This window comes from Azotobacter bryophylli (assembly GCF_042643485.1).
Taxonomy (GTDB): domain Bacteria; phylum Pseudomonadota; class Gammaproteobacteria; order Pseudomonadales; family Pseudomonadaceae; genus Azotobacter; species Azotobacter bryophylli.
This window is the reverse complement of sequence record NZ_JBHRSJ010000021.1, coordinates 1-54,822: the sequence shown is the minus strand read 5'-3', so window position 1 is coordinate 54,822 and position 54,822 is coordinate 1. Positions and strand designations below refer to the sequence as shown.

52 protein-coding genes, 2 tRNA genes and 1 riboswitch are annotated in these 54,822 nt (G+C 67.6%); of the genes, 28 read left to right on the top strand and 26 right to left on the bottom strand.

Annotated elements, in window-relative coordinates:
- Nucleotides 1-135: 135 nt before the first annotated feature.
- Entirely contained in the window at nt 136-387 is a 252-nt protein-coding gene (locus ACFOJE_RS11430) for a hypothetical protein (RefSeq protein WP_377814472.1), read from the top strand.
- 326 nt (nt 388-713) lie between these two features.
- Here ACFOJE_RS11430 and ACFOJE_RS11425 read toward each other — a convergent pair whose 3' ends face one another.
- The 4 genes from ACFOJE_RS11425 to ACFOJE_RS11410 form a co-directional block, all read right to left on the bottom strand.
- Nucleotides 714-1,772: a 2,3-butanediol dehydrogenase gene (locus tag ACFOJE_RS11425; protein ID WP_377814481.1), complete on the bottom strand. Its 1,059-nt coding sequence runs from the start codon at nt 1,770-1,772 to the stop codon at nt 714-716.
- Between the two features lie 88 nt (nt 1,773-1,860).
- Nucleotides 1,861-2,973: an acetoin dehydrogenase dihydrolipoyllysine-residue acetyltransferase subunit gene (locus tag ACFOJE_RS11420; RefSeq protein WP_377814471.1), complete on the bottom strand. Its 1,113-nt coding sequence runs from the start codon at nt 2,971-2,973 to the stop codon at nt 1,861-1,863.
- Nucleotides 2,970-3,989 carry an alpha-ketoacid dehydrogenase subunit beta gene (locus tag ACFOJE_RS11415; protein ID WP_377814470.1) on the bottom strand — a complete coding sequence of 340 codons (1,020 nt, stop codon included), beginning with the start codon at nt 3,987-3,989 and terminating at the stop codon, nt 2,970-2,972. The genes ACFOJE_RS11420 and ACFOJE_RS11415 overlap by 4 nt, the downstream gene beginning before the upstream one ends.
- Before the next feature lie 36 nt (nt 3,990-4,025).
- Entirely contained in the window at nt 4,026-5,003 is a 978-nt protein-coding gene (locus ACFOJE_RS11410; protein ID WP_377814469.1) for a thiamine pyrophosphate-dependent dehydrogenase E1 component subunit alpha, read from the bottom strand.
- A gap of 308 nt (nt 5,004-5,311) precedes the next feature.
- Between ACFOJE_RS11410 and ACFOJE_RS11405 the strand changes: the two genes are divergently transcribed.
- Entirely contained in the window at nt 5,312-7,192 is a 1,881-nt protein-coding gene (locus ACFOJE_RS11405; protein WP_377814468.1) for a sigma-54-dependent Fis family transcriptional regulator, read from the top strand.
- Between the two features lie 58 nt (nt 7,193-7,250).
- On the opposite strand, the gene ychF is transcribed toward ACFOJE_RS11405, so the two are convergent.
- The 9 genes from ychF to ACFOJE_RS11360 form a co-directional block, all read right to left on the bottom strand.
- Nucleotides 7,251-8,351, bottom strand: a complete 1,101-nt coding sequence (gene ychF, locus ACFOJE_RS11400; protein WP_377814467.1) for a redox-regulated ATPase YchF — start codon at nt 8,349-8,351, stop codon at nt 7,251-7,253.
- Nucleotides 8,352-8,459: 108 nt separating this feature from the next.
- A complete protein-coding gene (gene pth, locus ACFOJE_RS11395) occupies nt 8,460-9,044 on the bottom strand; it encodes an aminoacyl-tRNA hydrolase (protein WP_377814466.1) in 585 nt (194 codons plus the stop codon).
- Between the two features lie 31 nt (nt 9,045-9,075).
- Nucleotides 9,076-9,672, bottom strand: a complete 597-nt coding sequence (locus ACFOJE_RS11390; protein WP_377814465.1) for a 50S ribosomal protein L25/general stress protein Ctc — start codon at nt 9,670-9,672, stop codon at nt 9,076-9,078.
- Nucleotides 9,673-9,795: 123 nt separating this feature from the next.
- Nucleotides 9,796-10,737 (bottom strand): ribose-phosphate pyrophosphokinase, encoded by a 942-nt coding sequence (locus ACFOJE_RS11385; RefSeq protein WP_377814464.1) that lies wholly within the window; start codon nt 10,735-10,737, stop codon nt 9,796-9,798.
- A 97-nt stretch (nt 10,738-10,834) separates the two neighbouring features.
- A tRNA-Gln gene (locus ACFOJE_RS11380) sits at nt 10,835-10,909 on the bottom strand.
- A 53-nt stretch (nt 10,910-10,962) separates the two neighbouring features.
- A tRNA-Gln gene (locus tag ACFOJE_RS11375) sits at nt 10,963-11,037 on the bottom strand.
- A gap of 20 nt (nt 11,038-11,057) precedes the next feature.
- A complete protein-coding gene (gene ispE / locus ACFOJE_RS11370; protein WP_377814463.1) occupies nt 11,058-11,924 on the bottom strand; it encodes a 4-(cytidine 5'-diphospho)-2-C-methyl-D-erythritol kinase in 867 nt (288 codons plus the stop codon).
- 2 nt (nt 11,925-11,926) lie between these two features.
- Complete coding sequence (gene lolB, locus ACFOJE_RS11365; RefSeq protein ID WP_377814462.1) at nt 11,927-12,547, bottom strand: lipoprotein insertase outer membrane protein LolB; 621 nt, start codon at nt 12,545-12,547, stop codon at nt 11,927-11,929.
- Between the two features lie 9 nt (nt 12,548-12,556).
- Nucleotides 12,557-14,290 (bottom strand): tetratricopeptide repeat protein, encoded by a 1,734-nt coding sequence (locus ACFOJE_RS11360; protein WP_377814461.1) that lies wholly within the window; start codon nt 14,288-14,290, stop codon nt 12,557-12,559.
- 222 nt (nt 14,291-14,512) lie between these two features.
- On the opposite strand from ACFOJE_RS11360, the gene hemA reads away from it, so the two are divergent.
- The 5 genes from hemA to murI all read left to right on the top strand — a co-directional run bounded on the left by hemA (nt 14,513) and on the right by murI (nt 19,379).
- Nucleotides 14,513-15,784, top strand: coding sequence for a glutamyl-tRNA reductase (gene hemA / locus ACFOJE_RS11355; protein ID WP_377814460.1), 1,272 nt, complete (start codon nt 14,513-14,515; stop codon nt 15,782-15,784).
- On the top strand, nt 15,781-16,863 hold the full coding sequence (prfA, locus tag ACFOJE_RS11350; RefSeq protein WP_377814459.1) for a peptide chain release factor 1: 1,083 nt from the start codon (nt 15,781-15,783) through the stop codon (nt 16,861-16,863). The genes hemA and prfA overlap by 4 nt, the downstream gene beginning before the upstream one ends.
- A 108-nt stretch (nt 16,864-16,971) precedes the next feature.
- Nucleotides 16,972-17,850 (top strand): peptide chain release factor N(5)-glutamine methyltransferase, encoded by an 879-nt coding sequence (gene prmC / locus ACFOJE_RS11345; RefSeq protein ID WP_377814458.1) that lies wholly within the window; start codon nt 16,972-16,974, stop codon nt 17,848-17,850.
- Nucleotides 17,840-18,598 (top strand): molybdopterin-synthase adenylyltransferase MoeB, encoded by a 759-nt coding sequence (locus tag ACFOJE_RS11340; protein WP_377814457.1) that lies wholly within the window; start codon nt 17,840-17,842, stop codon nt 18,596-18,598. The genes prmC and ACFOJE_RS11340 overlap by 11 nt, the downstream gene beginning before the upstream one ends.
- The gene (gene murI, locus ACFOJE_RS11335; protein ID WP_377814456.1) at nt 18,588-19,379 is read left to right on the top strand and encodes a glutamate racemase; all 792 of its coding nucleotides are present in this window, start codon (nt 18,588-18,590) and stop codon (nt 19,377-19,379) included. Before ACFOJE_RS11340 ends, murI begins: the two co-directional genes overlap by 11 nt.
- A 160-nt stretch (nt 19,380-19,539) precedes the next feature.
- Here the strand turns inward: murI and ACFOJE_RS11330 are convergent, their stop codons facing one another.
- Nucleotides 19,540-20,523, bottom strand: a complete 984-nt coding sequence (locus ACFOJE_RS11330; RefSeq protein ID WP_377814455.1) for an NAD(P)/FAD-dependent oxidoreductase — start codon at nt 20,521-20,523, stop codon at nt 19,540-19,542.
- 205 nt (nt 20,524-20,728) lie between these two features.
- Here ACFOJE_RS11330 and ACFOJE_RS11325 point away from each other — a divergent pair, with 205 nt between their 5' ends.
- A complete protein-coding gene (locus ACFOJE_RS11325; protein ID WP_377814454.1) occupies nt 20,729-21,634 on the top strand; it encodes a TIGR01777 family oxidoreductase in 906 nt (301 codons plus the stop codon).
- Nucleotides 21,631-22,656 (top strand): ferrochelatase, encoded by a 1,026-nt coding sequence (hemH, locus tag ACFOJE_RS11320; protein ID WP_377814453.1) that lies wholly within the window; start codon nt 21,631-21,633, stop codon nt 22,654-22,656. The genes ACFOJE_RS11325 and hemH overlap by 4 nt, the downstream gene beginning before the upstream one ends.
- Here hemH and upp read toward each other — a convergent pair.
- Complete coding sequence (upp, locus tag ACFOJE_RS11315) at nt 22,653-23,288, bottom strand: uracil phosphoribosyltransferase (protein WP_377814451.1); 636 nt, start codon at nt 23,286-23,288, stop codon at nt 22,653-22,655. The two genes, hemH and upp, sit on opposite strands and share 4 nt — an antisense overlap.
- 165 nt (nt 23,289-23,453) lie before the next feature.
- On the opposite strand from upp, the gene ACFOJE_RS11310 reads away from it, so the two are divergent.
- Nucleotides 23,454-24,011 (top strand): hypoxanthine-guanine phosphoribosyltransferase, encoded by a 558-nt coding sequence (locus tag ACFOJE_RS11310; RefSeq protein ID WP_377814450.1) that lies wholly within the window; start codon nt 23,454-23,456, stop codon nt 24,009-24,011.
- 126 nt (nt 24,012-24,137) lie between these two features.
- Nucleotides 24,138-24,425, top strand: a complete 288-nt coding sequence (locus tag ACFOJE_RS11305) for a PA4642 family protein (protein ID WP_377814449.1) — start codon at nt 24,138-24,140, stop codon at nt 24,423-24,425.
- Nucleotides 24,426-24,483: 58 nt separating this feature from the next.
- On the opposite strand, the gene mqo is transcribed toward ACFOJE_RS11305, so the two are convergent.
- A complete protein-coding gene (gene mqo, locus ACFOJE_RS11300; RefSeq protein ID WP_377814448.1) occupies nt 24,484-26,022 on the bottom strand; it encodes a malate dehydrogenase (quinone) in 1,539 nt (512 codons plus the stop codon).
- On the bottom strand, nt 26,022-26,180 hold the full coding sequence (locus ACFOJE_RS11295) for a hypothetical protein (protein WP_377814447.1): 159 nt from the start codon (nt 26,178-26,180) through the stop codon (nt 26,022-26,024). The genes mqo and ACFOJE_RS11295 overlap by 1 nt, the downstream gene beginning before the upstream one ends.
- A gap of 651 nt (nt 26,181-26,831) precedes the next feature.
- On the opposite strand from ACFOJE_RS11295, the gene ACFOJE_RS11290 reads away from it, so the two are divergent.
- Complete coding sequence (locus tag ACFOJE_RS11290; RefSeq protein WP_377814446.1) at nt 26,832-27,416, top strand: YajG family lipoprotein; 585 nt, start codon at nt 26,832-26,834, stop codon at nt 27,414-27,416.
- A gap of 104 nt (nt 27,417-27,520) precedes the next feature.
- Here the strand turns inward: ACFOJE_RS11290 and ACFOJE_RS11285 are convergent, their stop codons facing one another.
- Nucleotides 27,521-27,703, bottom strand: a complete 183-nt coding sequence (locus ACFOJE_RS11285; RefSeq protein WP_377814445.1) for a hypothetical protein — start codon at nt 27,701-27,703, stop codon at nt 27,521-27,523.
- 389 nt (nt 27,704-28,092) lie between these two features.
- Between ACFOJE_RS11285 and ACFOJE_RS11280 the strand changes: the two genes are divergently transcribed.
- On the top strand, nt 28,093-28,374 hold the full coding sequence (locus ACFOJE_RS11280) for a hypothetical protein (protein ID WP_377814444.1): 282 nt from the start codon (nt 28,093-28,095) through the stop codon (nt 28,372-28,374).
- 14 nt (nt 28,375-28,388) lie between these two features.
- Here the strand turns inward: ACFOJE_RS11280 and ACFOJE_RS11275 are convergent, their stop codons facing one another.
- Nucleotides 28,389-29,552 (bottom strand): 1-acyl-sn-glycerol-3-phosphate acyltransferase, encoded by a 1,164-nt coding sequence (locus ACFOJE_RS11275; RefSeq protein ID WP_377814443.1) that lies wholly within the window; start codon nt 29,550-29,552, stop codon nt 28,389-28,391.
- Nucleotides 29,553-29,863: 311 nt separating this feature from the next.
- On the opposite strand from ACFOJE_RS11275, the gene ACFOJE_RS11270 reads away from it, so the two are divergent.
- Both ACFOJE_RS11270 and ACFOJE_RS11265 read left to right on the top strand, forming a co-directional pair.
- Nucleotides 29,864-30,481: an SOS response-associated peptidase gene (locus ACFOJE_RS11270; protein ID WP_377814442.1), complete on the top strand. Its 618-nt coding sequence runs from the start codon at nt 29,864-29,866 to the stop codon at nt 30,479-30,481.
- 132 nt (nt 30,482-30,613) lie between these two features.
- The gene (locus ACFOJE_RS11265) at nt 30,614-31,432 is read left to right on the top strand and encodes a M48 family metallopeptidase (RefSeq protein ID WP_377814441.1); all 819 of its coding nucleotides are present in this window, start codon (nt 30,614-30,616) and stop codon (nt 31,430-31,432) included.
- 52 nt (nt 31,433-31,484) lie between these two features.
- Here ACFOJE_RS11265 and ACFOJE_RS11260 read toward each other — a convergent pair whose 3' ends face one another.
- The 4 genes from ACFOJE_RS11260 to ACFOJE_RS11245 form a co-directional block, all read right to left on the bottom strand.
- Nucleotides 31,485-32,066: a TMEM165/GDT1 family protein gene (locus tag ACFOJE_RS11260; RefSeq protein WP_377814440.1), complete on the bottom strand. Its 582-nt coding sequence runs from the start codon at nt 32,064-32,066 to the stop codon at nt 31,485-31,487.
- 87 nt (nt 32,067-32,153) lie between these two features.
- Nucleotides 32,154-32,273: riboswitch (yybP-ykoY riboswitch) on the bottom strand.
- Nucleotides 32,274-32,321: 48 nt separating this feature from the next.
- Entirely contained in the window at nt 32,322-33,323 is a 1,002-nt protein-coding gene (locus ACFOJE_RS11255; RefSeq protein WP_377814439.1) for a methyltransferase, read from the bottom strand.
- Nucleotides 33,324-33,369: 46 nt separating this feature from the next.
- Nucleotides 33,370-34,332 carry a 2-hydroxyacid dehydrogenase gene (locus ACFOJE_RS11250; RefSeq protein ID WP_377814438.1) on the bottom strand — a complete coding sequence of 321 codons (963 nt, stop codon included), beginning with the start codon at nt 34,330-34,332 and terminating at the stop codon, nt 33,370-33,372.
- Between the two features lie 79 nt (nt 34,333-34,411).
- On the bottom strand, nt 34,412-35,587 hold the full coding sequence (locus tag ACFOJE_RS11245; RefSeq protein WP_377814437.1) for a thiolase family protein: 1,176 nt from the start codon (nt 35,585-35,587) through the stop codon (nt 34,412-34,414).
- Nucleotides 35,588-35,787: 200 nt separating this feature from the next.
- Here ACFOJE_RS11245 and ACFOJE_RS11240 point away from each other — a divergent pair, with 200 nt between their 5' ends.
- Entirely contained in the window at nt 35,788-37,635 is a 1,848-nt protein-coding gene (locus tag ACFOJE_RS11240; protein WP_377814436.1) for a DUF1302 domain-containing protein, read from the top strand.
- Here the strand turns inward: ACFOJE_RS11240 and ACFOJE_RS11235 are convergent.
- Nucleotides 37,632-39,263, bottom strand: coding sequence for a L,D-transpeptidase family protein (locus ACFOJE_RS11235; protein WP_377814435.1), 1,632 nt, complete (start codon nt 39,261-39,263; stop codon nt 37,632-37,634). The two genes, ACFOJE_RS11240 and ACFOJE_RS11235, sit on opposite strands and share 4 nt — an antisense overlap.
- A 138-nt stretch (nt 39,264-39,401) precedes the next feature.
- Here ACFOJE_RS11235 and ACFOJE_RS11230 point away from each other — a divergent pair, with 138 nt between their 5' ends.
- The 3 genes from ACFOJE_RS11230 to ACFOJE_RS11220 all read left to right on the top strand — a co-directional run bounded on the left by ACFOJE_RS11230 (nt 39,402) and on the right by ACFOJE_RS11220 (nt 42,973).
- Entirely contained in the window at nt 39,402-40,130 is a 729-nt protein-coding gene (locus tag ACFOJE_RS11230) for a murein L,D-transpeptidase catalytic domain family protein (protein ID WP_377814433.1), read from the top strand.
- Between the two features lie 305 nt (nt 40,131-40,435).
- Nucleotides 40,436-41,056, top strand: a complete 621-nt coding sequence (locus ACFOJE_RS11225; RefSeq protein ID WP_377814480.1) for a trimeric intracellular cation channel family protein — start codon at nt 40,436-40,438, stop codon at nt 41,054-41,056.
- Between the two features lie 228 nt (nt 41,057-41,284).
- Nucleotides 41,285-42,973 (top strand): phosphoethanolamine transferase, encoded by a 1,689-nt coding sequence (locus ACFOJE_RS11220; RefSeq protein ID WP_377814432.1) that lies wholly within the window; start codon nt 41,285-41,287, stop codon nt 42,971-42,973.
- A gap of 10 nt (nt 42,974-42,983) precedes the next feature.
- Here ACFOJE_RS11220 and ACFOJE_RS11215 read toward each other — a convergent pair whose 3' ends face one another.
- Both ACFOJE_RS11215 and ACFOJE_RS11210 read right to left on the bottom strand, forming a co-directional pair.
- Nucleotides 42,984-43,742, bottom strand: coding sequence for an SDR family NAD(P)-dependent oxidoreductase (locus ACFOJE_RS11215; protein WP_377814431.1), 759 nt, complete (start codon nt 43,740-43,742; stop codon nt 42,984-42,986).
- Nucleotides 43,743-43,790: 48 nt separating this feature from the next.
- Nucleotides 43,791-44,993, bottom strand: a complete 1,203-nt coding sequence (locus tag ACFOJE_RS11210; RefSeq protein WP_377814430.1) for a benzoate/H(+) symporter BenE family transporter — start codon at nt 44,991-44,993, stop codon at nt 43,791-43,793.
- A 152-nt stretch (nt 44,994-45,145) separates the two neighbouring features.
- Here ACFOJE_RS11210 and ACFOJE_RS11205 point away from each other — a divergent pair, with 152 nt between their 5' ends.
- The 9 genes from ACFOJE_RS11205 to ACFOJE_RS11165 form a co-directional block, all read left to right on the top strand.
- The gene (locus ACFOJE_RS11205; protein ID WP_377814429.1) at nt 45,146-46,057 is read left to right on the top strand and encodes a LysR family transcriptional regulator; all 912 of its coding nucleotides are present in this window, start codon (nt 45,146-45,148) and stop codon (nt 46,055-46,057) included.
- Nucleotides 46,058-46,172: 115 nt separating this feature from the next.
- Nucleotides 46,173-46,787, top strand: coding sequence for a PAQR family membrane homeostasis protein TrhA (gene trhA / locus ACFOJE_RS11200; protein ID WP_377814428.1), 615 nt, complete (start codon nt 46,173-46,175; stop codon nt 46,785-46,787).
- A gap of 126 nt (nt 46,788-46,913) precedes the next feature.
- Nucleotides 46,914-49,379, top strand: a complete 2,466-nt coding sequence (locus ACFOJE_RS11195; RefSeq protein WP_377814479.1) for a PAS domain-containing sensor histidine kinase — start codon at nt 46,914-46,916, stop codon at nt 49,377-49,379.
- Between the two features lie 21 nt (nt 49,380-49,400).
- On the top strand, nt 49,401-50,030 hold the full coding sequence (locus ACFOJE_RS11190) for a response regulator (RefSeq protein ID WP_377814427.1): 630 nt from the start codon (nt 49,401-49,403) through the stop codon (nt 50,028-50,030).
- A gap of 205 nt (nt 50,031-50,235) precedes the next feature.
- Entirely contained in the window at nt 50,236-51,360 is a 1,125-nt protein-coding gene (locus tag ACFOJE_RS11185) for an ABC transporter ATP-binding protein (protein WP_377814426.1), read from the top strand.
- Between the two features lie 28 nt (nt 51,361-51,388).
- The gene (locus tag ACFOJE_RS11180; protein WP_377814425.1) at nt 51,389-52,423 is read left to right on the top strand and encodes an ABC transporter substrate-binding protein; all 1,035 of its coding nucleotides are present in this window, start codon (nt 51,389-51,391) and stop codon (nt 52,421-52,423) included.
- Between the two features lie 67 nt (nt 52,424-52,490).
- Complete coding sequence (locus ACFOJE_RS11175; protein ID WP_377814478.1) at nt 52,491-53,741, top strand: ABC transporter permease; 1,251 nt, start codon at nt 52,491-52,493, stop codon at nt 53,739-53,741.
- Nucleotides 53,742-53,751: 10 nt separating this feature from the next.
- Nucleotides 53,752-54,576 (top strand): ABC transporter permease, encoded by an 825-nt coding sequence (locus ACFOJE_RS11170; RefSeq protein WP_377814424.1) that lies wholly within the window; start codon nt 53,752-53,754, stop codon nt 54,574-54,576.
- A gap of 19 nt (nt 54,577-54,595) precedes the next feature.
- Nucleotides 54,596-54,822, top strand: a 227-nt coding sequence (locus tag ACFOJE_RS11165; protein ID WP_377814476.1) for an aldehyde dehydrogenase family protein, incomplete at its 3' end; no start/stop codon positions are given.

Here is a 54,822-nt window from a genome sequence, read left to right as displayed (position 1 = left end):
TGGTTTGATCTGACGGCGCCCTGAGTCGGCATGTCGTCGAACGGGAGACGTAATGCATTGGCAACCATGCGGCAGGCGACAGGAAAATCAGCTGTACTGAATATTCCCGATACCTAAGCGGCAGGAGGTAACCTCATGGCCCGCGCACTATTTACTGCAATGTTGACGGCGACTCTCCTCGTGGCATCGGTCGGTACGTCCTTGGCTACGGATCAAGCCGATCAACGTCGTGCCGCTCGGGGCCTTCGCCACGAAACGCGTCAGTCTGCCCGCCAGACCAAGCAGGATTGCCGCGCCGCCGACCAGAAAAGCAATGCCCAATGCCGGCAGGATAAGCGGCAGACCAAACAGCAAGGGCGGGAGAAAGCCCGAGACATCAAGTACTGAGCAGTGAGCACGACTTTGACCTCGCCCCCATTGCTGAAGCGCAGGGCTTTCATCGCAATGCACTCGAAGTTGCCACCGTCCCGCGACTCGTGGTGTGCGGCAACAGCGCAAGCGGGCGCTGGACACCACCTGGCGCTCCACCTCTCTGCACGGCAGCTTGCACACCGCCAGGATCCGCTTGGCAGCATTAACCAGGAAACGAAGTCGTAACGTGTCGCCTCGAACGTCTGCTTCGGCCGCTTTCTGCCTATGACGACAGATCGTTTGGGAGGGCGTAACCCCATTAGGGGGCAAGCCTCCCCGACGCCCGCCGCCTCGCGCCCTCTTCAATGCGGCGAAACAATGATCTTGACGTTGTGCTCCTTGTTGTTGACCAGTTCCTCGAAACCGCGGCCGACGATGTCTTCCAGGCCGATGCGGCCGGTGATCAGCGGTTCGACGTCCAGGCGGCCGTCGGCGATGAAGGCGATCACGTCGGCGAATTCGCCGTTGTAGGCCAGGGCGCCGATGACCTGTTTCTCGGTGGAGACCAGTTCGAAGAAGTTGAACGCGCTGGGTTCCTCGAAGATGCCGACCAGCACGCTCTTGCCGGCGTTGCGGATGACGTCGATGGCCAGCTTGGCGGTGTGCTGGTTGCCGATGCACTCGAAACTGACGTCGGCGCCGAGGCCGTGGGTGTGGGCGCGGATTTCCGCCAGCGCGTCGCATTCCTGGGGATCGAGCACCAGGCTCGCGCCCACTTCCAGCGCCTTGGCCTTGCGCGCCGAGGACATTTCCAGGGCGATCACCTGGGCCGCGCCGGCCGCCCTGGCGCACATGATGGTGCACAGGCCGATGGTGCCGGCGCCGACCACCACCACGTTCTGGCCGAGCAGGCTGCCGGCCTTCTTCACCGCGTGCATGCCCACCGCCAGCGGTTCGATCAGCGCGCCGGCCTCGACGGGGAAGCCGGCCGGCAGCTTGTAGAGCAGTTCGGCCGGCACGTTCACCCGTTCGGCGAAGGCGCCGTTGTTCATCAGCCCGGTGAAGGCCAGCTTCTCACAGAGGTTGTACAGGCCGCTGCGGCAGTAGTAGCAGGTGCCGCAGTGCTGGCAGGCGTCGGCGGCGATCCGCTCGCCGGGGGCGAAGCCGCTCACGCCGGCGCCGAGCTTGACGATCTCGCCGCTGAATTCGTGGCCGAGGATGCACTGGCCCTGGATGCCGGTGAGCGGGTGGGGCTTCTCGACCGGGATGAACACCGGGCCGGCGACGTATTCGTGCAGGTCCGAGCCGCAGATGCCGCACCAGTCGACGCGGATCTGCACCCAGCCGGGCGGCGGGTCGGCGGGCAGCGGCACGTCTTCGACGCGGATGTCCTGACGGCCGTGCCAGACGGCGGCGCGCATGGTGGCGCCAAGGGAGGTTGTCATTGTTCTTTTCTCCTTCAGGGCTTGCGATGAGTGGGCGACCGGCGCGGGCCGGCCGCCGCCGGTTTCAGTGTTGGGCGAGGAAGGCCTGGATCAGCCGGTTGACCTCATCGGCCGCTTCCATCTGCACCATGTGCGCCTGGCCCGGGAGGATCTCCACCTGCGCCTGCAGGCCCCGGGCATGGGCGGCGGGGATGATGGCGTCGTCGCTGCCCCAGATCACCAGCGCCGGATGGCGGCCCTGCTCCAGCACGCCGCGCAGGTCGATCCGCTGGCGGCCACCTTCGGACAACCGCTCGACCAACTGGCGCAGCGCCGCGTCGACGCCCTCCAGACGCTTGTACTTGAGCATGTCTTCCAGCATCTGCCGGGTGATCAGCGCCGGGTCGGAGAACAGCTGCACCAGTTGCGGCTTGAGGGCGTTGCGGTTGCTCGCTTCGACGAAGCCGTTGAGGTAGTCGCCGTTGATCTCCGCGCCCAGGCCGGCGCTGCCGATCAGGGTCAGCGAGAGCACCCGCTCGGGCGCCAGGCGCGCCAGGTTCAGCGATACCGCGCCGCCCATGGAGTGGCCGACGAGGTGCGCGCGCGGGATGTCCAGGTGGTCGAGCAGGGCCAGCGCGGCCCGGCTCAGCTCGTCGAGGTCGCCGCTTTTCAGCGTCTTGCCCGACTCGCCGTGGCCCGGCAGGTCGAGGGCGATCACCCGGCGGCCGGCGGCCAGCGCCTCGTGGTTGAACAGCCAGTTGTTCAGGTCGCCGCCGAAGCCATGGACCAGCAGCAGCGGGGCGCCGCCCTCGCCGCGGTCGAGGAAGCGGATGACGCGGCCGTCCAGCGCGACCTTCTGCGGCGCCGGGCCGCTGGCCTGCTCGTCTTCGCCGCCGGGCACGAACTCGGCCTGGAAGCGCTGCACCACGGCGTCGATCTCATCTTCGCTGGCCTCGCCTTCGACCACCACGGCGAGCAGGGCGCCGACCGGCAGGGTCTCGTCCTCCTTGGCGACGATGCGCCGCAGCACGCCGGAGAAGGGCGCCTCGACGCTGCTGGAGATCTTGTCGGTTTCCACGTCGAGCACCTCGTCGCCCTTGGCGATCTCGGCGCCTTCCTCCTTGAGCCAGGCGTTGACCTTGCCCTCGGTCATCGACAGCCCCCACTTCGGCATGGTCAGGGTATGGATCCGGCTCATGCGACCTTCCTCCTGTCGACGATCTTCAGAACGGCGGCTTCGATCTTCGCCGCGTTGGGGATGTACAGGTCTTCCAGGGCGTCGGTGAAGGGCACCGGGGTGTGCGGCGCGGTGACCATCTCGATCGGCGCCTTGAGAGCGGCGAAGGCCTTCTGCGCGACCAGCGCGGCGATGTCGGTGGCCACCGAGCAGCGCGGGTTGGCCTCGTCGATCACCACTAGGCGGCCGGTCTTCTCCACGCTTTCGAGGATGCTGTCCTCGTCCAGCGGGCTGGTGGTGCGCAGGTCGAGCACCTCGCAGCCGATGCCTTGGCGTGCCAGACCGGCGGCGGCCTCCATGGCCAGGTGAACCATGCGGCCGTAGCTGACCAGGGTCACGTCGTCGCCCTCGCGCAGGAAGTTGGCCTCGCCGAAGGGCACGCTGTACAGCTCTTCCGGCACCTCGCCCTGCATGCCGTAGAGCATCTTGTGTTCGAGGAAGATCACCGGGTCGTCGTCGCGGATCGCCTGGATCAGCAGGCCCTTGGCGTCGTAGGGCGAGGAGGGGCAGACCACCTTGAGGCCGGGGATGTGGGTCCAGAACGAGGTGAGCATCTGCGAGTGCTGGGCGGCGGCGCGCAGGCCGGCGCCGTACATTGCGCGCAGCACCAGCGGGGTGACCGTCTTGCCGCCGAACATGTAGCGGAATTTCGCCGCCTGGTTGAGGATCTGGTCCAGGCAGCAGCCGGCGAAGTCGACGAACATCAGTTCGCACACCGGGCGCAGTCCGCGGGTGGCGGCGCCGACCGCCGCGCCGACATAGGCGATCTCCGACAGCGGGGCGTCGAGCACCCGGCCGGGGAAGGGGTGGTAGAGCCCCTTGGTGACGCCGAGCACGCCGCCCCAGGCGTCCTGCTCGCCCGGTGCGCCGGCGCCGCCGGCGATGTCCTGGCCGATCAGGAAGACGGTCTCGTCGCGGTGCATCTCCTGGGCCATGGCTTCGTTGATGGCCTGCTGGTAGCTGATCTTTCTCGCCATGATGGTTTTCCTTCTTCTTGTTCTTGGAATGGGGGCTCAGGGGTAGGAGACGTAGACGTCTGCCAAGAGGTCTGTCGCCGGCGGCTTGGGATCGCTCTTGGCCCTGACCACGCTGTCCTCGATCAGCCGCTCCACCTCGCCGTCGATGTCGTCGAGCTGCGAGGCGTCGAGCAGGCCGACGGCAAGGGTGCGCTCGCGGAACTGCTTGAGGCAGTCGCGCTCCTCGCGGATCTGCCGCAGCTCGTCCAGGTCGCGGTAGGTCTGGGCGTCGCCTTCGAAGTGGCCGTAGTAGCGGGTCAGTTCCACCTCGATCAGCGACGGTCCGAGGCCTGCGCGGGCACGGGCCACGGCCTCGCCAGCGGCCTCGTGGACGGCGAAGAAGTCGAAGCCGTCCACCGTCACGCCGGGCATGCCGAAGGCGGCGGCGCGTTCGGCGATGCGGCCGCAGGCCACCGACCAGCCGGAGGCGGTGGCTTCGGCGTAGCCGTTGTTCTCGGCGACGAAGAGGCACGGCAGCTTCATGATCGAGGCCAGGTTCATCGCCTCGAACACGGCGCCCTCGTTGGAGCCGCCGTCGCCGAAGAAGGCCACGGCCACCGCGTCGCTGCCCTTGATCCTGGCGGCCAGCGCCGCACCGGCCGCCAGCGGCGCGCCGGCGCCGACGATGCCGTTGGCACCGAGCATGCCCTTGGACAGGTCGGCGATGTGCATGGAGCCGCCCTTGCCCTGGCAGACGCCGGTCTTCTTGCCGTAGATCTCGGCCATCATCCCGTGCACGTCCACGCCCTTGGCGATGCAGTGGCCGTGGCCGCGGTGGTTGGAGGCGATGCAGTCGTCGTCGCGCAGGTGGGCCATGACCCCGGCGGCGGAGGCTTCCTCGCCGGCGTAGAGGTGGACGAAGCCGGGAATCTCGCCGGTGGCGAATTCGATGTGCAGGCGTTCTTCGAAGACGCGGATGGTGCGCATCACGCGATAGGCGTGCAGCAGTTGCGCGGCTGGCAAGCGGATGGACATCTTGTTGTTCTCCGGGTGGGTGTCTTGATGTGCCCGGCCGGACATGGCCGTGGCCGGAGGAGCGGAGCAAGGGCGGTGCCAGGGGGCCGGATATCGGCCGAAAGCCCCGTGGCAGAGCGCTTTGGACCGGAGGGGGGAGTTTTGGAGGAGACCCGGACGAGACGCCGAGTATCGGAAAGGCGGCGGGCGGGGCGAGACGCTGAGACGCTCCGTCTCAGTACCGGGCTTCTCCGTCCTGCCGCTTGTCGCGGATCCCGGCAGGGTGCTTAATGGCGGGACAACAACAAGACACGAGAAACGGAGACGCCATGCTTTCCGCACACTCGAAGGACCACGTGGACTGCGTCAGCCGCGTGGTGAAGAACGCCGCGCGTCTGCCGCAGGCGCCGGTTCCCGCCCCCATCCTCGATTCCTGGCGCCGCTCGCTGGAGCAGCACCGACTCGATCCCGGCTCCCTGCAGGGGCCGCGCATCCTCGACCAGACTCAGCTCCGGGAGTGCCGCGAGCGCGCCGAGCCATTCCTGCGCATCGCCAGCGCGGAGGTCGGTCGCCTGCACGGCCAGGTGCGCGACGCCGACTACTGCGTGCTGCTCGCCGACGCCCAGGGGCGGACCCTCGACTACCGGGTCGACCCAGCGATCCGCCGCGACTGCCGCAAGGCCGGCCTCGACCTCGGCACCTGGTGGTCGGAGGGCGAGGAGGGCACCTGCGGCGTGGCCACCGTGCTGGCCAGCCGGATGCCGCTGACGGTGCACAAGCGCGACCACTTCCGCGCCGCCTTCATCGGCCTGACCTGCTCGGCGGCGCCGATCTTCGATCCGCAGGGCGAACTGCTCGGCGTGCTCGACGCCTCGGCGGTGCGCTCGCCGGACGACCGCCGCAGCCAGACCCTGATCCGCCAACTGGTGGCGCAGAGCGCTAGGCAGATCGAGAACGCCTTCTTCATGCACGGCGCCCAGGGCCACTGGATACTGCGTGCCCATGCCGTGCCGGGCTACGTCGACAGCCAGCCCGACTACTTGTTCGCCTGGGGCGCCGACGGCTGCCTGCTGGCGCTCAACCCGGCGGCGCGCCGCTACCTGCGCCAGCGTTTCGGCGAGGTTCCCAACCATATCGACGAGGTGTTCGAGCCGGATGCCCTGCACGCGGCGGCGGACGGCGCCCCCTGCCGGCTGCCCGGGGGCGGCGACGGCGAACTCTTGTACGTGCGCCTGAGCGTGCCGCCGCGCCCACAGCGGGTGCCGCAGGTCGACAAGCTGCGCGATGCCCGGCTCGATCCGCGCATCGCCGAGCACCTGCGCCTGGCTGTGCGGGTCAAGGACCGCAACCTGCCGCTGCTGGTCCAGGGCGAGACCGGCGCCGGCAAGGAGGTCTTCGCCCGCCAGGTGCACGAGGCCAGCGCCCGCCGCGGCAAGCCCTTCGTCACCCTGAACTGCGCGGCGATCCCGGAGAGCCTGATCGAGAGCGAACTGTTCGGCTACGCCGCCGGCGCCTTCACCGGCGCTTCCAGCAAGGGCATGCGCGGCCTGTTGCAGCAGGCCGACGGCGGCACCCTGTTCCTCGACGAGATCGGCGACATGCCGCTGACCTTGCAGACCCGTCTGCTACGGGCGCTCGCCGAGGGCGAGGTGGCGCCGCTGGGCGCCGCGCGGCGGCAGGCGGTGGACATCCAGGTGATCTGCGCCACCCACCGCGACCTGGCGGCGCTGGTGGCCGCCGGGAGCTTCCGCGAGGACCTGTACTTCCGCATCGGCGCCGCGCGCTTCGAGCTGCCGCCGCTGCGCAGCCGCAGCGACCGTCTGGCGCTGATCAACCGCGTGCTGGCGGAGGAGGCGGCGTCCTGCGGCGAGTCCGTCGGCCTGAGCGCAGCGGCGCTGGAGCGGCTGCTCGGCTACCGTTGGCCGGGCAACCTGCGCCAGCTCCGCCATGTCCTGCGCTATGCCTGCGCGGTGTGCACCGGCGGCGTGATCCGCTGCGCCGACCTGCCGGCCGAGTTGCGCGGCGACGCTCCGCCCGAGGCGCAGTCCGCTCCGGCGGCCAATCCCGAACGCCAGGCGCTGCTCGACGCCCTGACCCGGCACCGCTGGAAGCCGGGGCCGGCGGCCGAGTCCCTGGGCATCTCGCGGGCCACCCTGTATCGCCGGGTCCGCCAGCACGGCATCGAGATGCCGGGCAAGCGGCGAAGCTGAGTGGCCCCCTGAAAGCGAAAAGCCCCGGAGGTCCGGGGCTTTTTCGTGAGGAGGGCGATCAGACGTTGAAGCGGAAGTGCATCACGTCGCCGTCCTTGACGATGTAGTCCTTGCCTTCCAGGCGCCACTTGCCGGCTTCCTTGGCGCCGGCTTCGCCCTTGTACTGGATGAAGTCTTCGTAGGCGATGACTTCGGCGCGGATGAAGCCCTTCTCGAAGTCGGTATGGATCACGGCGGCGGCCTGCGGGGCGGTGGCGCCGATCTTGACGGTCCAGGCGCGCACTTCCTTGACCCCGGCGGTGAAGTAGGTCTGCAGGTTGAGCAACTGGTATCCGGCGCGGATCACCCGGTTCAGGCCCGGTTCTTCCATGCCCATGGACTCGAGGAACATCTGCTTTTCCTCGTCGTCGTCCAGCTCGGCGATTTCCGCTTCGATCTTGTTGCACACCGGCACCACGATCGCGCCTTCTTCCTCGGCGATGGCGCGGACCACGTCCAGGTGCGGGTTGTTCTCGAAGCCATCCTCGGCGACGTTGGCGATGTACATCACCGGCTTGCTGGTCAGCAGGTGGAAGCCCCTGATCAGGCGCTTTTCCTCGTCGCCCAGGTTTTTCATCAGCGAGCGGGCCGGCTTGCCGGCGCTGAAGTGCGGGATCAACTGTTCGAGGATGGCCTTCTGCGCCAGGGCTTCCTTGTCGCCGCCCTTGGCGTTGCGGGCGACCTTCTGCAGCTGCTTCTCGCAGCTGTCGAGGTCGGCGAAGATCAGTTCGAGGTCGATGATCTCGATGTCGCGCTTGGGATCGACGCTGTTGGCGACGTGGATGACGTTGTCGTCCTCGAAGCAGCGCACCACGTGGGCGATGGCGTCGGTCTCGCGGATGTTGGCCAGGAACTTGTTGCCCAGGCCCTCGCCCTTGGAGGCGCCGGCGACCAGGCCGGCGATGTCGACGAACTCCATGGTGGTCGGCAGCACGCGCTCGGGCTTGACGATCTCGGCCAGGGCGTCGAGACGCGGGTCGGGCATCGGCACGATACCGCTGTTCGGCTCGATGGTGCAGAAGGGGAAGTTCTCCGCTGCGATGCCGGACTTGGTGAGGGCGTTGAACAGGGTGGATTTGCCGACGTTGGGCAGGCCGACGATGCCGCAGTTGAATCCCATGGTGTTTCCCTCGCGGAAAAGTGGAGTCTAGTGAGAGGTCGTGACGGTGCGAGCGCCGCAGGGGCGGGATAGGTCGTCAGGACGGCGAATCGCGCAGCGCATTGCCGCTCAGGCCTTCTGGCTGTGCAGCCGCTGCATGGCGCGGGTCCAGTCCCCGGCGAGGATATCCGGCAGCACGCCAAGGGCGAAATCGATGCTGGCGTCGAGCTTTTCCCGTTCGGCTTGCGGGGCGCGGCCGAGCACGTAGCCGGACACCTGGCTGCTGTGGCCGGGGTGGCCTATGCCCAGACGCAGGCGGTAGAAGCCGTTCTGGTTGCCCAGCTGGGCGATGATGTCGCGCAGCCCGTTGTGACCGCCGTGGCCGCCGCCTTTCTTGAGCTTGGCGACGCCGGGGGGCATGTCGAGTTCGTCGTGGGCCACCAGGATCGCTTCCGGCTCGATGCGATAGAAGCCCGCGAGGGCTGCCACGGCCTGGCCGCTGCGGTTCATGTAGGTGGTGGGAATCAGCAGACGAACGTCTTGGCCCTGATGGGTGAATTTTCCCGTCAGGCCGAAAAACTTGCGGTCGGAGCTGAGGCTGACGCGCTGTGCGGACGCCACGCGCTCAACGAAAAGGGCCCCTGCATTGTGCCGGGTCTGGTCGTATTCGGGGCCGGGATTACCCAGGCCGACGATCAGTTTCACGGCAGTCATCGCAGGAGCCCTCTTGTAGAAGACGCTGGAATTACTCGGCGCCTTCTTCCTTCACGCGGGAAGCGTGGATGTTGGCGACGGCCAGGTCATTGCCATGGGCCAGGGCCACCAGCTCGACGCCAGCCGGAACAGCCAGGTCAGACAGGTGGACGGTCTGACCGATTTCGACCTTAGCCAGGTCGACTTCGATGAATTCCGGCAGGTCCTTCGGCAGGCAGGACACTTCCACTTCGGAGATGGTGTGGGAGACTTCGCCGCCCTGCTGCTTCACGGCAGGCGCGGTTTCGGCGTTGATGAAGTGCAGCGGAACGTGGGCAGTCAGCTTGTGGTCGGCGACGACGCGCACGAAGTCGGCGTGCAGGACGAAGCTCTTGGCCGGATGGCGCTGCAGGGCTTTGATCAGCACGGTCTCGGTGGCGCCGGCGATGTTCAGGGCGATCACGTGGCTGAAGGCAGCCTCGTTCTCGATCAGCTTGGCCACTTCGTTGGCCTGCAGGCTGATGGACTGGGGAGCCTTGTCGCCACCGTAGATCACGGCGGGAACCAGGTTGGCGTTACGACGCAGGCGGCGGCTCGCACCTTTCCCCAAGTCGGAACGCACTTCGGCATTCAGGGCAAATTCGATCATTGCATCATTCTCCAATATGGCCATTCGGCCCTTCCGCTTGCGACCAGCGTCCGGGCGTTTGGCAAAAAGCCCCGCACGGGGCGGGGCGTATTTCATCAGCGAGTGTTCGCCGGGGCCAGGCCCTCAGCGGAACATCGCGCTGATCGATTCTTCGTTGCTGATGCGGCGGACCGCTTCAGCCACTACCGGTGCGATATCCAGCTGGCGGATGCGCGAGCAGGCCTGCGCAGCGGCGGACAGCGGAATGGTGTTGGTCACGACCAACTCGTCCAGCACCGAGTTCCCGATGTTCTCGATGGCGCGGCCGGACAGCACCGGGTGGGTGCAGTAGGCGTAGACCTTGGCGGCGCCGTGCTCCTTCAGTGCCTTGGCGGCATGGCAGAGGGTGCCGGCGGTATCGACCATGTCGTCGACCACGATGCAGGTGCGGCCTTCCACGTCGCCGATGATGTGCATGACTTCGGAGACGTTGGGTTTCGGCCGGCGCTTGTCGATGATGGCGAGATCAACACCCAGGGATTTGGCCACGGCACGGGCGCGAACCACGCCGCCGATGTCCGGCGAGACGATGATCAGGTTCTCGAAACGCTGGTCTTCGATGTCGTCGACCAGGGTCGGCGAGCCGTAGATGTTGTCCACGGGAACGTCGAAGAAGCCCTGGATCTGGTCGGCGTGCAGGTCGACGGTCAGCACGCGGTTGATGCCAACGCCTGCCAGCATGTCGGCCACCACCTTGGCGCTGATCGCCACGCGGGCGGAGCGCGGGCGGCGGTCCTGGCGGGCATAGCCGAAGTAGGGAACGACCGCGGTGATCCGCGAGGCCGAGGAACGGCGGAAGGCGTCGGCCATCACTACCAGTTCCATGAGGTTATCGTTGGTCGGGGCGCAAGTCGGTTGAATGATGAAGACATCCTTGCCGCGGACGTTCTCATTGATTTCAACACTGATTTCCCCGTCGGAGAACTTGCCTACGGAGGCGTCGCCGAGGGGGATATGCAGTTGACGTACGACGCGACGCGCCAGATCGGGGTTGGCGTTCCCCGTGAAGACCATCATCTTGGACACGCGCAGTACCTGCCGGCTGAGGGTGGACCTGATGAAAATTAAAAAGCTGCTCAAAAAGGCGGCCAGCAGCAGCATTTTTGAACAGCTTCCAGAAATATGGCAGGGGCGGCTGGATTCGAACCAACGCATGGCAGGATCAAAACCTGCTGCCTTACCGCTTGGCGACGCCCCTGTGGGTTTACATTCGCAATGCCGATTCGCCGCGTGTGAAACCTGAGGAGGTTATGGCAGGGGCGGCTGGATTCGAACCAACGCATGGCAGGATCAAAACCTGCTGCCTTACCGCTTGGCGACGCCCCTGTATCACACAACATCGAATGCTAGGCATTCGCTTCCTGCGCCAGTGCCTCGAGCCTGCGGTGCAGCATGGAGATGTTGCGACCTTGAGCGACGAAGCTCGGCAATGTCACTGGAAGTTGGCGGGCGACTTTATCAGCATCGCCTTGATTTGGGAAGCTCCCAAACACACAAGCTCCAGTGCCGGTCATCTTTGCAGGAACAAATTTGTTCAGCAAGTTCAAAGCGTTACGAACTTCTGGGTAACGCTTCTCGACAACCGGTTGGCAGTCGTTGTGACCACCCCCTGCAAGAAGGCTGCGAACTGTAATAGGCGGAGTGCTTCGTGTCAACTCTGGGGCGGAGAAAATTTCTGCTGTGCTGACAAAGACTTGCGGTGCTACGACGAGGAACCAGGGTTCGCTCAGCTCGACCGGCTGGAGGCGTTCGCCGACGCCTTCGGCGAACGCCGCACGGCCGCGTACGAAGACCGGGACATCGGCGCCCAGCGCCAGGCCGAGTTCGGCCAGGCGGTCCTCGTCCCAGCCGAGCCGCCAGAGATGGTTGAGGCCGAGCAGGGTGGTGGCGGCATCCGAGCTGCCGCCGCCGATGCCGCCGCCCATGGGCAGGCGCTTGTCCAGCCAGATATCGGCCCCCAGCGGGCAGCCGCTCTGCTGCTGCAGACTGCGGGCAGCCTTGACGATCAGATTGCTGTCGTGGGGGACGCCGGGAATCTCCGTATGCAGGCGGATCTCGCCGTCCTCGCGCACGGCGAAGCCGAGTTCGTCGCCATAGTCGAGGAACTGGAACAGGGTCTGCAGCTCGTGATAGCCGTCGGCGCGGCGGCCGACGATGTGCAGCATCAGGTTCAGTTTGGCCGGGGCCGGCAGGGTCAGTTGGGCTTGCTTCATGATCAGAATCCTAGTCGGCGCGGCTGCCAGTCCTTGATCACCAGGGTGACGATCAGGTCCTTGCCGTAAATTTTCAGGCGTTCCGGCAACCAGTGGCCGTTATGTTCGGCGTACTGCTGGTATTCGACTCGCCAGCCATCCTGCTGCAGCCGGGCCAGGTGGCTGTCGCCGTCGAGGGTGAGTTGGCTGTGGCTGTCGGGGGCTGGCAGACCGCGCACCCACCAGAGCAAGTGCGACACCGGCAGGCGCCAGCCGAGCTCCCTTTCCAGCAGACTTTCTGGCGAACCGGCCTCGTAGCGGCCCTTTCCGGCGATCTCCAGAACGATCCTGCCGGGGCGGCCGGTCAGGCGGGTGGCTCCCCGGCCGAGCGGACCGGACAGGCGGATGTCGTAGTAGTCCTGGCGCTGCAGCCAGAACAGGGTGCCGCTGCCGGAGTCGCCGGGCGACTGGATGCCGACCTTGCCATTGATCTGCCAGGCGTCGAGGGCGCTGATCTCCTCCTTGTGCGCCCGCCATCGGCTGGGGTCGCCCTGGCCCTCGAGGGCCTCGCGGGACGTGAGGCCGGCGCAGCCGGCCAGCAGGGCGATCAGGCTGAAGGCGAGGAGCTGGCGTAACAGACGCATGGGCATGGCTCAGCGTTTCTCGGATCCGGTCAGGCGCTGCTGGGTGCTGCGCACGGTGGGGCTGTCGGGATTTTCCTTGAGGGCCTTGCTCCAGACCTGGCGGGCTTCCCGTTGCTTGCCCTGGGCCCAGAGCACTTCGCCCAGGTGGGCGGCCACCTCCTGATCGGGCAGGCGCTCGAGGGCCTGGCGCAACAGGCGTTCGGCGTCTCTCAGGTTGCCCTGACGGTAGTTCACCCAGCCGAGGCTGTCGAGGATGGCTGGATCGTTCGGGTTGATCTGGTACGCCTGCTCGATCAGGGTCCTGGCCTCGTCGTAGCGCGTGGTGCGATCGGCCAAGGTATACCCGAGGGCGTTCAGTGCCATGGCGTTGTCCGGCTCGCGCTGGAGGATGAAGCGCAGGTCGCGCTCGAGCTGGGACAGATCGCTGCGCTTCTCCGCCAGCATGGCTCGGGTGTAGAGCAGGTTGAGGTCGTCGGGGAACTGCTGCAGGGCCTGTTCGATGACCTGCCAGGCACGGTCCTGCTGCTGGCGGTTGGACAGGGCTTCGGCCTCGATCAGGTACAGTTGCAGGGCGAAGTCCGGGTGGTTGGCGCGCGCCTTGGCCAGGTTCGCCGAGGCCTCCGCGGAGTGGCCGCTGTCCAGGAGGATCTCGCTCTGGCGCTGCTGCGCCGGGAGGAAGTAGTTGCCGGGCGCGACCAGGAGGTATTCGATCAGGGCGCTCTGCGGGTCCTTGCGCTCTTCGTAGACCCGGCCCAGGTGGAAGTGCGCCGCATCCACATAGCTGCCGCGCTCGATCAGCTCCTGCAGGTAGACCGCCGCCTCGTCCCAGTCCTTGTCCTCCATGCAGACCAGGGCCATGGACAGCCGCAGCTCGTCATCCTCAGGGAACTGCTGGACCAGTCCGGCGAACTCCGACTTGGCGTCGCCGATCTTGCCCTGCTCGACCAGTAGGCGGGCATAGGTCAGGCGCAGGCGCTTGTCGTCGGGGTGCTGGCGTATGCCCTTGCGCAGCAGCGGCAGGGCTTCGTCGGTGCGCGAAAGACTCTGCAGCAGACGCGCGCGCAGCAGCAGCGGGGCGATCTCGCGCTCGCTGGCCGGATGCTTCTCGAGCAGTTGCAGGGCTGCCTGGGGCTGGTTGTCCTGTTGCAGCAGCAGTGCCTTGCCGAACAATAGCTGGCCGTTGTCCGGGGACTTGGCGAGCAGCCGGTCGAAGCTCTGCAGCAGCCCGGCGCGCGTCTCGGGGTCGCTTTCCGCGGCAGCCAGGGCCAGGAAGTCGAAATGGGTGTCGCCCTGGGCCTGCAGAACCCGCTCCATGTAGCGCATGGATTCGTCGTAGCGACCGTTGCGCGCCAGCTGGACCGCAGCCGCGCGCTGGGCGTCGAGATTGCTCGGGGCGCTGTCGGCCCAGATCAGCACGGTCTCCAGGGCAGCCTGATCGGCGCCCAGGTATTCGGCGATGCGGAAGGCGCGTTCGGCCACGCCCGGGTCGTGGGTCTCCCGTGCCTGCTGCACGTAGCCGGCGAGGGAGATGTCGAAACGGTTGCGTTGTCCGGCCAGTTCGGCGACCAGCAGGGTGTACAGGCTCTCTTCGCTGAAGTCGCGCACCTTCGGCGGCGGCGGCGACTCGACCTTGACCGGCGCCGGCATGGCTTCCTGGGTCGGTTGGCTGCCGTCCGGCTGGGAGATGCTTTGGCAGCCGCCGAGAAGTACCAGAGCGGTCAGCGAGGCGAAGAGTCTATTCATAGGGAGAGAGAGCGATGGCTGGACCAAAAGTGGGCGACATCATGACACAAGCCGCCGGTCAAGCCCATGTTTGAAGCGTCCGGACGGGTGGTCCGGGCGGTCGGGCGCAGGCTTTCGGGCTGCCGCCATGCCAAACAATTGGGACAATGGAGGGCGACAGTTGTTCTCGAACAGTCTAAGTAGGACAATTGCCGGCTTCCCTGTTTCGATCAGCGAACCTGAATGGCTTTCCTCGCCCTCGGTATCAATCACAAGACCGCCTCGGTAGATGTCCGCGAACGCGTGGCGTTCACGCCCGTGCAACTGGTCGAGGCGCTGAAGCAGCTCTGCCGGAGCACCGACAGCCGCGAAGCGGCGATCCTCTCCACCTGCAACCGCAGCGAACTCTACCTGGAGCAGGATAGCCCGACGGCGGACAGGGTGCTGCAGTGGCTGGCGGAGTACCACAAGGTGAGCCTGGAAGCGCTGCGTGCCTGCGCCTACATCCATGTCGACGAATCGGCGGTGCGCCACATGATGCGCGTCGCCTCGGGGCTCGATTCCATGGTGCTCGGCGAGCCGCAGATCCTCGGCCAGATGAAGTCCGCCTATGCCGTGGCGCGCGAGGCCGGTACCGTCGGCCCGCTGCTCGGCCGGCTGTTCCAGGCCACCTTCAGCACTGCCAAGACGGTCCGCACCGATACCGCCATCGGCGAAAACCCGGTGTCGGTGGCCTTCGCCGCGGTCAGTCTGGCCAAGCAGATCTTCAGCGACCTCAGCCGCACCCAGGCGCTGCTGATCGGCGCCGGCGAGACCATCACCCTGGTCGCCCGGCACCTGCACGAGCAGGGCGTGCGGCACATCGTGGTCGCCAACCGCACCCTGGAGCGCGCCAGCATGCTCGCCGAGCAGTTCGGCGCTCAGGCGATCCTGCTCGCCGACATCGGTCAGGTGCTGCCCGGCAGCGACATCGTCATCAGTTCCACGGCCAGCCAGCTGCCGATCCTCGGCAAGGGCGCGGTGGAGCGGGCGCTGAAGCAGCGCAAGCACAAGCCGATGTTCATGGTCGACATCGCCGTGCCGCGGGACATCGAGCCGGAAGTGGGCGATCTGGACGACGTCTATCTGTACAGCGTCGACGATCTGCACGAAGTCATCCAGGAAAACCTCAAAAACCGCCAGGGCGCGGCCCAGGCGGCGGAGGAGCTGGTCGCCGCCGGCGCCGACGATTTCATGCTGCGCCTGCGCGAACTGGCCGCGGTGGATGTGCTCAAGGCCTACCGCCAGCAGGCCGCGCGGCTGCGCGACGAGGAGCTGGCCAAGGCGCTGCGCTTGCTGGCCAACGGCGCTGCCGCGGAAGAGGCGCTGGCGCAACTGGCCCGCGGACTGACCAACAAGCTGCTGCACGCGCCCAGCGTGCAGCTGAAGAAATTCTCCGCCGAGGGCCGCTTCGAAGCGCTGGCGATAGCCCAGGAACTCTTCGCCCTCGACGAGACCGAGTCGAAACCACGATGAAAGCGTCCCTGCTGAACAAACTGGATCTGATCCGCGACCGCTACGAGGAACTCACCGCGCTGCTCGGCGACGCCGAGGTGATCAGCGAGCAGAGCCGTTTCCGCGCCTATTCCAAGGAATACGCCGAGGTCGAGCCGGTGGTCGCCGCCTATCGCGAGTTCCGCAAGGTGCAGGACGATCTCGACGGCGCCCAGGCGCTGCTCAAGGATAGCGACCCGGACCTGCGCGAAATGGCCGCCGAGGAGGTGGCCGAGGGCAAGCGGCAGCTCGCCGAGCTGGAAGACCGCCTGCAGCGCATGCTGCTGCCCAAGGACCCCAACGATGACCGCAACGTGTTCCTCGAGATCCGCGCCGGCACCGGCGGCGACGAGGCGGCGATCTTCTCCGGCGATCTGTTCCGCATGTATTCGCGCTATGCGGAGAAGCAGGGCTGGCGCATCGAGATCCTCTCGGAGAACCCCGGCGAGCACGGCGGTTACAAGGAGATCATCACCCGCGTCGAGGGCGACCGCGTCTACGCCAAGCTGAAGTTCGAATCCGGCGCCCATCGCGTGCAGCGCGTACCGGAAACCGAATCCCAAGGCCGCATCCACACCTCGGCCTGCACCGTGGCGGTGCTGCCGGAGCCGGACGAGCAGGCGGCGATCGAGATCAACCCGGCCGACCTGCGCGTCGACACCTACCGCTCCTCGGGCGCCGGCGGCCAGCACGTGAACAAGACCGACTCGGCGATCCGCATCACCCACCTGCCGACCGGAATCGTGGTCGAATGCCAGGAAGAGCGCTCGCAGCACAAGAACCGCGCCAAGGCCATGGCTTGGCTGGCGGCCAAGCTGCAGGACCAGCAGGACGCCGCCGCGCACAAGGAAATCTCCGAGACGCGCAAGCTGCTGGTCGGCTCCGGAGATCGCTCCGAGCGCATCCGCACCTACAACTTCCCGCAGGGCCGGGTCACCGACCACCGCATCAACCTGACCCTCTACGCCCTCGACGAGGTCATGGCCGGCGGCGTAGACGCGGTGATCGAGCCGCTGCTCAGCGAATACCAGGCCGACCAGTTGGCCGCGCTGGGCGATTGATTCTTGTGATGCCGTAGGGTGGAAAACCCGCGCAGCGGTTTTCCTCCTGCGGAGCCGCGCCGGACAGCGCTGCTGTTGTCCGGCGCACGACCGGAGATAGCCGCCGCCATGGCCAGCATCGAAACCCTGCTCAACGCCGCCGTGCTGCCCGACTCGCCCAGCCCGCGGTTGGACGCCGAGTGGCTGCTCGCCGCGGCCCTCGGCAAGCCGGCCAGCTACCTGCGCACCTGGCCGGAGCGCGAGGTGCCCGAGGGTGCCGCCGAGCGCTTCGCCGCCTGGCTGGCTCGCCGCCGCGCCGGCGAGCCGGTGGCCTACATCCTCGGCCGCCAGGGTTTCTGGAGCCTCGATCTGGAGGTGGCGCCGGCGACCCTGATCCCGCGGCCGGACACCGAACTGCTGGTGGAAGCCGCCCTGGCTCTGTTGCCGGCCAGGCCCGCATGTGTGCTCGACCTCGGCACCGGTACGGGCGCCATCGCCTTGGCACTGGCGGCGGAGCGGCCGGCCTGGAGGCTGACCGGCGTCGACCGAATCGACCAGGCGGTCGCCCTGGCCGAGCGCAATCGCGCCCGCCTGGGCCTGGGCAACGTCGACTTCCTCCTGAGCCACTGGTTTTCCGCGTTGGGCGGCCGGCGCTTCGGGATGATCCTCAGCAATCCCCCCTATATCGCCGCCGATGACCCGCACCTGGGGCAGGGCGACGTGCGTTTCGAACCGTCCAGCGCGCTGATCGCCGGCTCCGACGGCCTGGACGATATCCGTCTGATCGTCGCCCAGGCGCCCGAGCATCTCGAACCCGGCGGCTGGCTGCTCCTGGAGCACGGCTTCGAGCAGGCCGCCGCCGTGCGCGAACTGCTGAGTGGGCGCGGCTTCGTCGAGGTGGAGAGCCGCCGCGACCTCGGCGGCCACGAGCGCATCAGCCTCGGCCGCCTGCCGGTCGGCAGCGGACCCAACCCATCACCTTCGCCGGGAGAGCCCCATGCTCAGTGACGAAGAACTGTTGCGCTACAGCCGCCAGATCCTCCTGCCGCAGATCGACGTGGCGGGGCAGCTACGCCTGAAAGGCAGCCGCGTGCTGATCGTCGGCCTCGGTGGACTGGGCTCCCCGGTGGCGCTCTATCTGGCCGCCGCCGGCGTCGGCGAGCTACATCTGGCCGACTTCGACAAGGTCGATCTGACCAACCTGCAGCGACAGGTCCTGCACGACACGCCGAGCGTCGGCATGGGCAAGGTGGACTCGGCGCTGGCCCGGCTGGCGGCGATCAACCCGCAGGCGACGCTGGTGCCGCTGCGCACGGCACTGGACGAGGACTCCCTCGCCGCAGCGGTAGCGGCGGTGGATCTGGTGCTCGACTGCAGCGACAACTTCGCCACCCGCGAAGCGGTGAACGCCGCCTGCGTGGCCGCCGGCAGGCCGCTGGTCAGCGGTGCGGCGATCCGTCTGGAAGGCCAGCTCTCGGTGTTCGATCCCCGGCGCGACGACAGCCCCTGCTACCACTGCCTCTATGGTCATGGCAGCGAGGCCGAGCTGACCTGCAGCGAGGCCGGCGTGGTCGGTCCGCTGGTCGGACTGGTCGGCAGTCTGCAGGCGCTGGAGGCACTCAAGCTGCTGGCCGGCTTCGGCGAGCCGCTGGTCGGCCGCCTGCTGCTGGTGGATGCGCTGACCAGCCGCTTCCGCGAGCTGCGGGTCAGGCGCGATCCCCGGTGCTCCGTCTGCGGGACGCACCATGAGCGGTGACGCCCCCGTCGGCGTCTTCGATTCCGGGGTCGGCGGGCTGTCGGTGCTGCGCGAGATCCGCGCGCGGCTGCCGCGGGAGTCGCTGCTCTACGTCGCCGACAGCGGCCACGTGCCCTACGGCGAGAAGAGTCCCGAATATATCCGCGAGCGCTGCCGGCGGATCGCCGATTTCCTGCTCGGGCAGGGCGCCAAGGCGCTGGTGCTGGCCTGCAACACCGCCACCGCGGCGGCGGTGGCCGAACTGCGCGAATGCCATCCCGGCCTGCCGGTGGTCGGCATGGAGCCGGCGGTGAAGCCGGCCGCGGCGGCCACCCGTACCGGCACGGTCGGCGTGCTGGCGACCACCGGCACCTTGAAGAGTGCCCGGTTCGCTGCCTTGCTCGACCGCTTCGCCGGCGACGTGCGGGTGGTCACCCAGCCCTGTCCCGGTCTGGTCGAGCGGATCGAAGCCGGCGAGCTGGACGGCCCGCAGACCCGCGAGCTGCTCGAAGGCTTCGTCGCGCCGCTGCTGCTCGAAGGCTGCGATACCCTGATTCTGGGCTGCACCCATTACCCCTTCATCAAGCCCCTGCTGCGTCGGCTGGTTCCCGAGTCGATCAGCCTGATCGATACCGGCGCCGCGGTGGCTCGTCAGCTGGAGCGGCTGCTGCAGGCCGGCGGGCTGCTCGCCGGCGGCTCGGTGGGCGCGCGCTTCTGGTCCAGCGGCGAGCCGGCCGAGCTGGAGCGGGTATTGCCGCTGCTGTGGGGGGAGGTCGCAGCGGTCGAGTCGCTACCCGTCTGATTCCTTCGTTGCCCGCGGCTGCTGGTCGTCGTCCTGACGGGGCGGCTCGGGGCAGGATAGCCAGACCCGTTCGCCGGTCCGCCCATGCGGCGGATCGGCTGTCTGGCAAGAAGGGGGCTTGAGCGATTCGGGACGCTTCGGCGAGCCCGGGAGCGGTAGGTCAGCGCGTGTGGTGCTGCAGCAGCTTGCGGGCGGCTTCCTGGCCGCTCAGCCAGGCGCCTTCGACCCGGCCGGACAGGCACCAGTCGCCGCAGACGTAGAGACCCAGATCGGGATCGGCCAGCGCGCCCCATTCGTGGCTGGCGGCCGGGCGGGCATAGAGCCAGCGATGGGCGTGGGCGAAGGTCGGCGGCGGCACGGCGCAGCCGATCTGTTCGGCGAAGAGGCCGTGCAACTGCTCGATCACCGCTTCCTTGTCCAGATCGAGATGCTGCCTGCTCCAGCGGCTGCTGGCATTCAGCGTCCAGATGTCCGGCTTGCCGGCGCGTCCGGGTTTGTCGCGGTTGCGGGCCAGCCAGTCGATGGCGCTGTCGTGGGCGAAGCAGCCCTCGACCGGCGTGTCCAGCGGCTGATCGAAGGCCAGGGCGACGGCCCAGACCGGCTCCATGGTCACGCCGGCCGCGGTACTGGCCAGCTTCGGCGCCGCCGCCAGCAGGGGCGCCGCCTGGTGCGGCGGCGTGGCGACCACCACGTGGCTGAAGGGGCCGAAGCTTTCGCCTTCGGCGCTCTGCAGATGCCAGTTCTCCTTGCCGTGGAAGACTTCGGTGATGCGGCAGGAGAACCTGACCGGCAGGTCGCCGAGCAGGCCGCGGGTGATCGAGCTCATGCGCGGCGTGCCGATCCAGCGTACCTGTTCGTCCTGGGAGGGGCGCAGCTGGCCGTCGGCGAAGTCGTAGAGGCTGGGTTTCCATTCGTCCACCCAACCGAGGCTGCGCCAATGCTGAACCGCGTCGGCGAAGCGCCGGTCGCGGCTGGTGAAATACTGGGCGCCTATGTCGATGGCGCCGAAATCCTTGCGTGTGCAGGCCATCCGACCGCCGCTGCCACGGCTCTTGTCGAACAGTTGAACGTCGAGTCCGGCTGCATGCAAAGCCCCCGCCGCGGAGAGCCCCGCGATGCCTGTGCCAATGATGGCAATCGTCATGGTGAACCTCTTTCCCCTTCAACAGCAGAGTGCGCCCAGAACGAATTCTTCCTGTTCATCCTACTCTGCAAGATGTCGACCCCTGGCGCTGGCTGATTTCCATCTGTACGTCAGTCTCTATTTCTAAATGTAAGACTACCTAAGCGCAAAAGCTTGAGAAATTCACATTCGCTTGGTCTCTTTTCGAGTATGCGAGGAGCCTGCCATGCATATCCTTCTGACCGGTGGTACGGGCCTGATGGGCCGCGGCCTGTGCCGCAAGTGGATTGTCGAGGGGCACCGGCTGAGCGTCTGGAGCCGCTCCCCGGAACGGGTACCGTCGCTCTGCGGGCGTGAGGTCCGCGGCGTCGGACGGCTCGAGGAGCTGGGCGAGGAGCCGCTGGATGCGGTCGTCAACCTGGTCGGCGCGCCCATCGCCGACCGGCCCTGGACGCGCCGGCGCAAGGCCGAGCTGTGGGCCAGCCGCATCACCCTGACCGACCGCTTGTTCGACTGGCTGCAGAGTCGTGGGCAGCGGCCGCGGGTCCTGGTGTCCGGCTCGGCGCTGGGCTGGTACGGCGATGGCGGCGAGCGCGAGCTGCACGAGGACATGGGGCCGGTGACCCAGGACTTCGCCAGCCAGCTCTGCGGCGCTTGGGAAGCCGCGGCCGGGCATGCCGAGGCGCTGGGCGTGCGCGTCGTGCTGCTGCGCAGCGGGCTGGTGCTGGCGCGCGACGGCGGCTTTCTCAAGCGTCTGCTGCCGCTGTTCCGGCTGGGGCTGGGCGGGCCGATCGGCAGCGGCCGGCAATGGATGAGCTGGGTCCATATCGACGATCAGATCGCCCTGATCGACTTTCTCGTGAGGCAGGAAGACGCTCGCGGTCCTTATAATGCCTGTTCGCCACAACCGGTGCGCAACGCCGACTTCGCCCATGCCCTTGGGCGCGTGCTGCACCGGCCGGCGCTGCTGCCGGCGCCGGCCTTCGCCCTGCGCCTGGGGCTCGGCGAGCTGGCCGGGCTGCTGCTGGCCGGCCAGCGCGCCGTGCCGGTCCGCCTGCGCGAAGCCGGCTTCGTCTTCCGCCATCACGATCTCGGCAGTGCCCTCGAGGATCTGCTTAAGGAAAGAACATGACCGAACACGCACTGTTGCTGGTCAACCTGGGCTCCCCCAGTTCCACCGACACAGGCGACGTGCGCCGCTACCTCAACCAGTTCCTCATGGACCCCTACGTGATCGACCTGCCCTGGCCGCTGCGGCGGCTGCTGGTTTCGCTGATCCTGATCCGGCGTCCGGCCCAGTCGGCGCACGCCTATTCCTCCATCTGGTGGTACGAGGGCTCTCCTCTGGTCGTGCTCAGTCGCCGCCTGCAGCAGGTCGTGCAGTCGCACTGGACGAACGGCCCGGTGGAGCTGGCGATGCGCTACGGCGAGCCGTCCATCGAGGGCGCGCTGAAGCGCCTGGCGGCGCAGGGCGCCAAGCGGGTGACCCTGGCGCCGCTGTATCCTCAGTTCGCCGAGAGCACCGTCACCACTGTGGTGGAGGAGGCCCGGCGGGTAGCGGGCAGGCACCGCCTGGGGCTGGAGATGGCGGTCCTGCCGCCGTTCTACGAGCAGCCGGCTTACCTCGACGTGCTGGCGAAGAGTGCGCAGCCCTACCTGCAGCGGGGCTTCGACCATCTGCTGCTGAGCTTCCACGGTCTGCCCGAACGGCATCTGCACAAGGCCGACCCGACCGGTGCGCACTGCCTGCGGGGCCCCGACTGCTGCCGCCAGGCCCAGGCCGATGTGCTGGATCGCTGCTATCGCGCCCAGTGCCTGCGTACCGCCGAGGGCTTCGCTCGGCGGGCCGGTTTGGGTGAGGAGCGGTGGTCGGTGTCCTTCCAGTCGCGTCTGGGGCGGGCCAAGTGGATCGGGCCGTACACCGAGGAGCGCCTCGACGAACTGGCCGCCCAGGGCGTGAAGAAACTGCTGGTGATGTGCCCGGCGTTCGTCACCGACTGCATCGAGACCCTGGAGGAGATCGGCCTGCGCGGTCGCGAGCAGTTCCGGGCGGCGGGTGGCGAGGATCTGGTCCTGGTGCCCTGCCTCAACGACCAACCGGACTGGGCCGCTGCCCTGGCCGGGCTCTGCCGGGGCGTGCCGTTCCCCGCCTAGGCCTTCTGCTGGGTGCCGAACACCTTATCGCCGGCATCGCCGAGGCCGGGGATGATGTAGCCGCTCTCGTTCAGGTGGTCGTCGATGGAGGCGGTGTAGATGGTCACGTCGGGGTGGCGCTCGTTCAGTAGGGCGATGCCCTCGGGCGCGGCCACCAGCACCAGGGCGCGGATTTCCCTGCAGCCGGCCTTCTTCAGCATGTCGATGGTGGCGGCCATGGAGCCGCCGGTGGCGAGCATGGGGTCGATGATCAGCGCCAGGCGCTGGTCGATCTCCGGTACCAGCTTTTCCAGGTAGGTCTGCGCGACCAGGGTTTCCTCGTTGCGCGCCAGGCCGACCACGCTGACCTTGGCGCTGGGGATCAGTTGCAGCACGCCGTCGAGCATGCCGATGCCGGCGCGCAGGATGGGTACCACGGTGATCTTCTTGCCGGCGATCTTCTCCACTTCCACCGGTCCGCACCAGCCCTCGATCCGGTAGCTTTCCAGGGGCAGGTCCTGGGTCGCCTCGTAGGTGAGCAAGGCGCCGACCTCCTGGGCCAATTCGCGGAAGTTCTTCGTGCTGATGTCCGCGCGGCGCATCAGGCCGAGCTTGTGGCGGATCAGGGGGTGGCGGATTTCTCGAATGGGCATGGAGGAGTTCCGTCGCTGTGGCGGTCGATTGCGATAAATTAAAGCACCCGCCGTGCCAGCGACAGGCCTGTTCCGGGAATGTCGCGGCTTGCCGTTCGCAGGGCCGCTGGGTACCTTTGCCGGCCACCGTTTCGCTTTACGAATCCCCAGCCTAGAGGAAATACCATGTCCGTCGATCTCGCCCACATTCGCCAAGTCATGGCGGAGGCCGATTGCCTGTACACCGAAGCCGAAGTCGAGGCGGCGATCGACCGCGTGGCAGTGGCGATCAATGCCGATCTGGCCGAGCGCAATCCGATCGTCTTCTGCGTGATGAACGGCGGCCTGATCTTCGCTGGCAAGCTGGTGACCAAGCTCGGCTTCCCGCTGGAGCTGTCCTACCTTCACGCCACCCGCTACCGCAATGAAACTCAGGGCGGCGATCTGTTCTGGAAGGCCAAGCCGGAGATTTCCCTGATCGACCGCGATGTGCTGATCATCGATGACATCCTCGACGAGGGGCATACCTTGAGCGCCATCGTCGACTTCTGCCATCAGGCCGGAGCCCGTGCGGTGCTCACCGCGGTGCTGATCGACAAGGACCACCAGCGCAAGGCCAGGCCCGACCTGAAGGCCGACTACGTCGGCCTCGGTTGCTCCGACCGCTACATCTTCGGCTACGGCATGGACTACAAGGGCTACTGGCGCAACGCGGCCGGGATCTACGCGGTGAAAGGCCTGTAAGGATGAGGGGCATGCAGGTGCGCTCGGCTATCTGGCGACCGCGCAGGAGCGCTTCCCGCCGCGTTGAGAGGGAAGTGGTCGGACAGTAAACTGCCCGCCTCTCAGAACGATCGATTGGAGCGGACGATGCGTAAAGACAAGCAGAAGGTGATTGGCGAAGAGATCGGCGACGAACAGATCAGGCAATTTCTCGCCCTGGAGCCGGCGGATGCCACCCCGCCGTCGCTGCACAAGCTGATCAAGGCCTATCGGGGGCTGCGGGTGGGGGATTTCGAGCGCTTCATCCGCTTCTTCGTCGAGGCGGGCTACGACCTCGACAGTCGGGACGCCCAGGGTCGGGACTTCCTGGCCCTGATTGGCGATCAGCGCCAGGCCGAGTCCTATATCGAGATCGTCGAGGCCGCTCGTTGCTGACAGGTCGCCCAAACGAAAAAACCGCCTTCCGGCGGTTTTTTCATGGCACGTCTGCTTCTCAGCGGTGGGCCCGGAGCTGGATCAGCTCGGCCGACTGGTTGGCAGTGGTGTCGTCGGTCAGCCCCAGACGCTTGTGCGACGAGGCCTGGATGCTGCGGTACAGCTCCGCATCCTTCTTCAGATCGTCGGCCGAGGCGGGGAAGATATCCTTCAGACGCGACTTCCACTGCTCGGACTGCAGGCGGTCCGGGAAGCAGCGCTTGATCAGGTCGAGCATGGCCGATACGGAAACCGAGGCGCCCGGCGAGGCGCCCAGCAGCGCAGCGATGGTGCCATCCTGTGCGGCGACGATCTCGGTACCGAACTCCAGTTTGCCGCCGCGCTTCGGATCCTTCTTGATGATCTGCACGCGCTGGCCGGCGATCTCCAGGCGCCAGTCCTCGGCCTTGGCCTGAGGGTAGAAGCCGCGCAGGGTTTCCAGGCGCTCATCCATGGACTGCATCACTTCCTTGATCAGGTAGCGGGTCAGGTCCATGTTGTCGCGAGCCACGGCCAGCATCGGGCCGATATTGCTCAGGCGGATCGACTTCGGCAGATCGAGGAAGGAGCCGCGCTTGAGGAACTTGGTAGTGAAGCCGGCATAGGGGCCGAACAGCAGCGACTTCTTGCCGTCCACCACACGGGTGTCCAGGTGCGGTACGGACATCGGCGGAGAGCCCACGGCGGCCAGGCTGTAGACCTTGGCCTGGTGCTGCTTGACCACTTCTGGGTTGTCGCAGCGCAGCCACTGACCGCTGACCGGGAAGCCGCCGTAACCGTGGCCTTCCGGAATGCCGGACATCTGCAGGAGGGGCAGGGCGCCACCGCCGGCGCCGAGGAAGACGAAGCCGGCCTGGGTGACGCTGCTGGCGCCGCTCTTCAGGTCCTTGACGGTGACGCTCCAGCCCTTGCCCGAGCGCTGCAGGCCGGTGACCTTGTGGGCGTAACGAATGCTGATGCCGGGCTTGGTGGACAGGTGCTGCAGGAGCTGGTGGGTCAGGGCGCCGAAGTTGACGTCGGTGCCGCCCAGCGTGCGGGTGGCGGCGAGGCGCTCGCCCGGGGTGCGGCCCGGCATCATCAGTGGCATCCACTGCTCCAGGGTCGCCTTGTCTTCGGAGTATTCCATGTTGGCGAAACAATGGTGCTTGTGCATCGCCTGGAAGCGTTGGCTGAGGAAGCCGATATCCTTCTCGCCGCGTACGAAGCTGAGGTGCGGAACGGGGTTGATGAAGGTTCTCGCCGAGCCGAAGGTGCCCTGCTCGAGCAGGTAGGCCCAGAACTGCTTCGATACTTCGAACTTGGTGTTGATGGCGACCGCTTTGGAGATATCGACCGAGCCGTCGGCTGCCTGCGGGGTGTAGTTTAGCTCGCAGAGACCGGCATGGCCGGTGCCGGCGTTGTTCCAGGGGTTGGAACTCTCCAGGGCATCGGATTCCTGCATTTCGACGATTTCCAGCTTGAGGCTGGGGTCGAGTTCTTTCAGCAGCACGCCCAGAGTCGCGCTCATGATGCCGGCGCCGACCAGCACCATATCTGCTTCGTGGTTATCTTGCGCCATTAACGCCTCCAAATCTGCAGCACCAAATTGGCATTGCGACCATTGCCCGTCATCAGGCGGCCGAGCTGCGACATCTCTTCTGTGATGTGCGGCTCCAGCCAGGTCGTTGTATCCGTATATTCCTTGACAGGCACTGCCGATGGATCGGCGGTGCTCATGGCGGATGCCTGCATGGCTGGTGGCCAGGATATAAGCTTAGTACCTGGCTCTGCAGTCAGTGACTCTCGTCTGGACATCCGCATGGTCCGGCTTCGTGTTCTCGAACGAACCTTCGTTCAGGACACTAGCGGGCGAACCCTGAATTCACGGTGTTTTGACGTCGCGGTGGAGGAGCATCAAAGGCCTGCGCTTCGGATGCATTGTTGTTCATCATTGCTCGCCACACTCTTGTGAAGTAGTGAAAAAACCGTCTTTCCACGCTCTTTTGGAGTCGTGAACCTTGTGTTGTGTCGTCGTCTCGGCGCCGGTACGACGTTCGGGACAGTCTGCTTCCTTGCAAACGAATTCTGCATGAAGGGCGAAAATCGAGCCGGCAAATCTGCTGGCTGGCAGCCCGACTGGGCGACTCTCCGGGGCGGGGCGCGTTGTATGCGCTGCAGTTGAAATGCGTGTTGCTACCCGATCAGGAGGCGACCGTATTAATCGGTTAATCATTATACCGGCAAACTGGCAAAGTTGACCCCTAACTTTAGTTTTATTGCGGGGCCGGGCGGGCGCGGAGCTCGGCACTGCGGGCCTGGGCGCTCTGTCGAAGCGCAGCGGGGCCCGTTATACTGCGGCCCTTCAACCCGATCATGGAGTGCATGAGCATGTTGCAACGTCTGTTGCTCGGTCTGGTCGCGGTCGCTGGCCTGAGTCTGGCCGGCTGTGCCCTCAGCCCGCAACAAATCCAGCCGGATCCGAAAATCAACGCGCCGCTCACGGCGGTCGGCCACGGTCAGCCCGTGGTGGTCCGGGTCGTCGACGGACGATCCTCGCAGAGCCTGGGAACCCGTGGCGGGCTCTACCCGGAGACCAGCTCGGTCAACGTGCGCAAGCAGGACATCCTGCCCAGGCTGCAGACCCAGGCCGAGGCCGCGGTCCGCCTGCTCGGTTTCACCCCGTCACCCAATGCCTACAATGCGCCGCAACTGACCCTCACCCTGGCGGAGCTGAAATACCAGTCGCCGAAGGAGGGCCTGTACGTCACCGAAGCTGACATCAGCGCCACCTTCCGGGTCGACGTGATGAGTGGCGGTCGCAGCTACAACGGCCGCTACGGAGCCACGCTCAATCAGCGCTTCGGCATGGCGCCGAACGAGGAGACCAATACCAAGCTCATCAGCGACGTGTTGAGCGACGCCATGACCCGGGCGTTCAAGGATCCCTCGATCGGTCAGTTGCTGGCCCGCTGAACGTTTTTCCCAGATAAGACAAAGCCCGGCCGAGCGATCGGATCCGGGCTTTTTTGCCTCTGGACAGTCCGGGGAGTCTGGAGTGCCAGACGTCGGTCGATCGCTCAGGCGGCTTTGGCGAGCCGCTGGCCGGGCTGAGCAGGGGAGGCTAGGGCGTAATGCTCGTGGCCGCCCAGGGAGCAGTAATCCAGCCAGGCATCGTCGTGATTGCAGAAGTCCAGTCCGAACATGTCTTCCATGTCGTTCCGGGAGTCGAGCGTTTGCTCAAGGGATTGAGAGTGCTGCATGTCAGATCCTCCGCGGATTGGCGGATGCGTCTGCCCGGGCAAGGTCTCCGGTTCCGAGGCAAGTCGGACGACCGTTTTCCGGACCCAAGCAAGGTGCATCGCGCCGTCTCGCATTTCATCGGAAGCGAGCCCTTCCCTGGCTCAGATCGGGTAAGGTGGTACACGAACCTTTACCACTGCCCGTGCCTACCGGCCCATACAGGCTCATGCAAGCTGTTGGCCAGTTAGCTTCGGAGAGATGGGCATGCGTCCTGCAACCGCTTTCCAGACGGTTCCTTCCTCTCGCCGGAGGAGATAGCGCTGCCTTCGAATCCCCGACACGGGTTTATGTTTATCCCTTTATTGGTGCACGAGGCGTGCCCTTGCACCTGTCCGATGCGGAGGTTGTCATGTTGCTGCAGACCTTATGGTCTCCTTTCGTCCTTTATCCTGCCCAGCTGCTCAATTCGCTGGCGCTGTTCTTCGCCTTCGCCGGCAGCTGGCTGCTGCTCGCCACCCGCATTCGCGAGCAGCGCATGCTCGCCCGGGTGGTGCGCGAGGGACGTATGGAGGCGGGAGAGGAGTGTCTGGCCGACGAGCCGACCCTGAAGATCAACCGGTTCTTCTATTGCTTCGGCGCCGGCAGCCTGTCGCTAGCGCTGCTCCTGTCCTGGAGCAGCACCCAGCTCTGACATCGGGCGTCCGCTCAGAGCGGTAGCCCGGCCTTGACCCGGTACTGGTTGCGTACCGGGTTGGCGTACTGGAGGATCAGGTACGGCTGCTGCTCGACCGGACAGGCGGACAGGCGTTTCTGCCATTCACTCTCGGCACGGGCCACCTCTTCGGCAGGGAACAGTTCCGCCGCCCGCGGCACCCGAACTTCCGGGGCCTGTCCGCTCCACATCTCGTATGCCAGGTAATGCACCGGAAACAGCCGGTAGTTGCCGAGAATCTGACGATCCACCTCGGCGGCGAGCAGCTTGGGGTCTTCCGGCGGATCGCTCAGCGGCGCCCCGAAATGCAGGTGTACGTGTCCCTTGTAGCCGGTGATGCCCTTGGCGATGCTGGCGTCGTCCTCGCCCGGTGCCTTGGTGTAGCTGCCGGTGGTGGCACGGATGTACAGCTCGCGGGCCTTGGCCAGGTCGCAGGGATCGTATTCGTAGCTGATCGATACCGGGGTCAGATGAAGCGATTTCACCACCTCGGCGAAAGGCTCGTCCTTGCGGCTCATGTGGAACATCTTGAGGATCGCCGAGTCGGTGCGATCGTCGCCGTCCTTGGCCCGGCCTTCGGCCTGGGCGATCCAGATCGATTCGCCCTCCGCGCGGATCGAGTGGCTGATGTAGGAGGACAGCAGCTGGTAGGCGGCCAGCTTCTCGCGCCGGCCGGTCAGCGAGCGATGCACGATGAAGCTCTTGTTCAGGCGCATCAGGTCGCTGACGAAGGGCCGTTGCAGCAGGTTGTCGCCGATGGCGATGCGCGGCGTCTGCAGACCGGCGTGGTACACCGCGTAGTTGACGAAGGCCGGGTCCATGACGATGTCGCGGTGATTGGCGAGGAACAGATAAGCCTCGCCGGGTTTCAGGTGTTCGAGACCGCCGTAGGTCACGCCGTCGGTGGCCCGCTCGATGGTGCGGTCGACATAGGGCTCGATCTTGATCTGCAGACTGGCGACGTTGTCTATTCCGGCGAATTCGGCACGCAGGTGGCGGGCTATGAGCGGCTTGAGCAGCCAGCCGAAGCGGCGTGCCAGACGCGGAAAGCGGAAGTGGGTGAGAATCTTGAGAAAGCTGGCATCGTTGAACAGCCGCTGCAGTACGGCATGAACCTCGGTGTCGGCATAGGGTCGGATGGCATCGAATTCGCCCATCATACGCTCTTGAATAAGACTGGAGAAAAAAGGCCCCGGAGAGTGCAGCCGAGGTGCGGCGGGTCGCGCTCGTCGTCTACGGAAATCGGCCGCCAATTATAGCTATAACTCAAGCGAGACCGGCATGCGTATCCATGCGCCAGAATTGCCGAATTCGACCGGGGGCAGGGGCTGGTTGCCAGGCGGGCACGGTGGGCGCCCGACCAGTACAATGCCACCTGCCGCAGGGCCGAGTCGAAGAGCTTGCCTTGCGAATTGCCGACACGGCAAGCCGTGCTCTATTTCTCCAACGCTTCCGAGTGGTTTCCTGCATGTGCGGACGCTATGCCCTGTTTCGCTGGACTCCGGCCCTGGCGGCCTTGCCCGGCTTCCCTGCCGACCAGCAGCCGCACTGGAACATCGCTCCGGGGGCTTCGGTGCTGATGTTGCGCGGCGCCGAAGGCGGGCGCGAGGCGGCGCGGGCGCGCTGGGGATTGACCCCGGCCTGGCTGACCGATCTGTCGCGCACCCCGGCCCATGCCCGGGCCGAGACGCTCGCCGAACAGCCCATGTTCCGCGAGGCCTTCCGGGAGCGCCGTTGCCTGGTGCCGGCCAACGGCTTCTACGAGTGGCGCGGCAGCGGGCGCAAGCGGCCCTACTGGATGAGCGCCGAGGCGTCGCTGCTGTACTTCGCCGCCATCTGGGAGGCCTACCCGGTTGCCGGGCAGGTGTACCTGAGCCTCGCGCTGGTCACCCAGGCAGCGGCCAGCCTGCGCCGGCCGCTGCTTCTCGATGAGGCCGGGCAGGCGAGCTGGCTGGATGCGGAGGCGCCTCAGCCCGAGCTGCGAGCCCTGCTGACCAGGCCCCAGCCACCGCTGCGCGAGCGGGTGCTGGCCGATCTGGTGAACGATCCCCGACTGGATGCGCCCGAGTGCCTGACGCCGGCGTGACGAATGCCGTCTTGCAGGGAACTTTCCGCTCGCCAACGGTCTGTGGCTTACTTTTCTCATGCTGTCGGCATACGGTTGCCGCCCCCATGCCGGCGGCCTAGGATGGCGGCCATGTTCGTCAGGAGTTCCTACATGGGCAGAACGCTTCACTTCACCGGGCTGGCCAGCGCGCTTTTGCTGGCGGGTTGTCAGGTAGTCAACACCACCAGTGGCGGTGCCGTCGGCGTCGAGCGCAAGCAGTACATGTTCAGCATGCTCTCCACCCAGCAGGTCAACCAGATGTACGAGGCTTCGTTCCAGAAAACCCTGGCCGAGGCTTCGCAGAAGGGCGTGCTGGACAGCAACAGCGCCGAGGCCAAGCGCCTGAACGCCATCGCCCAGCGGCTGATCGCCCAGGCCCCGGTGTTCCGCCCCGACGCGGCCCAGTGGCAATGGCAGGTCGCGCTGATCAAGAGCGACGAGCTCAACGCCAGCTGCGGTCCGGGTGGCAAGATCATCTTCTATACCGGCCTGATCGACCGGCTGCAGCTGACCGACGACGAGATCGCCGCGGTCATGGGCCACGAGATCGCTCACGCCCTGCGCGAGCACAGCCGCGAGGCGATGTCCCAGGCCTATGGCGTGGATCTGGCGAAGCAGAGCGCCAGCGCCCTGCTCGGGCTGCCGGCGGCCGACATGGAGCTGGCCGACACCGCAGTGCAGCTGGGCATGACCCTGCCCAACAGCCGGGCCAACGAGAACGAGGCCGATCTGATCGGCCTGGAGCTGGCCGCCCGCGCCGGCTACAACCCCAATGCGGCGCTGACCCTGTGGCAGAAGATGACCCAGGCCGGCGGCAGCCAGCCGCCGCAGTTCCTCAGCACCCACCCCTCGCCGGGCAACCGCACCGCCGCCCTGCAGTCGGCGATTCCCAAGGTCATGCCGCTGTACGAGCAGGCCAAGGGCAAGTAGCGGCGAGCGCTTTCGGACGGGATGGGGCGCCCATCCCGTCCATTACGGCTCCCTACAGCCAGCCGGCCAGTTTCATGGCCTCGTAGCCGGCGTACACCGCCAGGACGGCGAAGGCGGCGGCGGCCAGGCGGCGGATCAGTGTCAGAGGCAGACGGTCGGCGGCGAAGTTGCCGGCCAGCACCACCGGCACGTTGGCGATCAGCATGCCCAGGGTCGTCCCCATCACCACCAGCACGAAATGCGGATATTGCGCGGCCAGCATCACCGTGGCGATCTGGGTCTTGTCGCCCATCTCGGCGAGGAAGAAGGCGATCAGAGTGGTGAGGAACGGGCCGTAGCGCTTGAGTCCGGATTCCTCGTCCTCGTCCAGCTTGTCCGGCACCAGGGTCCAGATGGCCACGGCGGCGAAGGCCACGGCCAGGATGGCGCTCAGCTGGGCCTGGCTGAAGAAGCCGGCGACCCAGGTGCCGACGGCACCGGCGGCGAAGTGGTTGGCTATGGTGGCGACGATGATGCCGCAGATGATCGGCCAGGGCTTGCGGAAGCGGGCGGCGAGCAGCAGGGCGAGCAGTTGCGTCTTGTCGCCGATCTCGGCCAAGGCAACGATCAGGGTGGGAACGAAGAGCGATTCCATCGGATTTCCTAAGGGGCGGGTCGACATTCTTCCATGACACGCGCACCTCCCCGCCCCGGGTCAGGTGTACGTGTCATAGGTCTTGTCAAACCCGGGGCCGCATGGGCCGGGGTCGCACGCGCCATGGCCGGTTGGCCAAGTATGTTGACGGGTGCCGGGCGAGCGGACGCTCGCAGGAGACTACTCCCCTAGGACGGGGCGCATTGTGCCCAAGCCGGGCGCGCCGGGCAATCCCGGCGTGCTCCGCAGGCAGGCTCAGGCGCGTCGGCCGGCCCGGTAGATGCGAAAGCCCTCGGCCTCGGCGAGGGTCTGGCAGGGGCCGAGGTATTCCTCGATCAGCGGCTGGTACTTGAGGAAGCTGTTGGCTACCAGTCGCAGCTCGCCGCCGGGCGCCAGATGCCGGGCGGCCTCGCGCAGCAGGTCCTCGCTGGCCTGGTAGTCGGTGTGCACGCCCTGGTGGAACGGCGGATTGCTGAGGATCGCTGCGAGTCCCGCGGGGGCGGCCTGGATGCCGTCGCCGGCAACCACTTCGGCCTCCAGGCCGTTGGCGGCCAGGGTCAGGCGGCTGCTGGCGACGGCGAAGGCATCGACGTCCAGCAGCGTCACCGTGCTCTGCGGATAGCGGCGCTTGAGCACCGCGCCGAGCACCCCGGCGCCGCAGCCGAAGTCCAGCAGCGGACCCTGGGGCAGAGCGCCGAGGTACTGCAGGAGCAGGGCGGTGCCGCGGTCGAGGCGGCCGTGGCTGAATACTCCGGGCAGGCTGACCACTTCCAGCGGGCCGTCGTCCAGCTCCAGATGGTAGCGCTGGGCGAGAGCGTCCAGGTCGGGGGCGGGTGGGGCCTGCTCCACCGTCATCTGCCACAGCTGGCAGTGGCGCGCGCTGTCCAGTTTGCGCGGCTGGCCGTAGGCCTTGAGCTGCTTGGCGGCGCTCTCGATGCCGCCGCGCTTCTCGCCGACCAGGAACAGTTCGCCGCCGACCAGGCGCGCGGCCAGGGCGTCGAGCAGATAGCGGGCCAGCTCGCGGGATTTCGGTAGGAACAGCACGGCGGAGGAGAAGGGCCGCTCGCCTGGGGCGACGCCGAACAGACTGCGTCCGGGGAAGCGCGCTTCCTGCGCGGCGTGCTCGCCGGCATGCCAGCTCCAGCCGTGGGCGGCAGGCAACTGCCCGAGCAGATCGTCGGCCGGCAGGCCGGCCAGCAGCAGGTCGCCGCCGAACAGGTCGGCCTGGCGCATCAGCACTTCGCTACGCGGGTCCATGGGGGCTCCTCGGAAAAAAGGGGGCAAGCTTAGCAGGCCGCCCGTCTCAATTGACCACCCGCCGCGGCGCGCCGGCGAAATAGGCGAGGGCGTTCTCGGCCAGCTGGTCGACGATGCGCTGGCGCGCCTCGCGGCTGCCCCAGGCGCTGTGCGGGGTGACGATCAGCCGCGGGATGTCCGGGGCCAGCAGCGGGTTGCCGTCCCGCGGCGGCTCGACGCTGAGCACATCGGTCGCCGCGCCGCCCAGATGCCCGGCGCGCAGGGCATCTGCCAGAGCCTGCTCGTCGACCAGACCGCCGCGGGCGGTGTTGATCAGGAAGGCGCCGGGCTTCATCAGGTCCAGTTCGCGGGCGCCGATCAGGTTGCGGGTGTGCTCGTTCAGCGGGCAATGCAGGCTGAGGGCGTCCACCTGCGGCAGCAGTTCGTCCAGCGGCAGGCGATCGCTGCGGGCAGGACGTCCGGGCAACTGGCCGAGCAGTACGCGCATGCCGAAGGCTTCGGCCAGCCGGCCGACGGCGCGGCCCAGTTCGCCGTGGCCGAGCAGGCCGAGGGTCTTGCCCTCCAGCTCGACGATGGGGAAATCCAGCAGGCAGAACTGTTTGGCCTGCTGCCAGCGGCCGGCGCGGATCGCCGCCTGGTAGTCGGGCAGCGAAGTGGCCAGGGCGAGCAGCAGCATCAGGCAGTGCTGGGCCACCGAGGGCGTGCCGTAGCCCTGGCAGTTGCACACGGTGATGCCATGGGCGCGGGCGGCGGCCAGATCGACGTTGTTGGTGCCGGTGGCGGCGATCAGCACCAGTTCGAGGTCGGGGCAGGCGGCGAAGGTCTCGGCGCCCAGCGGTACCTTGTTGCTGATCGCCACCCGGGCGCCCTGCAGGCGTTCCGCCACCTGCGTGGCGCTGCTGCGCTCGTGCAGCACGCAGCCGTCGAAGGCCCTGTGCAGCGGGGCGAGGTCCAGGTCGCCGAGATCAAGGGAGGTGTGGTCGAGGAAGACGGCGTGGCGGTTGCTCATCGGCGGGTCCTTGGCGCGATCGGAAAGACGAGGGCGTGAGCCTACCAGACCGGCGCCGCGCCCCTGTAGCCCCGCTGCCTCAGAGCAGCTCGAGCGCCACCGCGGTGGCCTCGCCGCCGCCGATGCACAGGCTGGCGATGCCGCGGGCGCCGCCGGTCTGGCGCAGGGCGTTGAGCAGGGTGACGATGATCCGCGCGCCGCTGGAGCCGAGCGGGTGGCCCTGGGCGCAGGCGCCGCCGAAGACGTTGACCCGCGAATAGTCCAAGCCGTGGCAGCGGATGGCCAGGATGGCGACCATGGCGAAGGCCTCGTTGATCTCGTACAGATCCACCAGATTCTTGTTCCAGCCGATCTTGCGCAGCAGCTTCTCGATGGCGCCGACCGGAGCGATGGTGAAGTCGGCCGGTTCCTGGCTCTGGGTGGCATGGCCGACGATCCGCGCCAGCGGTTGGAGGCCGCGGCGGCGGGCTTCCTCGGCAGTCATCAGCAGCAGGGCCGAGGCGCCGTCGGCCATCGGGCTGGAGTTGGCCGCGGTGATGCTCCCGTCCGGGCGGAAGGCCGGCTCGATTTCGGGGATGCGCGCCGGATCGGCGCCCAGCGGCTGCTCGTCGTCCGTCACCCGCACCTCGCCCTGGCGGGTCCGCACCGTCAGCGGGACGATCTCGGCGGCCAGCGAGCCGTCGGCGATGGCGGCCTTGGCCCGCTGCAGCGAGCCGAAGGCGTAGGTGTCCATGGCCGTGCGGGCGATGCCGTAGCGGTCGGCCGCCTCCTGGGCGAACTCGCCCATCAGCCGGCCACTGCGGGCGTCCTCCAGGCCGTCGAGGAACAGGTGGTCGCGCAGCCCGGCGTTGCCTAGGCGCAGGCCGAGCCGCGCCCGCTCCAGCAGGTAGGGGGCGTTGGACATGCTCTCCATGCCGCCGGCCAGCAGCACCTGGTCGGTGTCGGCCTGGAGCAGGTCGTGGGCCAGCATCACCGCCTTCATGCCCGAGCCGCACAGCTTGTTGACCGTGGTGCAGCCGGTGCTGGCGGGCAGGCCGGCATCCAGCGCCGCCTGGCGCGCCGGCCCCTGCTTCAGGCCAGCCGCCAGCACGCAGCCCATGATCGCCTCCTGCACGGCGGCCGGCTCGATGCCGGCACGCGACACGGCCTCGCGGATCGCCGCGGCGCCGAGCTCGACGGCACTGAGCCCGGACAGGCTGCCGAGAAAACCGCCCATGGGCGTGCGCACCGCACTGACGATGACGACCTCGGACATCGCTCGCCCCCTTTGTTATTGTCGCGCCGGTGAGTGATGTTCTCAAGTATGGATGGAGGGCATTATTTTGCCCGCCGTCCCGGCACGGGCCCGCCGGCGCTGACGGTCGTCGGCTGCCCGGCGCCCCGCATGTGATCTCTGCGCGAAAAGCGCGGTCAGAGACACGAGCTTTTCCTTCCCGAGTCGTTCTGGATTTCCGCATGACACCACCCCATCCGCTCAGGTCCCTGACCGGGCTGCCGCTGGCCGTCGGCATGGCCCTGCTGGCGTCGCCGGCGGCGGCCGTGACCTTCAACATCGGCGAGATCGAGGGGCAGCTCGACACCCGCCTGTCGATCGGCGCCAGCTGGGCGACGGCCGGGGCGGACAAGGACCTGATCGGCGCCGGCAACGGCGGCCACGGGCTGGCCTCGATCTCCGACGACGGCCGCCTCAACTTCCGCAGCGGCGAGACCTTCTCCAAGCTGTTCAAGGGCACCCACGAGCTGGAGCTGAAGCGCGGGGAGGGCGGCCTCTTCGTCAGCGGCCGCTACTGGTACGACTTCGAGCTGATGGACGGGGGGCGCCCGTTCAAGGACATCGACAACGGCGGCCGCCAGGAGACCGCCCGGGCAGCCGGGGCGCGCCTGCTCGACGCCTATGCCTACCGCCACTACCGCATCGGCGAGCAGCCGGGCTCGGTGCGCCTCGGCCGCCAGGTGGTCAACTGGGGCGAGAGCGCCTTCCTGCAGAGCGGCATCGGCGCGATCAACCCGATAGACGTGAGCGCCTTCCGCCGTCCCGGCGCCGAGTTCAAGGACGGCCTACTGCCGGTCAACCTGCTGCACCTGTCGCAGAACCTGAGCGACGCCCTGTCGATGGAGGCCTTCTACCAGCTGACCTGGAAGCGGACGGCGGTGGACAACTGCGGCACCTTCTTCTCCCAGTCCGACGTGATGGCCGCCGGCTGCGACGCCAACCTGGCGGTGCTGAGCCGGCAGAGCGCGCTGTCCCCGGCGGCGATCGCCCAGCTGCAGGCCGGCGGCGTGACCTGGGGCGATCCGGACGAGGGCGTCGTCGTGCCCCGCGGCAAGGACCGCAAGGCCGGCGACGGCGGGCAGTGGGGGCTGGCCGTGCACTACTTCGCCGAGCCGCTGGACACCGACTTCGGCGCCTACTACATCAACTACCACAGCCGCCTGCCGATCCTCGGCGGCGTGGCCGCCGACCGCGCGACCTTCGCCGCCGCGGCCGGTCTGCCCGCCGGGCAGGCGCCGCTGCTGGTGGCCGGCAACTCGAGCTACTTCGTCGAATACCCGGAGGACATCCACCTCTACGGCCTGAGTTTCTCCTCCACGCTGCCCAGCGGCACCCTCTGGCGCGGCGAGATCAGCTACCGGCCGAACGCGCCGGTGCAGCTCAGCATCAGCGACATCCTCGGTGCCGGCCTGACCCCGCTAGACGCGCAGGCGGCGCTGCTGCAGGCGCGCCCGGGGCAGACCCTGCACGGCTACCGGCGCAAGGAAATCACCCAGTTGCAGACCTCCTTCACCCATTACGTCGAGGAGGTCATGGGCGCCAGCCGCCTGACCCTGGTCGGCGAAGTCGGCTGGACCCACGTCGGCGGCCTGGAGAGCCGGAACCGGCTGCGCTACGGCCGCGACCCGGTGTTCGGGTCCGGCCCGCTGGCGGGGAACGCCTGCCAGGCGCTGAACGCCCTGATCCTGCAGGGCGCCGCCCAGGACAACCTCGCGCGCTACTGCGAGAGCCGGGGCTTCACCACCGCCGACTCCTGGGGCTACCGGCTGCGCGCGACCTGGGACTACAACGACGCCTTCCTCGGCGTCGACCTCAAGCCGAGCCTGGCCTGGTCCCACGACGTCAGCGGCTACTCGCCGAGTCCCGGCGGCAACTTCGAGGAGGGCCGCAAGGCGGTCAGTCTGGGCCTGGATGCCGACTACCGCGACACCTACAGCGCCAGCCTGGCCTACACCAACTTCTTCGGCGGCCGCTACAGCACGGTGAAGGACCGGGACTTCCTGACCATGAGCCTCGGCGTGAAGTTCTAGCTGCGGTCCTGGCCCTTAAGCGCGTCGAGGATCTTCTCGTCGTGGCCGTAGATGTCCGCCTTGAACACCAGCTCGCCGTCCTCGTCGACCTGGGCGGTCCAGTAGGCCAGCAGGATCGGCACGGGCCTGGGCAGCTTCACGTTGCGCGTCTCGCGGCTGGCGAGAATCTGCACGATGCGCTCGCGTTCGGCCGGGGTGGCCTCGCTCAGCAGCAGATCGGTCAGCTGCATGGCCTTCTCCACCCGCACGCAGCCGGAGCTCAGGGTGCGTGTTTCCTTGGCGAACAGCTGCTGGCTCGGCGTGTCGTGCAGGTAGACCGAGAAGGGGTTGGCGAAGCGGATGGCGACCTGGCCGAGCGGGTTCTGCGGGCCGGGGTCCTGGCGCAGCATGACGCCGCCGGGGTTGTTCCAGTCGACGCGGCGCGGGTTCAGTTCCTTGCCCGAGGCGTCCAGCACGCGCAGGCCGTGGTTGGCCAGGTAGCCGGGGTCGCGCTGGATGTGCGGCAGCTTGTCCTCGCGCAGGATGGTCGGCGGCACCGTCCAGGTCGGGTTGAGGGTGATGTGGGTGATCGCCGACTTGAGCAGCGGCGTCGGTCGGGCGGCTCGGCCCACCTGGGTACGGGTCTGCCAGAGGGCCTGGCCGTCGCGATAGAAGGTCAGGTGAGCGCCGGCGATGTCCACCAGCAGCAGGGTCGGCTCCATCTCCCGGGCCAGCCAGCGGAAGCGTTCGAGGTTGACCCGCAGCTGGTCCATCCGCGCTGCCGGGATGACGTTCATAGCGGCCAGCGTGGCCGGGCCGAGAACGCCGTCGACGTCCAGGTTGTTGCGCGCCTGGAAGCGCTTCACCGCATCGACCAGACGACCGGTATAGCGATCGGCGGGTTCGCCGCGCCGGCGTTTCTCGGTGAGATAGCCCTCGGCGGCGAGCCGGCGCTCCAGCACGGGGATGCGCGGGTCGGTCATGCTCGGTTGCAGCACCTTGCCCTCGGGCACCTGCGGCCAGGGCCCCGGCGGGTCCTGGCGGCGGGCCGCATAGGCGCGGCGCAGCGCCTGGTAGGACTCCAGCGACGGACGGGCACGCTCGAAGGCCGCGGGCAGGTCGTCCAGCTCGGTCACGGCGAAGGCCGGGAACAGCGCCGGCGGAGTCGCCGTGTGGCTGCTGTAGGCGTGCCAGATCGGCTCCAGACCGGCCGGGTCGAGGCGGCCGTTGCCGAGGTGGTGCAACGCCTGCAGGTAGACATGGGTGGCGAGGACCTCGGTGCAGGCATCCTGGTCCGGCGCGGTGGCCTCGTCGCCGGCGAGCTGGCGCAGGGCCTCGACATGGTAGGTCGCCGGATCGAGCCCGTCGTCGGCCAGTTGCTCGAGTTGGCCCAGCAGTTGCCTCAATCTGGCAGACTTGCGCCAGACTGCCTGGAAGTCGAACTGGTGGTAGAAGGCTGTCAGCGCTTCCCGGCTAGACTGATCCAGTGGTACGGCGGGGGTGGTGCAGGTCAGCTGCGGCTGCTCCAGCTCGAGGCGGATGGCCTCGTCCTGGTCGAGGTGGTCCGGGGCTGCCTGGGGTGCTTGGGGGTGTATCAGCTGGGCTGCGACGAACAGACCGATTAACAGGGGTGTGCATTTTTTATACAATTACAGCGCTCCAAAACGGCCTGTTAAACAAAACCAACATAAGCGGCAGGCCAGACAGTGCCGGTGCGGTTCATCATACGCAGTCGAGCCAGGACGGCGACAGGACGTGCGAAAATCCATCAAGAGGCTTTCCTTTTCATGACTACTTCCTTTCTTCGGCGCCTTTTGCCGACCGTAGCCAGTCTTGCCGTTCTCTTCTCCGTCTCCTTCGCCGATGCGGCGCAGGTTTCCATCCCCCTGGCCGACAGCCTGGCCAAGGCTGCACCCAAGCTGAACAAGGAAGTGCTGCGCAGCGCCGTGGCGGCCATGCAGTGCGCCGTCAACAACGGCTCCGAGCCGGCGCAGCGCCTGGCGGTCATCGACTTCTCGCTGCCGTCCTCGCAGCGCCGCCTGTGGATCTTCGACCTGCGGCGCAAGAGCCTGCTGCTCGAGGACTTCGTCGCCCACGGGCAGAAGTCGGGGGAGGACTACGCCACCCGCTTCTCCAACCTGGATGGCAGCCACCAGTCGAGCCTGGGCCTGTTCCGCACCCAGGAGAGCTACCTCGGCAGCCACGGCTATTCCCTGCGGATCGACGGCCTGGAACCGGGGATCAACGACCGCGCCCGCGAGCGGGACATCGTCATCCACCCGGCCGACTACGTGAATCCGGCCTGGATCAAGCGGCAGGGTCGCATAGGTCGCAGCTTCGGTTGTCCTGCCGTTCGTCCGGAAGTGGCGCGGATGGTGGTCGACAGCCTGAAGGGGGGGCAATTCATGTTCTCCTACTACCCGGACCAGAAATGGCTGGCCTCCTCGCTCTATCTGAACTGCCGGCCGAAGCAGGTGGCCAGCCTGCTGGCCGCCGCCCGCGACTCGGATAGCTGAGGCGTCGCCCCGGTCGGCATCGCCCCTTCGGTAGTGGGGCTTGCTGGCCGGGGGCCCAGGGTGGAGAATCCGCACCGCCATCCTGTCACCCCGCAGCGAAGGGCCGAAATCTCGGCCCTTTCGATAGCGTTTTGCTTCCTATCAGCAAAAGCAGAAACAGCACTCGCCCCGGCGCCGCTCCACCAGAGCCGCGCCCTGCGCCGACGAGCGGAGCGCCAGGAACCTGGGATGGCTGGTCTCGCCAGCCGAAGAGTCGCTGAGAGGTTCCGGCAACGTCTGCCGGGATCCGTTTGCAAGTGGAGTCCGTGGTGCTGACCTATATCTACATCGTCGCGATCACCGCCGAGGGCATGTCCGGTGCCCTGGCGGCCGGCCGGCGCAATATGGACATGTTCGGCGTGGGCCTGATCGCCTTCGTCACCGCCCTGGGCGGCGGAACCGTGCGGGACATGCTGCTGGGACACTATCCGGTGTCCTGGACGCAGCATCCCGCCTACATCTACCTGACCATCTCCGCCGGCCTGTGCACCATGCTGGTCGCGCGCTACATGCGCCATCTGTACAAGATCTTCCTGGTGCTGGACGCCATGGGCCTGATCGCTTTCACCGTGATCGGCTGCAACGTGGCCCTGGAGCTGAAGTACTCGACCCCGGTGGTGATCATGGCCGGGATGATCACCGGCATCTTCGGCGGCATCCTGCGCGACATCCTCTGCCAGCGCGTACCGGTGGTGCTGCGCCACGAGCTGTACGCCAGCGTGTCGATGCTGGTGGCCATGCTCTATCTGCTGCTGATCGAGCTGGGCGTCGACGCCGATATCACCATGCTGGCGGCCTTCGGCTTCGGTCTGGCCCTGCGCTTGGCGGCGATCCGCTGGTCCTGGTCGCTGCCGGTGTTCTCCTACTCGCCGGGGCGCTGGGAGTGACTCCCGGCACCCGCCGCTGATCGGTCGTCTAGGGATGGGCGACAGTTTCCCGCCAGTGTCACGGATCCTTTACCGCTTTTTCACGGGCGCTCCTTTATCGTAGTCCTCTGATCGCCGTGGCCGTTCCGGTCGGCGCCGTCCCTGGTCTTCGTTCCCCGGAGCCTGCCCGTGAGCCAGCCGTCCGCCGCTTTCCGCCGCAGTCCTCGCCGCCCGGCCCGGGAGGTCGACATGCCTGAGAAGGTCCCGCCCCGCCGGCCCCTGAGTACCAGCCGCACTGTCCTGACCATGCTCGTCGCCCTGTGGCTGATGCTCGGCACCAACCTGCCGTTCTGGCGCACGGTGTGGCAGGGCGTCGGCGGCCTGGACAACGACAACCCGCTGTTCCTGCTCAGCCTGCCGCTGTTCGTCTGGCTCTGGCTGTTCGGCCTGCTCAGCCTGCTGGCCTGGGGGAGGGCGACCCGGGCGGTGCTGGGCGCGCTGATGCTGCTAGCGGCGACGGCCAGCTATTTCATCCACAGCTACGGCGTCCTGATCGACGGCGACATGCTCGCCAACGTGCTGCAGACCGACCGCGGCGAAGCGCTGGAGCTGGTCAACGGGCGGATGCTGCTGTGGATCGGCGCCTTCGGCGTGCTGCCGGTGCTGCTGCTCGGCCGCGTGCACCTGGTCGTCGGCCCGTGGCGGCGCGAGCTGGCGCTCAAGCTCGGCAGCATCGCCTTCGCCCTCGCCGGCATCGGCGGCATCGTCCTGAGCCTGTACCAGCCCTACGCCTCGCTGGTGCGCAACCACCGCGAACTGCGCCTGCTGCTGACCCCCTCCAACCTGGTGGGCGCCGTGCACAGCTACGCGAGCCGCCAACTGCAGACCCCGGCCAGACTGCAGGTGGTCGGCGCCGACGCCCACCGGGTGCTGCCCGCCGGCGGCGCCGGCAAGCCCAGGCTCACCGTGCTGGTGGTCGGCGAGACGGCGCGGGCGGCGAACTTCTCGCTCAACGGCTACGGCCGCCCGACCAACCCGGAGCTGGCCGCCGCCCGGGTCGTCAGCTTCACCGAGGTCCGCTCCTGCGGCACCGCCACCGCGACCTCGGTGCCCTGCATGTTCCTCGACGTCGGCCGCGACGGCTACCGGGACGCCTACGCCAAGAGCCGTGAGGGCCTGCTGGACGTGCTGCAGCGCGCCGGCGTCGCCGTGCTCTGGCGCGACAACAATTCCGGCTGCAAGGGCGCCTGCGACCGGGTGCCCAGCGAGGACATCGCCGCCCTGCAACTGCCGGAGCTGTGCCGGGACGGCGCGTGCCACGACGAGGCCCTGCTGGTCGGCCTGCAGGACCATCTGGACCGGCTGGAGCGCGACGCCGTGGTGGTGCTGCACATGAAGGGCAGCCACGGCCCGGCCTACTTCAAGCGCTATCCGCCGGCCTTCGCTCGCTTCGCCCCGGCCTGTGCCGACAGCCAGCTGGACCGCTGCACGCCGCAGAGCATCGTCAACGCCTACGACAACTCGCTGCTCTACACCGACCACGTGCTCAAGCGCACCATCGAGCTGCTCGAACGCAACGCCGCACGCTTCGACACGGCCATGCTCTACCTTTCCGACCACGGCGAATCCCTGGGCGAGAACGGCATCTACCTGCACGGCCTGCCCTATGCCATGGCCCCGGACGAGCAGAAGCACATCCCGATGATCCTCTGGCTGTCCGAGGGACTGCAGCGGCGCGAGGGCATCCGCAGCGCCTGCCTCGAAAAGCGCCGCGCCGCACCGCTGTCCCACGACAACCTGTTCCACTCGGTCCTCGGCCTGATGGCCGTGCGGACCGACGCCTACCAGCCGCAGCGCGACCTGTTCCGCCCGTGCCGGCCGGAGGGCATCGCCCTGGCCGGGGAGGGCGATCCGGCGCGCAACGGCAACGAGCTCTGAGACGCGCGGCTCAGTCGCGGTCGATGGCGAAGCCGGCCCAGGCCTGGCGTACCGGCATGATCTCCAGGCGGTTGATGTTGATGTGCGGCGGCAGGGTGGCGACGTGGAAGACCTGTTCGGCGATATCCTCCGGCTGCAGCGGGGTGGTATCGCGGTAGAGCTTGTCGTAGGCCTCCTGGTTCCAGCCGGTGCGCACCAGGGTGAACTCGCTCTCGGCGAGGCCCGGAGCGACGTCGGTGACCCGTACCCCGGTGCCCAGCAGATCGCAACGCAGGTTGTAGCTGAACTGGCGGACGAAGGCCTTGGTCGCCCCGTACACGTGGCTGCCCTGGTAGGGCCACTGGCCAGCGACCGAGCCCAGGTTGACGATGCTTGCGCCAGCGCCGTTCTCGATCAGGCTCGGCAGCAGGGCATGGGTGACGTTGACCAGGCCGGTGACGTTGGTGTCGATCATGGTGTGCCAGTCGTTCAGGTCCACCTCCTGGGCGCGGCCGGGGGCGAGGGCCAGGCCGGCGTTGTTGATCAGCACCTTCACCGCCCTGAACTCGGCCGGCAGGCCCTCGACCAGCGCCCGCACTGCTGCGTGGTCGCGCACGTCCAGCGGCGCCACGTGCACCGGCACCTGGCCGCCCAACTGCTCCTTCAGCTCGTCCAGCCGCTCGGCGCGGCGCCCGGTGAGGATCAGCGACCAGCCGGCCGCGGCGAAGCGGATGGCGCAGGCCCGGCCAAAGCCTGACGTGGCGCCGGTGATGAAAACGACGTTGGGCATGGAGTCCTCCTGGATGGTGGTGGTTTGCGTCGAGGTCGGCGCGGCCGGTCAGTCCTTGCCCGGCAGGGCGAGGCCGGACAGGCGCAGGCGCCAGCCGCTGCCGTGCAGCACCAGGTGCGCGGCGCAGCCGATGACCACGCCCCAGAAGGCCGAACCCAGGCCGAAGAAGCTCATGCCCGAGGCGGTGGCGAGGAAGGCGATCATCGACGCCTCGCGGTGCTCCGCCTCCTCGACGGCGCCCGTCAGGTTGGCGCCGATCGCGCCGATCAGCGCCAGGCCGGCCAGCACCGCGACGAATTCCCGAGGCATGGCGTCGAAGAGCAGGATGATGGTGCCGGCGAAACAGCCGCCGAGCAGGTAGAAGACGCCGTTGGCGATTCCGGCGATGTAGCGCTTGTCCGGGTTCTCGTGGGCGTCCTTGCCGGTGCACAGGGCGGCGGTGATGGCGGCGACCACGGTGGTGATGCCGCCGAAGCAGGCGACCGCCAGCGAGCTCAGACTGAGGGTGACGAGCAGCGGCCGGGCCGGCATCTCGTAGCCGGCGTGGCGCAGAATGGCCATGCCGGGGAGGAACTGCCCGGTCAGGCTGACCAGCACCAGCGGGATGGCCAGGCTCAGGGTCGAGTTCCAGGTCCATTCGGGGGCGATGAAGGCGGGCGCGGCCAGCTTCAGCTCGACGCCCTCCAGGCTGCTGCCGGCGAGCCAGGCGGAGAGGGCCACGCCGACCACCAGCAGCAGGACCAGGCAGTAGCGCGGCGACAGGCGCTTGAGCAGCACGTAGGCGCCGATCATGCAGAAGGCCAGTAGCGGCATGGATTCCACCGAGCGGAAGGCGCCCAGGCCGAACTGGAACAGGATGCCGGCCATCATGGCGCTGGCGATGCCCCTGGGGATGGCCCGCACGATGCGCTCGAAGCAGCCGGAGACGCCGATCAGGAAGAGGATCGCAGCGGCGCTGAGGTAGGCGCCGACCGCCTGGTTCAGGCTGAGCCCGGGGAACAGCGTCACCAGCAGGGCGGTGCCCGGCGTCGACCAGGCGGTGACCACCGGCACCTTGTAGCGCCAGCTGAGGAAGATGCCGGACACGGCCGCGCCGATCGAGATCGCCCAGACCCAGGACGACATCATGGCCGGCGAGACGCCGGCGCTTTCGGCCGCCTGGAAGAAGATCACCAGCGGGCCGGAGTAGGAGATCAGCACGGCGAGAAAGCCGGCGGTGATCGCGGAGAGCGAAAGATCTTTGTGCGCCATGTGGGGCTTCCATCCAGGATCGTCATGCGAAGGCCGTGACGGCGAAGAGCCTTGGCCGCCGGCTGGTGTTCGATGGTATTGGCGGTACCGGAATTGATAAATCGGCGGCGGATGGCAACACTGTTCGGATCATCCGAACAATGGTCGCCGTCATGGATCGTCTGCAGGCCATGCAACTTTTCGTCCGCATCGTCGAGCTCGGCAGCTTCACCCGGGCCGCCGACCAGCTCGGCATGTCCCGCGCCTCGGCCACGGCGCTGGTCAAGCAGCTGGAGAACCATCTCGGCGTGCGCCTGCTGCAGCGTACCACCCGTCAGGTCAGCCCGACTCTGGACGGCAGGTCCTACCATCGGCATTGCCAGACCATCCTGGCAGAGATCGAGGAGGCGGAGAGCGCCCTGTCGCAGACTGCCAGCCATCCGCGCGGGCGGCTGAAGATCGACCTGCCGCCCTCGCTCGGCCGTCTGGTGGTGATTCCGGCCCTGCCGGATTTCTACGCGCGCTACCCGGAGATTACCCTGGAGATCGGCATCGGCGACCGGATGATCGACCTGGTCCGCGAAGGCGTCGACTGCGTGGTGCGGATCGGCGAGCTGCACGATTCCACCCTGGTCGCCCGCAGCCTGCCGCCGCAGCTCCAGCTGACCTGCGCCAGCCCCGGCTACCTGGCCCGCCACGGCGTGCCGGACAATCCGGAGGCGCTCGACGGGCACTGGTGCGTCGACTACCTGTCGGCCACCAGCGGCCGCGTGCTGCCGCTGGAGTTCACGGTGGACGGATGCCTGCGCCCCCTGACCTTGCCGGCGCGGCTGGCGGTCAACAACGGCGAGTCCTACGTCGCGGCCTGCGAGGCGGGACTGGGGCTGGTGCAGGTCCCGCACTACCACGTCGCCCGCCAGCTGGCCGCCGGCAGCCTGGTCGAGGTCCTGCCGCGGCACCGCCCGCCGCCCCTGCCGATGACCGTGCTCTATCCCCATCACCGCCACCTGACGCCGCGGCTGCGGGTCTTCATCGACTGGCTGGTGGCGCTTTTCCGAGCGGAACCCGCGGCATCTTCGAGCTAAGGTTAAGCAAGTGGAGCCTGCGTCGGATCGCCGCAGGACGGCTCCGCCTTGGCCCGGCGTCTGCCGCGCCGGCCGGGACATTCGCGCAATCACGGACGCGTGGAGGTAGAGACACATGTACCAAGGAGAACGCTTCAATGCCTGGACCCATCTGGTCGGCGCCATCCTGTCCACCATGGGTGCGGTCTGGATGCTCGCGCTGGCGCGGGACGGCGAGCCGCTCAGGCTGGTCAGCGTGGCGGTCTACGGCGGCGCCCTGACGCTGCTCTACACGGTCTCCACCACCTACCACAGCGTGCGCGGGCGGGCCAAGGCTATCCTGCGCAAGCTCGACCACCTGTCCATCTACCTGCTGATCGCCGGCAGCTACACGCCGTTCTGCCTGGTGACCCTGCGCGGAGTCTGGGGCTGGTCGCTGTTCGGCGTGGTCTGGAGCCTGGCCGTGATCGGCATGCTGCAGGAGATCAAGCCGCGCTCCGAGGCGCGGGTGCTGTCCGTGGTGATCTATGCGGTGATGGGCTGGATAGTCCTGGTGGCGGTCGAGCCGCTGCTCGCCGGCTTGGGCATCGCCGGCTTCTCCTGGCTGGTGGCCGGCGGGCTGTTCTACACCGTGGGGATCCTCTTCTACGCCTTCGACGAGCGCTTCCGCCACTGGCATGGCATCTGGCACCTGTTCGTCGTCAGCGGCAGCGCCATGCACTTCGTCGCGGTGCGTTACTACGTGCTCTGAGGCGGGCCATCCCGGCCCCGGCGAGGCGCGGGCGTTGAGCGGGCGGCGGCACTACGGCTAGGCTTGGCACTTCGCCTGTCCCGCCCACCGCTTTTCACTTCGGATGTTCCCGTGCCCGCGACCTTCATGACGACACCGGCCTCTGCTGCGCGGGGGCGATCCGCCCCCTTCGTTCGCCTTCTTGCCCTCTGCCGGTTGCTCCTGCTCCTGCTGCCGTGCCTGCCGTTCGGCGCCGAGGCGGCCGGGACCGGGACGCCGGTGAAGCTCGAGCCGGCGCAGCGGCGTTGGCTGGAGGCGCACGGGCAGTGGCGGGTCGGGACGGTCCTGCGGGCGCCCTACGCGCAGATCGACGGCCGTCAAGGCAATCTCTACGGCGCCAACGTCGAGCTGATGGAGCAGCTGGCCGCGGCGCTGAACGTCCGGCTGCAGTGGCAGACCTTCCAGACCCAGGAGGCCCTGGAGTCCGCGCTCGACGCCGGCAGCATCGACCTGGCGCCGGGCCTCGGCCAGACTCCGGCCGGGCTGCGCCGCTGGCTGTTCTCCGACCCCTACCTGCGGGTCTCCTACCTAGTGGTCGGCGAGCGCAACGGCCTGGGCTCGCTCGATCTGGAGACGCTCAGGCTCCAGGAGCCGCTGGCCGTAGACGTGCCCGAAGCGGTGCGCGACTACCTGCGCAGCAGCTACCCGAACCTGCGCCTGGAGGCGGTCGGCTCGCCCCAGGAGGCCCTGCAGCGGGTGCTGAGCCGGCAGGCGAAATACGCCGTGCTGGACGAGGCCCAGCTCGGCCAGGTGGCTCGCGAGGCCGAGCTGGCCGAGCTGGCCATCGTCGGCGACATCGGCATGCCGCAGCTGCTGCGCGTGGCCTCGCGGCGCGACTGGCCGCAGCTGGCCGTCATCGTCGACGCCGGGCTGCAGGCGATCCCGGCCAAGACCCTCGACCAGCTGCACCGGCGCTGGCTGCAGCAGCCGAGCCACGCGCGGGTGGAGCAGACCCTCGGTTTCTGGCGCAGCGTCGGCCTGCTGCTCGGCCTGCTGTCGCTGATCTGCCTAGCCCTACTGTTCTCCCTGCGTCGCCAGCGCGGCCGTCTGGAGGAGCAGCTCCTCGCCGCGCGGCGCGAGGTCGAGTTGCGCGACGCGGCCATGGAGGAACTGCGCCTGGCCAAGTTCTCCATCGACCACAGCACGGTCGGCACCCTCTGGATCAACTGGGACAGCCGCGTGCGCTACGCGAACCACATGGCCGAGCGGATGCTCGGCTACCTGCCCGGTCAGGTGATCGACCGACCGCTCAGCGACCTCGAACCTTCGCTGTCCATGGAGCGCTGGCACGAGCTGTGGAAGCGGGTGCGCAGCGGCGACGGCGGCCCGCTCGGTTTCGAGACCGAGTATCGCCGCGCCGACGGCAGCCAGCTGCCGGCCGAGGTGTCGCTGGGCTTCCTGCGCTACGGCGAGGCCGAATACCTGGTGGTCTTCCTCGGCGACATCACCGAGCGCCGCCGCGCCCTGGCCGCCCTGCAGGAGAGCGAGGCGCAGCTGCAGAGCATCGCCGCCAACGTGCCGGGGCTGGTGTTCCGCCTGGAGCGGCAGAGTCCCGGATCGCCGGTGGAATTCGCCTTCATCGGCGAGGGCAGCGAGGGGCTGGTCGGCTATCCGGCGGCGGTCCTGCTCCAGCCCGGCTTCGGGCTCCTCAATTTGGTGCGCGCCGACGACCGGGTGCACTACCAGCGCACTCAGGCCTGGGCCTTCGACGGCTGCCACGACTGGCACTGGCAGGGGCGCTTCGTCACCCGCTCCGGCGAGCAGCGCTGGGTCGACATCAAGGCCACCGCCCGCTGCCCGGCCGACGGCGAGGTGGTCTGGGACGGCATCGTCTGGGACATCAGCGCGAACAAGCGCGCCGAGCTGGCGCTGGCCGAGTCGCGGGCGCAGCTGCGCGAACTGTCAGCGCATCTGGAGAGCGTGCGCGAGGAGGAGAAGGCGCACATCGCCCGCGAGGTGCACGACGAACTGGGCCAGGTGCTCACCGGCCTCAAGCTGGAAACCTCCATGTGCGAGCTGAGCTACGCCAGCCTCGATCCGGGGCTGCGCGAGCGCCTGGGCAACATGAAGCGGCAGATCGCCCAGCTGTTCCAACTGGTGCGCGACGTGGCCAGCGCGCTGCGCCCGCCGATCCTCGACGCCGGGCTGGCCTCGGCCATCGAATGGCAGGCGCGGCGCTTCGAGGAACGGACGCAGATCCCCTGTCTGCTGGAGGTGCCGGAGAACCTGCCGGCGCTGGCCGACGGCAAGGCCGTGGGCCTGTTCCGCATCCTCCAGGAGGCCCTGACCAACATCGCTCGCCACGCCCAGGCGCATACCGTGGAGCTGCGCCTGGAGGTCGAGGGGGAGAGCCTGTGCCTGACCATCGGCGACGATGGCCGGGGTTTTGCAGTGAACGGCGAGCGCCCGCGATCGTTCGGGCTGGTCGGCATGCACGAGCGGGCCCTGATGCTCAACGGGACCCTCGCCATCGACAGCCGTCCGGGCGAGGGCACCACCCTGACCGTCAGGGTGCCGCTGAACAATCCATCGACCCTGGCCGAGGCCGGGTAGCAGTAGCAGGAGAAGCAGTACGTGATTCGGGTCCTGGTCGCCGAAGACCACACCATCGTCCGCGAGGGCATCAAGCAGCTGATCGGCATGGCCAGCGACCTGTCCGTGGTCGGCGAGGCCTGCAACGGCGAGCAGTTGCTGGAGAACCTGCGCCAGACCGCCTGCGAGGTGGTGCTGCTGGACCTCTCCATGCCCGGCGTGAGCGGTCTGGAGGCGATCTCGCGGATCCGCGCGATGGACCGGCCGCCGGCGATCCTGGTGCTGTCGATGCACGACGAGGCGCAGATGGCGGCGCGGGCGCTGAAGGTCGGCGCCGCCGGCTACGCGACCAAGGACAGCGACCCGGCCCTGCTGCTGACGGCGATCCGCAGGGTCGCCGGCGGCGGGCGCTACATCGATCCGGACCTGGCCGACCGCATGGTCTTCGAGGTCGGCCTGACCGATTCGCGTCCGCCCCATTCGACCCTGTCCGAGCGCGAGTTCTCGGTGTTCGAGCGTCTGGTGCAGGGCGCCAACGTCAACGAGATCGCCCAGCAGATGGCGCTCAGCAACAAGACCATCAGCACCCACAAGGCCCGCCTGATGCAGAAGCTCAACGTCAATTCCATGGCCGATCTGGTCCGCTACGCCCTGGAGCACAAGCTGGTCTAACGCCCCGTTTTCCGGCCCTTTCGCGGCCCCCGACGGCTCTCCGTGCGGGGGCTTCGGCACGCCTGCGCGTCCGGTTTTCCTTGTAGGGAAATCCCTACAAGCGAACCTCTCCAAGGTTGATGGAAATCTCTCCTGGCGCCCGATTTACCGGATTTTCCGCCGTCCTTAGTCTGTACCCATGATTTACGCAAACGAGGGGATGGTTATGGACGGGCAGACGAACACGGCAGGGGCGGGCGAGGTGCTGGTCAGCTTTCGCGGCGTCCAGAAGAGCTATGACGGCGAGTCGCTGATCGTCAAGGATCTCAATCTGGATATCCGCAAGGGCGAGTTCCTCACCCTGCTGGGACCTTCCGGTTCGGGCAAGACCACCAGCCTGATGATGCTCGCCGGCTTCGAGACGCCGACCGCCGGGGAGATCCGCCTGGCCGGCCGCTCGCTGAACAACGTGCCGCCGCACAAGCGCGACATCGGCATGGTGTTCCAGAACTACGCGCTGTTCCCGCACATGACGGTGGCGGAGAACCTGGCGTTCCCCCTGAGCGTGCGCGGCATGGGCAAGGCCGACATCGCCGAGCGGGTCAAGCGCGCGCTGGCGATGGTGCAGCTGGAGGCCCTCGGCGGGCGCTACCCGGCGCAGATGTCCGGCGGTCAGCAGCAGCGCGTGGCGCTGGCCCGCGCCCTGGTGTTCGAGCCGCAGCTGGTGCTGATGGACGAACCGCTCGGCGCGCTGGACAAGCAGCTGCGCGAGCACATGCAGATGGAGATCAAGCACCTGCACGAACGCCTCGGCGTCACCGTGGTGTACGTCACCCACGACCAGGGCGAGGCGCTGACCATGTCCGACCGGGTGGCGGTGTTCCACCAGGGCGAGATCCAGCAGATCGCCGATCCGCGCACCCTCTACGAGGAGCCGCGCAACGGCTTCGTCGCCGGCTTCATCGGCGAGAACAACCGCCTCCACGGCCGCCTGCTCGAACAGGACGGCGAGCGCTGCGTGGTCGGCCTGGCGCGCGGCGAGCGGGTCTCGGCGCTGGCGGTGAAGGTCGGCCGGGTCGGCGAGCCGGTGAGCCTGTCGATCCGCCCGGAGCGGGTGCGCATCAACGGCCGCAGCCACGACTGCCCGAACCGCTTCTCCGGACGGGTGGCCGAGTTCATCTACCTCGGCGACCACGTGCGCATCCGCCTGGAAGTGGCCGGGCAGAACGATTTCTTTCTCAAGCAGCCGGTTTCCGAGCTCGACCCGAGCCTGACGGTGGGCGATGTCGTACCCATCGGCTGGCAGGTCGAACACGCCCGCGCCCTCGATCCGCTGGCCGCGAGCCAGTGAGTCCTTTTCGCCATATGGAGTGAGCATCATGAGCAAGTCCTTCAAAACCTCCTTGCTGGCAGTGGCTCTTGCCTGCGGAATGCCGGCCATGGCCGCCGACCTGACGGTGATTTCCTTCGGCGGCGCCAACAAGATCGCGCAGACCAAGGCGTTCTACGCGCCCTGGGAGCAGGGCGGCAGCGGCAAGATCCTCGCCGGCGAGTACAACGGCGAGATGGCCAAGGTGAAGGCCATGGTCGACACCCGCAGCGTGTCCTGGAACCTGGTGGAAGTGGAGACGCCGGAACTGTCCCGCGGCTGCGACGAGGGCCTGTTCGAGGAGCTCGACCCGGAACTGTTCGGCAACCCCGACGCCTTCATCGACGGCGCCATCAAGCCCTGCGGCGTCGGCTTCTTCGTCTGGTCCACGGTGCTGGCCTACAACGCCGACAAGCTGAAGACCGCGCCGACCGGCTGGGCGGATTTCTGGGATACCGAGAAATTCCCCGGCAAGCGCGGCCTGCGCAAGGGCGCCAAGTACACCCTGGAATTCGCCCTGATGGCCGACGGCGTCGCGCCCAAGGACGTCTACGCCGTGCTGGCCACCAAGGAAGGCCAGGACCGCGCCTTCGCCAAGCTCGAACAGCTCAAGCCGCACATCCAGTGGTGGGAGGCGGGCGCCCAGCCGCCGCAGTTCCTCGTCTCCGGCGACGTGGTGATGAGCTCGGCCTACAACGGCCGCATCGCCAGCGTGCAGAAGGAGAGCAACCTGCAGGTGGTCTGGAACGGCGGCGTCTACGACTTCGACTCCTGGGCGATCCCGAAAGGGGCCAAGGATCAGGAGGCGGCGAAGAAGTTCATCGCCTTCAGCCTGCTGCCGCAGCAGCAGAAGAGCTACGCCGAGCACATCAGCTACGGTCCGGTGAACAAGTCGGCGGTCGAACTGATGAGCCCGCAGACGATGTCCAAGCTACCGACCAGCGAAGCCAACCTGGCCAACCAGGTTGCGATGGACGTGACCTTCTGGGCCGACTACGGCGAGCAGCTCGAGCAGCGCTTCAATGCCTGGGCCGCACGCAACTGAGCACAGACCGCAAGGCTCCCCGCCTCGCCGTGAGGGAGCCCCCGCTTTTCCGGAGTCCGATATGGCCATGACCACAACCCTGCCAATGACCGAGGTTGCCGACGGCCCCAGCCTGAAACAACGCCTGGCCCGCGCCGAGCGGATCAACCGCCTGAAGTCCCAGGCGCTGATCCTGCCGCTGCTGCTGTTCGTCGTGCTGGTGTTCCTGGTGCCGATCGCCGCCCTGCTCTACAAGAGCACCCACAACCCGGAGGTGGTGGGCAGCCTGCCGCGTACCGTCGAAGCCATTGCCGCCTGGGACGGCAAGGCGCTGCCGGACGAGCCGGCCTATCGGGCGCTGAGCCTTGATCTGGCCGAGGCGCGCCGCCATCAGACCCTGGGCGACCTGTCCAAGCGCCTGAACATGGAACTGGCCGGCTACCGCAGCCTGATCGCCAAGACCGCCCGGGCGCTGCCGTTCAAGAGCGAGCCGGCCTCCTACAAGGACGCCCTGGAGCGCCTCGACGAGCGCTGGGGCGACCCGGCCTACTGGCAGGTGCTGCGGCGCAACACCAGCGAATACACCCCGTACTACCTGCTGGCCGCGCTGGACCACCGCATCGACGACCTGGGCGAGTTGGCCGAGGCGGCCCCGGCCCAGGCGATCTACCTGGACATCTTCGCCCGCACCTTCTGGATGAGCCTGGTGATCACCGCGATCTGCCTGGTGCTGGCCTATCCGCTGGCCTATCTGCTGGCCAGCCTGCCGGCCCGGCAGAGCAACCTCTTGATGATCATGGTGCTGCTGCCGTTCTGGACCTCGATCCTGGTGCGGGTGGCGGCCTGGATCGTGCTGCTGCAGTCGGGCGGCCTGATCAACGGCGCGCTGCAGAGTCTGGGCATCATCGATCAGCCGCTGCAGCTGGTGTTCAACCGCAGCGGCGTGTACATCGCCATGGTGCACATCATGCTGCCGTTCATGATCCTGCCGATCTACAGCGTGATGAAGGGCATCTCGCCGACCTACATGCGCGCCGCGGTCTCCCTCGGCTGCCACCCGCTGCTGAGCTTCTGGAAGGTGTACTTCCCGCAGACCCTGGCGGGCGTCAGCGCCGGCTGCCTGCTGGTGTTCATCCTGTGCATCGGCTACTACATCACCCCGGCGCTGCTCGGCAGCCCGACCGACCAGATGGTCAGCTACTTCGTGGCCTTCTACACCAACACCTCGATCAACTGGGGCATGGCAACCGCCCTGGGTGGACTGCTGCTGCTCGCCACCCTGGTGCTATACGTGGTTTACAGCTGGCTGGTCGGCGCGAGCCGCCTGCGTCTGGCTTGAGGAGGTCGAGATGCTGAGTCCCTACATGTCGCCGGTCGAACGCGTCTGGCACTACTCCCACCGGGTCATCTGCGCCCTGGTCCTGCTGTTCCTGGTCCTGCCGGTGCTGGTGATCGTGCCGCTGTCGTTCAACTCCGGCACCTTCCTGGTCTACCCCCTGCAGGGCTTCTCCCTGCGCTGGTACGAAGAGTTCTTCATGTCCGCCGAATGGATGCGCTCGCTGAAGAACAGCCTGATCATCGCCCCCGCGGCCACCGCCCTGGCCCTGGGCTTCGGCACCCTGGCGGCGATCGGCCTGAACCGCGGCGAATTCCGCGGCAAGGCGCTGGTGATGAGCCTGCTGATCTCGCCGATGGTGGTGCCGGTGGTGATCGTCGGCGTGGCCAGCTACCTGTTCTTCGCGCCGCTCGGCCTGGGCAACGGCTACCTGTCGCTGATCCTGATGCACGCCGTGCTCGGCGTGCCCTTCGTGATCATCACCGTGTCGGCCACCCTGCAGGGCTTCAACCACAACCTGGTGCGCGCCGCCGCCAGCCTCGGCGCCTCGCCGCTGACCGCGTTCCGCCGGGTGACCCTGCCGCTGATCGCTCCGGGGATGATTTCCGGTGCGCTGTTCGCCTTCGCCACCTCCTTCGACGAAGTGGTGGTCACCCTGTTCCTCGCCGGGCCCGAGCAGGCCACGCTGCCGCGGCAGATGTTCAGCGGCATCCGCGAGAACCTGAGCCCGACCATCGCGGCGGCGGCCACCCTGCTGATCGGTTTTTCCACCGTGCTGTTGTTGACCCTGGAATGGTTGCGTGGACGCGGCGAGCGTCTGCGGACTCAATCTGCCTGATTCGAGAGTGCCCATGACTGTGCAATTGAACGACCCCCGCCTGCTGCGCCAGCAGGCCTATATCGACGGTAGCTGGCAGGACGCCGACGCCGGCCGGACCCTGGACGTGCACAACCCGGCCACCGGCGAACTGCTCGGCCGGGTGCCGAAGCTGGGCGCGGCCGAGACCCGCCGTGCCATCGAGGCCGCCGAGCGCGCCCTGCCGGCCTGGCGCGCGCTGACCGCCAAGGCCCGTTCCCAGAAGCT

Bases quoted from the DNA above. Each gene is read 5' to 3' on its own strand.
- mqo (WP_377814448.1), bottom strand. From the start codon at position 26,022: ATGGCGCAAGATAACCACGAAGCAGATATGGTGCTGGTCGGCGCCGGC.
- ACFOJE_RS11260 (WP_377814440.1), bottom strand. From the start codon at position 32,066: ATGGAATCGCTCTTCGTTCCCACCCTGATCGTTGCCTTGGCCGAGATC.
- hemH (WP_377814453.1), top strand. From the start codon at position 21,631: ATGACCGAACACGCACTGTTGCTGGTCAACCTGGGCTCCCCCAGTTCC.
- ACFOJE_RS11310 (WP_377814450.1), top strand. From the start codon at position 23,454: ATGTCCGTCGATCTCGCCCACATTCGCCAAGTCATGGCGGAGGCCGAT.
- ACFOJE_RS11290 (WP_377814446.1), top strand. From the start codon at position 26,832: ATGTTGCAACGTCTGTTGCTCGGTCTGGTCGCGGTCGCTGGCCTGAGT.
- ACFOJE_RS11175 (WP_377814478.1), top strand. From the start codon at position 52,491: ATGACCACAACCCTGCCAATGACCGAGGTTGCCGACGGCCCCAGCCTG.
- ACFOJE_RS11390 (WP_377814465.1), bottom strand. From the start codon at position 9,672: ATGATCGAATTTGCCCTGAATGCCGAAGTGCGTTCCGACTTGGGGAAA.
- ACFOJE_RS11255 (WP_377814439.1), bottom strand. From the start codon at position 33,323: ATGGACCCGCGTAGCGAAGTGCTGATGCGCCAGGCCGACCTGTTCGGC.
- ychF (WP_377814467.1), bottom strand. From the start codon at position 8,351: ATGGGATTCAACTGCGGCATCGTCGGCCTGCCCAACGTCGGCAAATCC.
- ACFOJE_RS11305 (WP_377814449.1), top strand. From the start codon at position 24,138: ATGCGTAAAGACAAGCAGAAGGTGATTGGCGAAGAGATCGGCGACGAA.
- upp (WP_377814451.1), bottom strand. From the start codon at position 23,288: ATGCCCATTCGAGAAATCCGCCACCCCCTGATCCGCCACAAGCTCGGC.
- ACFOJE_RS11220 (WP_377814432.1), top strand. From the start codon at position 41,285: ATGCCTGAGAAGGTCCCGCCCCGCCGGCCCCTGAGTACCAGCCGCACT.
- ACFOJE_RS11250 (WP_377814438.1), bottom strand. From the start codon at position 34,332: ATGAGCAACCGCCACGCCGTCTTCCTCGACCACACCTCCCTTGATCTC.
- ACFOJE_RS11240 (WP_377814436.1), top strand. From the start codon at position 35,788: ATGACACCACCCCATCCGCTCAGGTCCCTGACCGGGCTGCCGCTGGCC.
- ACFOJE_RS11245 (WP_377814437.1), bottom strand. From the start codon at position 35,587: ATGTCCGAGGTCGTCATCGTCAGTGCGGTGCGCACGCCCATGGGCGGT.
- ACFOJE_RS11285 (WP_377814445.1), bottom strand. From the start codon at position 27,703: ATGCAGCACTCTCAATCCCTTGAGCAAACGCTCGACTCCCGGAACGAC.
- ACFOJE_RS11270 (WP_377814442.1), top strand. From the start codon at position 29,864: ATGTGCGGACGCTATGCCCTGTTTCGCTGGACTCCGGCCCTGGCGGCC.
- ACFOJE_RS11230 (WP_377814433.1), top strand. From the start codon at position 39,402: ATGACTACTTCCTTTCTTCGGCGCCTTTTGCCGACCGTAGCCAGTCTT.
- ACFOJE_RS11430 (WP_377814472.1), top strand. From the start codon at position 136: ATGGCCCGCGCACTATTTACTGCAATGTTGACGGCGACTCTCCTCGTG.
- ACFOJE_RS11180 (WP_377814425.1), top strand. From the start codon at position 51,389: ATGAGCAAGTCCTTCAAAACCTCCTTGCTGGCAGTGGCTCTTGCCTGC.
- hemA (WP_377814460.1), top strand. From the start codon at position 14,513: ATGGCTTTCCTCGCCCTCGGTATCAATCACAAGACCGCCTCGGTAGAT.
- ACFOJE_RS11195 (WP_377814479.1), top strand. From the start codon at position 46,914: ATGACGACACCGGCCTCTGCTGCGCGGGGGCGATCCGCCCCCTTCGTT.
- ACFOJE_RS11405 (WP_377814468.1), top strand. From the start codon at position 5,312: ATGCTTTCCGCACACTCGAAGGACCACGTGGACTGCGTCAGCCGCGTG.
- pth (WP_377814466.1), bottom strand. From the start codon at position 9,044: ATGACTGCCGTGAAACTGATCGTCGGCCTGGGTAATCCCGGCCCCGAA.
- ACFOJE_RS11265 (WP_377814441.1), top strand. From the start codon at position 30,614: ATGGGCAGAACGCTTCACTTCACCGGGCTGGCCAGCGCGCTTTTGCTG.
- ispE (WP_377814463.1), bottom strand. From the start codon at position 11,924: ATGAAGCAAGCCCAACTGACCCTGCCGGCCCCGGCCAAACTGAACCTG.
- ACFOJE_RS11410 (WP_377814469.1), bottom strand. From the start codon at position 5,003: ATGTCCATCCGCTTGCCAGCCGCGCAACTGCTGCACGCCTATCGCGTG.
- ACFOJE_RS11420 (WP_377814471.1), bottom strand. From the start codon at position 2,973: ATGAGCCGGATCCATACCCTGACCATGCCGAAGTGGGGGCTGTCGATG.
- ACFOJE_RS11170 (WP_377814424.1), top strand. From the start codon at position 53,752: ATGCTGAGTCCCTACATGTCGCCGGTCGAACGCGTCTGGCACTACTCC.
- ACFOJE_RS11340 (WP_377814457.1), top strand. From the start codon at position 17,840: ATGCTCAGTGACGAAGAACTGTTGCGCTACAGCCGCCAGATCCTCCTG.
- trhA (WP_377814428.1), top strand. From the start codon at position 46,173: ATGTACCAAGGAGAACGCTTCAATGCCTGGACCCATCTGGTCGGCGCC.
- ACFOJE_RS11210 (WP_377814430.1), bottom strand. From the start codon at position 44,993: ATGGCGCACAAAGATCTTTCGCTCTCCGCGATCACCGCCGGCTTTCTC.
- prmC (WP_377814458.1), top strand. From the start codon at position 16,972: ATGGCCAGCATCGAAACCCTGCTCAACGCCGCCGTGCTGCCCGACTCG.
- ACFOJE_RS11360 (WP_377814461.1), bottom strand. From the start codon at position 14,290: ATGAATAGACTCTTCGCCTCGCTGACCGCTCTGGTACTTCTCGGCGGC.
- ACFOJE_RS11185 (WP_377814426.1), top strand. From the start codon at position 50,236: ATGGACGGGCAGACGAACACGGCAGGGGCGGGCGAGGTGCTGGTCAGC.
- ACFOJE_RS11325 (WP_377814454.1), top strand. From the start codon at position 20,729: ATGCATATCCTTCTGACCGGTGGTACGGGCCTGATGGGCCGCGGCCTG.
- ACFOJE_RS11295 (WP_377814447.1), bottom strand. From the start codon at position 26,180: ATGAGCACCGCCGATCCATCGGCAGTGCCTGTCAAGGAATATACGGAT.
- ACFOJE_RS11330 (WP_377814455.1), bottom strand. From the start codon at position 20,523: ATGACGATTGCCATCATTGGCACAGGCATCGCGGGGCTCTCCGCGGCG.
- ACFOJE_RS11280 (WP_377814444.1), top strand. From the start codon at position 28,093: ATGTTGCTGCAGACCTTATGGTCTCCTTTCGTCCTTTATCCTGCCCAG.
- murI (WP_377814456.1), top strand. From the start codon at position 18,588: ATGAGCGGTGACGCCCCCGTCGGCGTCTTCGATTCCGGGGTCGGCGGG.
- prfA (WP_377814459.1), top strand. From the start codon at position 15,781: ATGAAAGCGTCCCTGCTGAACAAACTGGATCTGATCCGCGACCGCTAC.
- ACFOJE_RS11415 (WP_377814470.1), bottom strand. From the start codon at position 3,989: ATGGCGAGAAAGATCAGCTACCAGCAGGCCATCAACGAAGCCATGGCC.
- ACFOJE_RS11425 (WP_377814481.1), bottom strand. From the start codon at position 1,772: ATGCGCGCCGCCGTCTGGCACGGCCGTCAGGACATCCGCGTCGAAGAC.
- lolB (WP_377814462.1), bottom strand. From the start codon at position 12,547: ATGCGTCTGTTACGCCAGCTCCTCGCCTTCAGCCTGATCGCCCTGCTG.
- ACFOJE_RS11215 (WP_377814431.1), bottom strand. From the start codon at position 43,742: ATGCCCAACGTCGTTTTCATCACCGGCGCCACGTCAGGCTTTGGCCGG.
- ACFOJE_RS11205 (WP_377814429.1), top strand. From the start codon at position 45,146: ATGGATCGTCTGCAGGCCATGCAACTTTTCGTCCGCATCGTCGAGCTC.
- ACFOJE_RS11275 (WP_377814443.1), bottom strand. From the start codon at position 29,552: ATGGGCGAATTCGATGCCATCCGACCCTATGCCGACACCGAGGTTCAT.